This window comes from Duganella sp. OV510, from assembly GCF_900100205.1.
In the GTDB taxonomy this organism is placed as follows: Bacteria; Pseudomonadota; Gammaproteobacteria; order Burkholderiales; family Burkholderiaceae_D; genus Rugamonas.
In genome coordinates this window covers 680,989-736,905 of sequence record NZ_FNEQ01000001.1, presented here as the reverse complement: position 1 = coordinate 736,905, position 55,917 = coordinate 680,989, and the positions used below count along the sequence as shown (strand labels likewise).

Below are 55,917 nucleotides of genomic sequence, written 5' to 3'. Positions count from 1 at the left end.
GCCCGGCACTGACCGGCCAGGTGCTGGTGATGCCGATGCTGGACCCGGGCCTGACCACCTGCTCGATGCGCGAAATGCAATGCGCCGAGCTGCTGGAAGTTGCCGATCAATGCGCCCAGGCGTATCGCGGCTACCTGCCCAATGCCGCTGACCGTACCCATCCGTATGCATCGCCGTTGCAATCGAGCCGTTTGAAAAACCTGCCGCCAGCGCTGATCCTGTCGACCGAAGACGATCCGCTGCGCGACGAGGCGGAACAATACGGCGCCAAGCTGATTTCCTGCGGCGTTAAAACCACTGTCCGGCGCATGCAGCCGGCGCCCCTGAACGATGCGGGGGCACGCAACGAATGCGCTTGCCGATGTCAGGCGCTGGGAGAAATCGCCAGCTTCATCGCTGGACTGGAACGGTCCGAGACACCGCCAGCCGCATAGGATTCCCCTATCCCTAAGCAGTAAGAGTCACGTCCCCACCGGCTTGCCGGCGGGGCGCTAGTACCGTGTTTTCTCGATTTTCGTTGAGACCGCCCGGTGCCGCCTTTTCCATTAATTATTTTCATACAAAAAGGAATTAAAATGAAAACCATTAAATCAATGACTGCTGTAGCGCGGCCGCTGGCCGCTGCTATGGCACTGGCGGGACTGGCCGCATTCACCCTTTCCGGTTGCGGCGAAGCGAATAGCAAAGCTGCTGAAGCGCCGGCTGCGGGCGGTCCACCGGTATCGGCTGCTGCCGTGGTCGAGAAAACCATCACCGAGACGCAGGAATTCTCGGGCCGCCTGGAAGCGATCGACCAGGTGCAGATCCGTCCGCGCGTCAGCGGCTTCATCACCGCCATCAACTTCAAGCCTGGTTCGCAGGTGAAAAAGGGCGATGTGCTGTTCGTCATCGACCAACGTCCGTTCCAGGCGGAAGCCAGCCGCGCCGAAGCCGCCGCCAACTCGGCGCGCGCCAAGGCCGATCTGGCCAAGGTCGAACTGACCCGCGCTGAAAAACTGCTGGCCGACAAAGCCATCGCCCAGCGCGAATACGACGCCTCGGCATCGGGCTACAAGCAGCTGGACGCCGACGCCCGCGCCGCTCAGGCGCAGTACGAAAACGCCAAACTGAACCTGAGCTACACGCAAGTCACCTCGCCGATCAACGGCCGCGTTTCGAAAGCGGAAATCACCCTGGGCAACCTGGTCGACCAGACTGCGGTGCTGACTTCGGTGGTGTCGCTGGACCAGATCTACGCCTCGTTCGACGGTGACGAAGACACCTATCTGCGCGTTGGCGCCGCCGCCCACCAGGGCAAACCGGCGGTGGTAAAAATCGGCCTGGCCAACGAAACCGGCTTCCCGCATGAAGGCAAGCTGGAATTCGTCGACAACCAGCTCGATCCACGCAGCGGTTCGGTACGCATGCGCGCCATCCTGGCCAACACCGATGGCATCCTGGTGCCAGGCCTGTTCGCCCGCGTGCAACTGGCCGGCAGCACCGGCGCCAAGTCGACGCTGCTGATCAATGACCGCGCTGTCAACACCGACCAGAACCGCAAGTTCGTGTTCGTGGTTGGCAAGGACAACAAGGCCGAGTACCGTCCGGTCACGCTGGGCCAGCAAGTTGACGGCCTGCGCATCGTGCGTGATGGCTTGAAACCGGGCGAGAAAATCGTCGTCAACGGCCTGCAGCGCGTGAAACCGGGCGCACCGATCACGCCGAACATCGTGCCGATGGACGCCGACCCGCTGGCCGCAGAAATGGCGGCGAAAAAGGAACAAAAAATAGCTGCCGCCGATAAGAAAACGGGCACTACCAAGGAATAATTAAAAATGAATATCTCTCGATTTTTTGTCGACAAGCCGATTTTTGCGGCGGTACTGTCGATTGTTATCTTCGTCGCCGGCTTGATATCGATCTTCAAGCTGCCGATCTCGGAGTATCCGGATGTGGTGCCGCCATCGATCGTGGTGCGCGCACAGTATCCGGGCGCGAATCCGAAGATCATCGCTGAAACCGTGGCTGCGCCGCTGGAGGAGCAGATCAACGGCGTCGAGAACATGCTGTACATGTCCTCGCAAAATACCTCGGACGGCGCGATGGCGCTGACCGTGACCTTCAAGATCGGCACCAACGTCGAGCAAGCTGAAACCCAGGTGCAGAACCGCGTTCAACGCGCGCTGCCACGCCTGCCGGAAGAAGTGCGCCAGATCGGTGTGACGACCGTGAAGTCGTCGCCGAATCTGACCATGGTGGTCCACCTGAATTCGCCGAACGGCCGTTACGACGACCTGTATCTGCGTAACTACGCGGTGTTGAACGTCAAGGACCAGCTGGCGCGCCTGCCTGGCATGGGCGAGGTGCAGCTGTTCGGTTCCGGCGACTACGCCATGCGTGTCTGGCTCGATCCACAGAAAGTAGCGCAGCGCGGCCTGACCGCCGGCGACGTCGTGGACGCGGTGCGCGAGCAAAACGTGCAGGTTGCCGCCGGTGTGATCGGCCAGGGTCCTGCCGAAGGCGCGGACTTCCAGCTGACCGTGAATACCCAGGGCCGTCTGCAGACGCCTGAGGAATTCGGCAACATCATCCTGAAGACCAACGCCGATGGCGCGGTCACTTTGCTGAAGGATGTGGCGCGGCTTGAAATGGGCGGCAACTCGTATGCGCTGCGTTCGCTGCTGAACAACAAATCGGCGGTGGCGATTCCTATTTTCGAAGCGCCTAACGCCAACGCGCTGCAACTGTCGGCTGACGTGCGTGCCACCATGGCCCGCCTGTCGAAAGATTTCCCGGAAGGCGTCGAATACAGTGTTGTATACGACCCGACCCAATTCGTGCGGGAGTCGATTGACGCCGTGATCCACACCCTGGTCGAAGCGATCATTCTGGTGGCACTGGTGGTGATCATCTTCCTGCAAACCTGGCGCGCGTCGCTGATTCCGCTGCTGGCCGTGCCGGTATCGGTGGTCGGTACGTTTGCCGTGATGCTGGGCTTCGGCTTCTCGATCAACACCTTGTCGCTGTTTGGCCTGGTGCTGGCGATTGGTATCGTGGTCGATGATGCGATCGTGGTGGTGGAGAACGTCGAGCGAAATATCGAAAACGGCTTGTCGCCGCATGACGCGACCATCCAGGCGATGAAAGAGGTGAGTGGTCCGATTATCGCGATTGCACTGGTGCTGTGCGCGGTGTTTGTGCCGATCGCTTTCGTCTCCGGTCTGTCGGGCCAGTTCTACAAGCAGTTCGCCCTGACCATCGCGATTTCGACCGTGATCTCGGCATTCAGCTCGCTGACGCTGGCACCTGCGCTGTCGGCCGTGCTGCTGAAACCACACGATGCACCGAAAGATGCGCTGACCCGTGGCATGGACAAAGTCTTCGGCCGCTTCTTCCGCTGGTTTAACCGCTTCTTCAACCGTGCCTCGCATGGCTACGAAAGTGGTGTCAAGGCTGCACTGAAACGCAAAGGAGGTTCGCTGATCGTCTACGCACTGCTGGCTGTCGCAGCAGGCTTCATGTTCAAGATCGTGCCGCCGGGCTTCGTGCCACCGCAGGACAAGGGCTACCTGATCGGCTTCGCCCAGCTGCCTGATGCAGCCTCGCTGGACCGCACCGATGCCGTGATCCGCAAGATGTCGGAAATTGCCACCGACATTCCTGGCGTCGACAACTCGATCTCGTTCCCTGGCCTGTCGATCAACGGCTTCACCAACGCGCCTAACGCCGGTATCGTGTTCCTCGGTCTGAAACCGTTCGGTGAGCGCAAATCGGGCGAGACGGCGGAAGCGATTGCCGCTGAAATGAACAAGCGCATGGGTGCAATCGAAGGCGCCTTCGTGCTGGTGCTGTCGCCACCACCGGTGAGCGGCCTGGGTACGACCGGCGGCTTCAAGCTGATGATCGAAGACCGCGACAACCTTGGCTACGATGAGCTGTACAAAGCCGTGCAAGCGGTGCAGATGAAGGCCTGGCAGAATCCGAAACTGGCTGGCGTGTTCTCCAGCTACCAGATCAATGTGCCGCAGCTGTTCGCTGACATCGATCGCCAGAAAGCCAAGCAACTGGGCGTGCCACTGCAAACGATTTACCAGACCTTGCAGATCAATCTGGGTTCGCTGTACGTGAATGACTTTAATCAGTTCGGCCGTACCTATCAGGTGCGCGTCCAGGCTGACAAGCAGTTCCGTTCGCACGCTGAAGATATCGCCCAGCTGAAAGTCCGCAACAACAAGGGCGAAATGATTCCGCTGTCGTCGCTGATGCGCGTCAAGGATAGCTATGGCCCGGATCGCGTACAGCGCTACAACGCTTACGTGGCAGCTGAAATCAACGGCGGCGCCGCACCTGGTGTTTCGACCGGTGAAGCGCAGGCTGAAATGACCAAGATCGTCAACGAAGTGCTGCCGAAGGGGATTGGCTACGAATGGACCGAACTGGTTTACCAGGACATCCTGTCGGGTAACACCATGATCTACGTGTTCCCGCTGTGCGTGCTGCTGGTGTTCCTGGTGCTGGCTGCGCAATACGAAAGCTGGACCCTGCCGCTGGCGGTGATCCTGATCGTGCCGATGTCGATCTTCTGCGCACTGGTGGGTGTGAAACTGACCCACGGCGATAACAACGTCTTCACCCAGATTGCGCTGTTCGTGCTGGTGGGGCTGGCGTCGAAGAATGCGATTCTGATCGTGGAGTTTGCACGGGAGCTGGAGCACCATGGCCGCACCATCGTCGAAGCCGCGCTGGAAGCCTGCCGCCTGCGTCTGCGTCCGATCCTGATGACCTCGATCGCATTCATCATGGGCGTGCTGCCTCTGGTGTTCTCGCACGGCGCCGGTTCGGAAATGCGTCATGCGATGGGTGTGGCGGTGTTTGCCGGCATGCTGGGCGTGACCTTCTTCGGCCTGTTCCTGACGCCGGTGTTCTACGTCCTGCTGCGCAAGCTGGCGGTCAAGCTGGAGAAGAAAAAACCTGCCGTGGATGGTGACGCCGCTGCGGTAAAACTGGAAGGAAATCACTGATGAACAAGCTGCATATGATCGCCAAGGGCGTAGCGCCCATCCTGGCGGCGCTGCTGATGACCGCATGCGCAGCGCCGGAGTTCAAGCAACCTGCGATGGACGTGCCGACCGCGTTCAAGGAGTCTCAGCTTCCTGACGCACAGGTGAAGACCGCCGCCGATGGCAGCACGTGGAAAGCGGCGCAAGCCGCCGAAGCGCAGCCGCGCGGCGAGTGGTGGCTGGCTTTCAATGATCCGGCGCTGAATGAACTGGTCAACGAAGCCACGCGCGCCAACGCCAACCTGGCGGTGGCTGCGGCCCGCGTCAAGCAGGCGCGCGCCATTGCCGGCATCGCCGAGGCGGACCGCATTCCGCAAGTTGGCCTCAACGCTGGCGCGCAGCGCCTGCGCCAGTCGCCGGTCGAAGCCGGCCTGCCGGCCGGTACGCCGGTCGATCCGGCCAAGGTGTTTAGCGCCAATCTGACGGCAAGCTACGAGGTGGACCTGTTCGGCCGCGTATCGTCGAATGTGGCGGCAGCGCGTGGCGACGCCGCATCGGTGGAAGCGAATTACCGCTCGGTGCTGCTGGCCGTGCAGGCTGACGTGGCGCAGACTTATTTCCGTCTGCGTGCCACTGACGCCGAGCTGGAAACGCTGAACCGCACGGTGCAGACCCGCGAAGAGAACGTCAAGGTCAACCAGCGTCGTTTCGACCTGGGCGACATCGGCGAATTCGATCTGTCGCGCGCCAAGACTGAACTGGCAACCGCCCGCGCTGAAGCCATCGGCCTGCAGCGTCAGCGTGTGACCACCGAGCATGCGCTGGCTGTCCTGCTGGGCAAGCCGGCTGCCAGCTACACCGCTGGCAACAGCCCGCTGCTGGATGGCACGCTGATGCCGGCGATTCCAGCCGGTCTGCCATCGTCGCTGCTGGAGCGTCGTCCTGACATCGCCGCCGCACAGCGCGCGATGGAAGCCGCCAACGCCCGTATCGGCGTGGCGCGTTCGGCGATGTTCCCGTCGCTGATGCTGAACGCGAATGCGGGCGGTGTGTCGGGTGGCACGGTGGCTGACGTCTTCAAGTGGAGCAGCCGCTCGTGGCTGCTGGGCGCTGCCTTGTCGCTGCCGGTGATCGATGGTGGCCGTAACCGTGCCAACATCACGCGCAGCGAAGCAGCGCTGGAGGAATCGGTGGGTACGTATCGTCAAAGCGTGCTGACGGCGTTTGCGGAAGTGGAAGACAATCTGGCGGGCCTGCGTATTCTGGCTGGCCAGACGGTGCAGATTGAAGATGCGGTAGTGTCCGCACGCCGCTCGGCTGACCTGGCGCAGAAACTGTACACGGCCGGCCGTTCGAGCTACCTCGACCTGCTGGACGCGCAGCGCAATCTGGCGACCGTGGAACGCAACGCGGTGCAACTGCGTGGCAATCGCGCGGTCACCACCGTGGCGCTGATCCGTGCACTGGGCGGCGGCTGGGATGCCGCAGGCGCAGCGCCGGTGGTTGCGCAGCAGTGATGCTTATGTAAGGTAAAAACCTAACGCAGAAAAGCGGACCGCGAGGTCCGCTTTTTTTTGTCACTCCGGCTTTCGCCGGACCGACGGGTGACTTATTTGGATGCGACTGGGGCAGGAGTGGTTTCTGCTTTTTCGGCCTTGGCGTGTGCCTTGGTTTTGGTCTTGGCGGCTTTGGCGTGTGCATCAGCCTTGTCGGCTTTCTCTTCAGCCTTGGCAACGGCGACGTCTTTCTTGGCGTCGGCTTCTACCTTGGCGGTCTTGGCTTCCGCCTTGATCTCAGCCTTGGTTTCCTTGGCTTCTGCCTTGGCAGCGGTTTTGGCTTCTTTTGCTTCGGCTTTGGTGGTGGCGGGAGCTGGCGTCTGTGCGAATGCAGCGGTTGCGAACAGGCCGGCGATCAGGGTAGCGATTACTTTAGTCATGATTCAATCCTTTGAAGGTTTCGGGCCCGGGACAATTCCCGCGTCTCTGAGCAAAAAACGCGACGCCAAAACGTTGCGTTGACGGCCTTTACAATCGCTTACATGTTCGCCAACGCACGGTTCTCGCGCGACGACGGGCATAGTCTGAAGGGATGAAAGACTCGCTCAAGACCTACAAGGCCAAACGTAATTTCGCCATCACGCCCGAACCCGCCGAAGGCGGCGAAGAGGGCAGGGAGGCGCTGACGTTTGTCATCCAGAAGCACTGGGCTACCCGGCTGCATTACGACTTCCGCCTGGAGCTGGACGGCGTGATGATGAGCTGGGCCGTACCCAAGGGCCCCAGCTACGATACGCACGACAAGCGCATGGCGGTGCACGTCGAAGACCATCCCATTTCCTATAACGACTTTGAAGGTACGATACCGCCCAAGCAGTACGGCGCCGGCAAGGTGATCATCTGGGACAAGGGCACCTGGCATCCGCTCGACGATCCGCGCAAGGCGCTCAAGGCTGGTAATCTGAAATTCGAAATCCACGGCCACAAGATGCATGGCCGCTGGGTGCTGGTGCGCATGCGCGGCAAGGGTGAAAAGCAGGAACCCTGGCTGCTGATCAAGGAGAACGATGAATACGCCCGGCCGGCCGATGAGTTCAGCGTGGTCGACGAAATGCCGGACAGCGTGAAAGCGCTGCCGATGCCTGCCACGACCGCGCCTGCTGCCGCCAGCCCTGCGGCTGCCGCGCGCGCGGTGGCGAAAGATGTCGCGAAGGCGCCCAAGGCTGAGATGCCGGAAACGCTGTCGCCGCAACTGGCCACGCTGGTCGACGGCCCGCCGGCAATGGCGGAGGACTGGCTGTTCGAGGTCAAGTTCGACGGCTACCGTCTGTTGGCGCGCATCGACGGCAAGGACATCCGCCTGATCACCCGCAACGGCAACGACTGGACCCATAAGCTGCAACCGCTGCGCAACCAGCTCGCCAAGCTGAAATTCCCGCCTGGCTGGTATGACGGCGAAATCGTCGTCCACGATGAAAATGGCCGCCCCGATTTCGGCTTGCTGCAAAACGCTTTCGACGAAAACGCACCAGGCGACATCGTCTACTTCCTGTTCGATATTGCCTTCCACAAGGGCCATGACCTGCGTGATCTGCCGCTGGAAGAGCGACGCGCCGTCCTGCAGGAGATCATGGTCAAACGCGAATCCGGGAACGTCCGTTTCAGCACCGCACTCAATGCGCCGCCGCAGGACATGATTGCCGCCGCCTGCCAGATGGGCCTTGAAGGCATCATCGGCAAGCGCAAGGATTCGCGCTACACCGCACGCCGTGCTGGTACCTGGATCAAGCTGAAATGCGGCCAACGTCAGGAATTTGTCATCGGCGGCTACACCGATCCGCAAGGCTCCCGCACTGGCTTCGGCTCGCTGCTGCTAGGTACTTACGATGCAGAGGGCAAGCTGCAATACGCCGGCAATGTCGGCAGCGGCTTCAACGCCACCTCGCTGCAAGACCTGAAGGCGAAGATGGAAAAGCTCCACGCCGATAAAAGCCCGTTCGCGCCCAGCCGCGACATCGACAAGAAAGCACACTGGCTCAAGCCAACGCTGGTGGCGGAAGTCAGTTTCGGCGAATGGACGCACTCAGGTTCGATCCGCCATTCGGTCTTCCAGGGACTGCGCAAGGACAAGCGGGCAGCCAGCATCACCCGCGAGACGCCGCAACACGTCAAGGAGAAACCAGACATGCAGACCACCATCGAGGGCAAGCTGCCCAAGTCGCTGAAAGTCACCAATCCCGACCGCGTCATCGACAAGCAAAGCGGCGCCACCAAGATCACGCTGATACGCTACTACGCGCTGGTGTCGTCATTGATGATTCCACACCTGAAAGGACGGCCGGTATCGCTGGTGCGCGCGCCGGAAGGCGTCGGCGGTGAGCTGTTCTTCCAGAAGCATGCCGAGGTGTCGCGCATGCCGGGCGTCAAACAACTCAAGCAGTCACTGGACCCGGATCATCCGCCGATGCTGGAGGTGCCGAGCGAAGAAGGGCTGCTGTCCGCCGCACAAATGAACGTGATTGAACTGCATACGCAAAATGCCGTCGCCACCAGTTATGAAAAGCCCAACCGCATGATCTTCGATCTCGATCCCGGCAAGAACGTGACCTGGGATCAGATCAAGGAGGCGGCGCAACTGATGCGCGCATTCCTCACCGAGCTGGAACTGCCGGCCTTCCTGAAGACCAGCGGCGGCAAAGGACTGCACGTTGTGGTGCCAATCAAGCCTAACTATGGATGGGATGATGTCAAGGCCTTCTCGCAGGCGATTGTCGCGCACATGGCGGAAGCCATCCCAGACCGCTTTGTGGTGAAGAGCGGCCCGAGCAACCGCGTTGGCAAGATATTTATCGACTATCTGCGCAACGGGCGGGGTGCGACCACGGTATGCGCCTGGTCGGCACGCACGCGGCCCGGCCTTGGCATTTCGGTGCCGATTACCTGGGACGAGCTGGATGGCTTGCAGAGCGCGGACCAGTGGAACGTCACCAACGTCCACACACGCCTTGATGTGGGCAACGCGCCGTGGGACGGCTACGCCAAAGCAGCCAAAGGTCTGGCGCCGGCAATGAAGCTGATGAAATTCAAGCCTGGCAAGAATTGACAGGTGCCCGGCCGGCGCCGAGATTGGGCGCCGCCGAGCAGCCGAGCAGCCGAGCAGCCGAGCAGCCGAGCAGCCGAGCAGCCGAGCAGCCGAGCAGCCGAGCAGCCGAGCAGCCGAGCAGCCGAGCAGCCGAGCAGCCGAGCAGCCGAGCAGCCGAGCAGCCGGCCAGCCGGCCAGCCGGCCAGCCGAGCAGCCGGGCCACCGGGCCACCGGGCCACCGCTATGCCGCTTTGCGGCTGGCGGCGGGCTTGCGCTTGGCGACGGTCGCTGGAGTTTTTGCAGTGGCCTTGGTGGCGCTCTTGGCGCGAGAGGTCGATGAGGTGCTGCTGCGGGTGGTGCTGGAGCGCGCTTTCGGCTTGGCCTCTTGTTCCTCTTCATCTTCCGCAGCGGCGCGCGACTTGGCCGGCGCCGCTTTGCCGCCTCGCTTGCCCAGGCTATTTTGCAGCAGCGCCACCAGGTCGACCACATTGGAGGACTTCGGTGCGCTCGGCTCGGCCTCCGGCGCGGTAATCGTTTTGGTCTGCCCAGCCTTGATCTTCTTCTTGACCATTGCCATCACGTCCTCTTTATAGGTGTCGTGATACTGCTCAGGCTTCCATTCCTCGCTCATACCGTCAACCAGCGACAATGCCATCTTCAGTTCCTTGTCGGTGATGCCGGCCGCCTTCAGGGTTGCTGGCGGCAGCTTCAACTCCTCGGCGTCGCGTATCTCGGTGGCGTAGCGCAGCGTGTTGAGCACGATCTTGTCTTCCACGCAGACCAAGGCGCACAGATGCTGCTTGGTGCGCATCACCACGTGGGCAATGCCGATCTTGCCGGCCTTGCGCAAGGTCTCGCGCAACAGTGCGTACACCTTGTTGCCGCCGCGCGAAGGTGCAAGGTAGTAGGGCGTTTCGAAATACGTCAGCGGCACATCGGCCGCCTCGACGAAGGCGACGATATCGATGGTCTGCGTCGCCTCCACGTTAGCGCGCTTCAGGTCTTCATCCGACAGCACCACGTATTCGTTGTCCTCATACTCGTAACCCTTGACGATGTCGTCCCAGGTGACTTCCTTGCCGGTCTTCTTGTTATAGCGCTTGTAGCCAATTGGCGAAAAGTCGCGCCGGTCCAGCATGGTCAGGTCCAGGTCGTGCTCCTGCACGGCGCTGTACATCTCGACCGGAATATAGACCAGACCAAAGCTGATCGCCCCTTTCCACAACGCGCGCGCAGCCATGTCTAACCACCCACCGAGCCAGTCACCGGCAGCACGATCCCGGTGATGTAGCTGGAGCAGCAGGGCGCCGCCAGGAATACATATGATGGCGACAGTTCTTGCGGCTGCGCCGGACGTTTGTAGTCCGTCTGCGAGCCGAACTTGGCAATCTTCTCTGGCGATTGGTCGGCGGGATTCAGCGGCGTCCACACCGGCCCCGGCGCCACCGCATTCACGCGGATGCCCTGTTCCAGCAGATTGGAGGCCAGCGATTTGGTGAACGCATGAATTGCGCCCTTGGTGGTTGAATAGTCGAGCAGATGCTCCGAACCCTGCAAGCCGGTCACCGAACCGGTATTGATGATGGACGCGCCGCGCTTCAGGTACGGCAGCGCCGCCTTGGCCATGTGGAAGTAGCCATACACATTAGTCTTCATGGTCAGGTCGAAGCGGTCCTCGGTCAGATCGGTCAGCTTTTCCGCATGCTCCTGGAATGCGGCGTTGTTGACCAGGATATCCAGCCGGCCAAACCGCTCCTGCGCCTGGTGCGCCGCATCACGGCAGAAGGACGGATCGGTCACGTCGCCGCGGATCAACAGGCAGCTCTGGCCTTCCGCCTCCACATAGCGCTTGGTGTCTTCCGCATCCTTGTCTTCGTTCAGGTAGACGATCGCAACGTCAGCGCCTTCGCGCGCGTACAGTACCGCCACGGCGCGGCCGATGCCGGAGTCACCGCCGGTAATCAAAGCCGCCATGCCGGCCAGCTTGCCGCTGCCGCAGTAGTCGGGCGCCAGGAATTCCGGTTTCTGTTGCATCTCCGCTTCCAGGCCCGGTTTCTCCAGGTGCTGAGCCGGCAGCGGCGTGCCGGGATATTGGTGATCGCTGGTCTGTACCGCTTCCTTGTCCTTGCTCACGGTGCTGGCGCGCGGACCTTGCTGGTCCACCTTGTCCTGGCGCTGCTGAATCTCGCGCTGCAGGCTGGCTGAGCCCTGGTCGGCCTTGTTTTCTGATTGCGACATGGTGTTCTCCCTGAATTCCAAGAGAACAGTATTGAGGCCGTCAGCCGCGCCGACAGTGCGCGGACACACATAAAAATAATGCAAAAAGATTGCTAATTATGAACGTTATGGCAAACTGGCGGCAGAGACAATAGAAACCAAAACTATACTAGGGAGTTATACCATGTCGGACGTTTACAGCCGGTCGAGCAGTACGGGTGTGTTTTTCAGTCCCAGTGCCGAGCGTCGCACCGATTTCCGCTCATGTTGTGGAGAGATGTTTTCCCAACTGACGTTGTGTGAGCATGTAGACGCCGCCGTCGCCTCGCTTGCCAGGCGCGAGGCCGATTTGCTGGTCCTCGACCTGACCGGTTTTGACAAACTGAGTGAGCTGGCCGGCGTCGGCGCCCTGATACGCGGCCGCGCTGGCGCGCCGATTTTGCTGCTATGTCCTTACGAGCACAGTGCCTGGGTGCCGGAGCTGATGGCTTACGGCGCCTTCCACTACCGTATTTGCCCGATGCTGGACGACGAAATCCAGCAAGCGGTACGCCAGGCGCTGGCGGTGCCGGATGATCCCGCCGCCTTCGCGCAGCAGGAGTTACTGGACAAGGAAAAGGAATTGCGCGACCTGCTGGGCGTGCAGCGTAGCCTGCAGCGCGCGCTGGCGGACATCGACATGGCGTCGCTGATGGCGTCGCAAATCTGCCTGGCGCTGTGTAACTTCCCCGGCGTCCGCCACACGGCGGTGCTGCACATGAAGGAACGCGGCGACCTGCAACTGATCGCGCAGGAAGCACGCAACCACCTCGACCTGGGCCGGCTGCTGCAACGGCGTGACCGTCTGCTGCAATCGCCGCTGCGCGATGTGTTCCCGCCGCTGATGGCGGTATCGCGCGGCGAAATGATCCTGCTCGATGCGCCGGAAAAGGCCGGCGATCCGGAACTGGCGATGGCGCTACATGACCGCAATGTCCGCATGGTGCTGGCGTTGCCGCTGCGCGCCGAGGCCGGCGGCCCGGAGATGGGCGCCATCTGCCTGATGTTCGACCGCCACATTACCTTCTCGCGCGAGCAGTTCGCCTGCTTTGCCAGCATGGCGCAATTCGTCAGCTTTGGCCTCGGCATGAGCGAGTTAAAGCACCGTAACGATGCGCTGTCCGGCCAGTTGTCGCAGTTGAGCACCGTCGATGCGGCGACCGGCGCCGCCAACCGCCGCGCCGGCGAGGACACGCTGGACAACGAAATCCGCCGCGCCCGCCGTTACGGCCTGCCGCTGGCGGTGCTGTCGCTGGATGTCGGCAGCTTCAGTTCCTCGAATGATTTATACGGTTCGCCTGTGGGTGACGGCGCGCTGCGCAAGATCGCCGAAGCGGTGACCGACCGCCTGCGCACTTCGGATACGCTGGCGCGCATGCGCGGCGAGGAATTCCTGATCGTCGCCACCCACACCACCTCGGCCGACGCGCTGCGGCTGGCCGAGAAGCTGCGCGGCGCCCTCAGTGACGCCGATTTGCCCGGCGCCGGCCATGGCGCCACGCTCAGCGTCAGCCTGGGCGTGGCCGAGGTGGGGCCGGAGGAGGCCGGCGCCGCCGTGCTGGATCGTCTCGACACAGCGCTGCACCGCGCCAAGCGCGCGGGCCGCAACTGCATCGAACTGGCGGCGGCCTAAATTTCCTCCAGGATGGTGGCGATGCCCTGGCCACCGCCGATGCACTGCGCGGCCAGCGCATAACGGCCGCCGGTGCGCGCCAGCAGCGCCGCCGCCTTGCCGGTGATGCGCGCGCCGGTGGCGCCCAGCGGATGGCCGATGGCCATGCCGCCGCCATCGATGTTCAGCGCCTCAGGCCTGATGCCCAGTTCACGCACGCAGGCCAGCGCTTGCGAGGCAAAGGCTTCGTTAATCTCCGCCACATCGATGTCCTGCGCCGTCAGGCCGGCCAGCTTGAGCGCCTTGCGAGTGGCGGGAATCGGCCCGATGCCCATCAGCGCCGGGTCGCAACCCACCGCCGCCATCGAGACGATGCGCGCGCTGGGTTGCAGCCCGTGCTTGCGGGCGAAGTCCTCGCTGGTGACTAGCACCGCCGATGCGCCGTCGGTCAGCGGCGAAGATGTGCCGGCGGTGACCACGCCGTGTTCCGGATCGAAGACCGGCTTCAGCGACGCCAGTGCTTCCAGCGTGGTGCCGGGACGGATGCAACCGTCTTCGGCGACGACTTCGCCGTTGCCGGTGGTGATGGGGATGATCTCATCCTTCAACAGCCCGGCCGAGCGCGCGGCGGCCGCCTTCTGGTGCGATTGCAGTGCCAGCACTTCCTGGTCGGCACGCGACACTTCGTATTTGCGGGCGACGTTTTCGGCGGTGTCGCCCATGCTGATGTAGGCGTCGGTGTGCGCCAGCAGTTGCGGGTGGGGCGAGAAATTGAAGCCGCCTTGCGGCACCATCGTCATCGATTCAACGCCCACGCACAGATAGGCTTCGCCCAGGCCCGCCTCGATATTGGCGGCGGCGATGTGGACGGCGGACATCGACGAGCCGCAGAAACGGTTGATGGTCATGGCGCTGACCTCGTGCGGGAAGCCGGCCAGCAGCGAGACGATGCGTGCCAGGTTGTTGCCCTGCGAAGATTCCGGATAGGCGCAGCCGAGAATGACGTCGTCGAGCAGCGCGGGATCGAGGCCGGTACGCCCGATCAACCCTTTGACGACTTGCGCGCCGAGATCATCGGGGCGGACTTCGGCCAGCTTGCCTCTGCGGGAAAAATGAAAGGGCGAACGCGCGTAGGCACTGATGACTGCTTTCATGATGGATACCTTTAATGATGATCGTAATGATTGATATATTACGCTTGCAATGTATAATGTCAATCGATTAGAGGTGGGAGTCGACTATGAAAGTCAGCAGGGAGCAAGTGGCGCTCAACCGTGAGCGCATCGTTGAAACGGCAGCGCGGCTGTTCCGTGAAAAAGGCTACGACGGCATCGGCGTGGCGGACCTGATGAAAGGCGCCGGCCTGACGCACGGCGGCTTCTACGGCCATTTCGCCTCGAAAGAGGATCTGCTGGCCGAGGCGGCGGCACACGCGTTGAAAAAATCGGTCGAACGCTGGGAAGGCTATGTCGCCGAAGGGCGGGACACGGCGCTGGAAAAAATCGGCGACGGTTATCTGACCGCGCAGCACCGCGACCATCCGGAGAAGGGCTGCTCGGTGACGGCGCTGGGTGCGGACGTCGCCCGTCTCGGTCCCAAGGCGCGCCATGCGATGACCGAGGGCGCGCGCGGCCAGTTGGCGGTGCTGGAACAGCTGATGCCAGGCGCGGATGTGGCCGAACAGCGCAGGCAGGCGCTGGCCAAGTACGCGTCGATGATCGGCGCCATCGTGCTGTCGCGCGCGGTGGACGACGAAGCGTTGTCGCTGGAGATCCTGGACGCGGTGCGGGACGCGCTGCCGGGCTGAGTGCACAATTTCGCGCCCGGTTTGGTGAATTTCGTCATTGAGAAGTCGCCCGGCCTCGCGCATAATAGGGCGCATGGAGACGACACGACGCAGTTTCATGATTACGGCGGGATTGGCTGCGGCTTTTCCCGGATTGGCGCGGGCTGCCGTGCAGGCCACCACGCGTGGGGCGCAGGAAGCGCTGTCCTTGTGGTACGAGCAGGCGGCGGCCCAATGGGTCGAGGCGCTGCCGGTCGGGAATGGCCGGCTGGGCGCCATGTGCTTTGGACGCATCGCGCAGGAGCGCATCCAGCTGAATGAGGACACGCTGTTTGCCGGCGGTCCGTATGATCCGAACAATCCGCGTTCGCTGGCGGCTTTGCCGCAGGTGCGGGCGCTGATCGACCAGGAAAAGTTCAACGAGGCGGCGGAGCTGATTTCGTCGTCGATGATGGGTATTCCAAAGACGCAGATGCCTTACGGCGCGGCTGGCGATTTGCTGCTGGACTTCCACGGCGTCAATGGCGGCACGGCCTACCGGCGCTGGCTGGACCTGGACACCGCCATCACCTCCACCCGCTTCAGTGATGGCAAGACGCAGCACAAGCGTGAAGTCTTCGCCAGCGTGCCGGATCAGGTGATTGCGATACGCCTGACCGCCACCAATGGCTTGCTGAATTTCGACCTCGGCTATCGCCATCCGCTGAAGGCCAACTACGGCGTCACCGACTACACCGGCGCCAAGACCGCCACCACAGCCGCGCCGATGCCATGGGATTACCGCGAGCCGCTGCGCGCCGCCGAGCGGCCGGCAGGCTTGTCGGTGCGTGCCGATGGCGCCGATGCGCTGCTGATCGAGGGCCGCAACGAGGCTGCTGCCGGCATTCCCGCAGCACTGCGTTATGCGGTGCGCGTGCAGGCGCTGGGCGATGGCGCCATCACGCCGCGCGAGGAGCGCATTGAAGTGCGCAACGCCACCACAGTGACGCTGCTGGTGGCCGCAGCGACCAGCTATGTCCACTACGCCGATGTGAGCGGCGACCCGGCGCAGACTGTGCGTGCGCAGACCTCGGCAGCGGCGGCCAAGCCGTATGCGCGCTTGCGCAGCGCGCATGTGCATGCGCACCAGATGCTGTTCCGCCGGCTGTCGCTGCGGCTGGGCGCTGGCGCCGCCGATTCGCGCCCGACCAACCAGCGCATCGCTGTCGCCGAACAGCAGGCGGATGCCGGGCTGGCGGCGCTGTATGTGCAATACGGCCGCTACCTGCTGCTGTCGTCGTCCCGGCCAGGCAGCCAGCCGGCCAACCTGCAAGGCTTGTGGAACGAGGGTGTCAATCCACCGTGGGGCGGCAAGTACACCATCAATATCAACACGCAGATGAATTACTGGCCGGCGGAATCGGCCAATATCGGCGAGTGCGTGGAACCGTTGCTGCGCATGGTGGAAGACTTGAGCGTGACGGGCGCCATCACCGCCAGCAAAGGTTACGGCGCGCGTGGCTGGATGGCGCACCATAACACCGACTTGTGGCGCGCCGCCGCGCCGATCGATGGGCCGCTGTGGGGAATGTGGCCGTGCGGCGGCGCCTGGCTATGTCAGGCCCTGTGGGATCACTATGACTACAATCCAGACCAGGCCTACCTGCGCCGCATTTATCCGCTGCTGAAAGGTGCATCGCTGTTCTTTGTCGATACGCTGGTGGAGGACCCGCAGGGCAGGGGACTTGTGACGTCGCCGTCGATCTCGCCTGAGAACACGCACCACAAGGGCGTGGCGACCTGCGCCGGTCCGGCCATGGACCGCCAGATCATCCGCGACCTGTTCGGCTGGACGCTCAAGGCGCACGCGCTGCTGGGCGAAACCGACGCCGGCTTCGCCGCTGAACTGGAGGCCAGACGTGCGCGCCTGCCGGCGGACCGCATCGGTGCGCAAGGCCAGTTGCAGGAGTGGCTGGAAGACTGGGATGCCGGTGCGCCGGAGCAGCAGCACCGCCATGTATCGCATCTGTATGGCGTCTATCCGAGCGAGCAAATCAATGTGCGTGACACGCCGGAGCTGGTAACTGCGGCCAAGGTCACGCTGAATACGCGGGGCGACAAATCCACCGGCTGGGCCACCGCATGGCGGCTGGCGCTGTGGACGCGCATGGGCGAAGGCGAGCGCGCCTATACGATCCTGCAAGGGCTGCTCGGCCCCGAGCGCACCTACCCGAACATGTTTGACGCCCATCCGCCATTCCAGATCGATGGCAATTTCGGCGGCGCGGCGGCGATTCTGGAAATGCTGGTGCAATCGTGGGGCGGCGAAATCCGTCTGCTGGCAGCTTTGCCTCAAGCTTGGCCCGATGGCTCGGTGCGCGGCATGCGAGCGCGGGGCGGCATTGAGCTGGATCTCGATTGGTCACAGGGCAGGCTGCGCCAGCTCCAGCTGCGCGGCAAGCCCGGTCAGAAAGTCAATGTCCGCAACGGTGACCGGCTCGTCGTCATGACGCTAGACGCCAAAGGCCGCGCGAAAATGCTGGGCTGAAGCGAGGCTCAGCGCTTCAGCAGCGGATCAAGCAGTTGGCCGGACAGGCTGGCGGCTTGCGGCGTGTCGGTGCCGTATTCTGCTGGCCAGTGCGATGGCAGGTAGTGGGTGCCGAACACGCGGTCGAGCAGCGGCAGCGTGGAGGCGTAGTTGCGGTTGATGTGGTCGTTGCGGCTGTGGTGCCAGTGATGGAAGGCTGGCGTGGCCACCAGCCATTCCAGCGGGCCGAGACGCCAGCGCAGGTTGGTGTGGATGAAGAATCCCCACAGCGTGCCGACCACCAGCAACAAGGCTGGCGCGCCGCTGCCTGCAACGCTCGGGCCGGCGAGGCCCAGCAGGTACAGCGGCACCAGGCCAAACAAACGGGTCACGACCATGTCGACCGGATGCGTGCGCGTGTTGGCGAGGAAGTGCATATGCTCTGTGCTGTGATGCACCGCGTGGAAGCGCCACAGCCAGGGCAGTTCGTGACTGAGCCGGTGACCCCAGTAGAAGCCGATCTCGCCGACCACAAACACCAGCGCGATGCGCGCCGCCAGCGGCAATGCCTGCACCGCCGACGTCAGCCAGGCCGGCACCACATGCTGCGCCATCACCGCCAGCAGCGCCGCCGGGATGCTCAGTACGATCACCGGCACCAGGCTGCTCATCACGTAATAGGCCAGATTGTGCAGCTGTTCACGGCGCGAACGGGCTTCGTGGCGTGCGCCGAACCAGCGCTCCAGTGGCACGAACAAGATCGTCAGCAGCACCAGCCAGACGCTGAGGCGCAGCACTGCGGCGATGAATTCAGCAGGAGATGGCAGCACGGCGGGCCGGTTCAACTCAGGCGCGGGCGACAGCGCGGCGGCGCGCGGCAAAGCCGATCAGGCCCAGGCCGACAGCCAGCATGCCCCAGGTCGACGGCTCAGGAACAGCGGCGGTCAGCGATACGCTGTCCAGCAGCAGGAACGGTGGCGCGCCCGGCGAGCCTTGTGCCAGGAAGGACAGCACTTGCGTGGCGCCGGTGGCGGTAAAGGTCATGCTGGAGGTGTTCCAGCCACTGAAGCCGCCGCTGGCGATGTTCAGCGCGCTGCTGTTCTGCGTGCTGTTGCCGAACACGACCTGCCAGTAGTTGCCGCTGTTCGCGCCGTCAAAGCCGACTTGCTGCGCCAGCGCCGAATCGAAGGTCAGCGTGTACTGGCTGCCGGCGGTCAGGCCGCTGACAGTTTGCGACAGCACGCCTGGCCAATATTGCGAGTCCGAGGCAAAGATATTGCCGCCGTTGGCCGATTTGGCCCAGCCGTTGTTCTCGCTTTTCAGCCAGATGGCGGAATCCCAGGTATTGGCGATATTGCTGTTGAGGACGAAGTTATAGCCGCCGTCGTTGCCGTTGCTGCTGGTCCAGCCACTCAGCGTGGTGCGCTTGTCATCGCTGACGATGCTGGAGGACAGTTGTTTGTTGCTGCCGTTGGTTGTGGTTTCGAAATTGCCATTGGTGACCAGGTTGGTCGCAGCATGGGCAACACCGCCGCTCAGGGCGGCAACAGCGGACAGGGACAGCAGAAGGGATGAGATGATGCGCATGACGCGGACTCCAATAAATTGTGGACAGTGTGAGTAACTGCCGGCAATTTGTTTGGGCCGACGACAGATTGACGATTGTTTTTTGAGTTGCGTCAAACGAGTTGTATAGCGTAATTCTATCAGAATCTCACTCGTCTGCAAGATTTGCTTATGAGATTTTCGGATAAGCTAATTTGGTAAACGTATTTGCGATAAACTACCGCCTTTCTGTACCAGTGGAACAACAATGCTGCAATGGCTGAAACACTACCGGCGTGATCAACTCCCAGGCGACATCAGCGCCGGGCTGGTGGTGGCGATGATGATGATCCCGCAGGGCATGGCCTATGCCATCGTGGCCGGATTGCCGCCGGTGGTCGGGATTTACGCCAGCATTGTGCCGCCCATCGTGTATGCCCTGTTCGGCAGCAGCATGACCCAGTCGGTCGGCCCGATGGCGATTATTTCGCTGATGACCGCCGCTGTCATTGGCCCGCTGGCGCCGGCCGGCTCGGCGCTGGCCGGCGTGCTGGCGGCGCAGCTGGCGCTGGTGTCCGGCGCGGTGCTGCTGCTTTGCGGCCTGCTGCGCATGGGCTTCCTCGCCAATTTCTTCTCGCGCCCGGTGATGAGCGGCTTTACCGTCGGCTCGGCGATCGTCATCGCCTACGATCAGCTGCATACGCTGCTGGGCGCTGCACTGCCACAGGTGCACCTGCCGAGCGCGGTGCTGGGCGTCGGCTCGCTGGTGCTGCTGGTGTTGGCACGCCAGTATCTGTCGGCGTTGCTGAAGCGCTGCGGCGTGCCGGCGGTGGCGGCCGATATCGCCGCCAAGCTGGCGCCGATGATGGTGGTGCTGGCGGGCATCGCGCTGATGTCGTGTACCAGCCTGGCGGAGATGGGTGTGCGCACCACCGGCCTGGTGCCGGCCGGGCTGCCGCAGTTGAACCTGGCCTCGTCCAGCCAGCATTGGGGCGTCTTGCTGCAACCGGGGCTGCTGATCGGCTTCATGGTGTTCCTGCTGTCGATGTCCGGCGCGCAGGCGCTGGCGCTGAAGCGCAATGAAAAGCTGGTCAGCAATCATGAGCTGGTTGGCCTCGGCGCGGCCAATGTGGCCAGTGCGCTGTCCGGCGGCTTCCCGGTGACCGGCAGCCTGTCGCGTTCCGCCGTCAATTTCGCCGCCGGCGCCAACACGCCGCTGGCCAGTCTGATCACTGCGGTGCTGCTGGCCTGCGCGCTGCTGCTGCCGACCGGCTGGCTGGCGCTGCTGCCGATGCCGGTGCTGGCCGCCACCATCATCGTCGCCGTGCTGGGCATGCTGGAGATGGGCATCCTGCGTACCGCCTGGGAATATGACCGCGGCGATGCGCTGGCCTGGGTGGCCACTTGTCTCGGCGTACTGGTGATGGGCGTGGAGGCCGGCGTGATCATCGGCGTGGCGCTGTCGATGGGCACTTTGATCTGGCGCGCCAGCCGCCCGCACATCGCGGTGCTGGGCCGTATCGCCGGCACCGAACATTTTCGCAACATCGAGCGCTATCCGGCCGAGACGCAGCCGGAATTCCTGATGCTGCGCATCGACGCCAATCTGTTCTTCGGCAATGTGGAGGCGGTCAATGAACGCATTGAGTGCGAACTGGCCACCCACCAGAGCGCACGCGATCTGGTGCTGGTGATGTCGGCGGTCAGTTCGATCGACACCACGGCGCTAATGGCACTGGCGGAGCTCAACCAGAGCATGAAGCGGCGCGCAATCGGCATGCACCTGGCCGAGGTCAAGGGGCCGGTCATGGACCGCCTACGTAATAGTACGTTGTTGCAGCAATTGAACGGCAAGCTGTTCCTGAGTGCGGCCAATGCATCAGATCAATTACATAGTAGTAGGGATGTTGCTTAGCCGCAAATATGCATGGACTTCATCGCATTTTGAACCTATGATCCGAGTAGTAACTGCGCAGATTAACCCCCGAAGAATGGTTTCCGATGTTGGTCCGACTTGCCCGCCGTGCAGGAAAAATGTCTATCGCCGTATTTGTCAGCGTGACGCTGACCGCCGTGGTGACGCTGGTACTGACGACTTTTGCGCTGTACTTCTATCAGCAGGAGCGCGTGCAGCGCTGGGAGCAGCTGCGCAAGACGCTGGCCAACAGCGCCGATGAACTGGCCGCTGCGGTGGCGCTGCCGGCCTGGAATTTTGACGAAACGCAGATCGTCACCATCATGAAGAGCGGCTTGAGCAACCGCGACCTGCACGCCAGCGCGGTGGCGCCTGTGGCCAGCAACCGTCCTTTCATCCTGACCCGTAACGCACAGGCGCAGCTGGTGCCGGCCGAGCGGCTGCCGTCCGATCCCGAGCTGCTGTCCGAGCAACGGCCGATCGTCGCCGGTGGGCAGAATATCGGCACCATCACAGTCTACGCCTCGCCAGCGCTGCTGATCGAACAGCTGCGCCAGCGCCTGTATACCATCGCCGGCCTGATTTTTGTGCTGGACGTGACGCTGGTGCTCAGCCTCTACCTGCTGCTGTGGCAGCTGATCCTCAAGCCGCTGACGAATATCGAGCGCTATGCGGCCAGCGTCAAGGCTGGCCAGAATCCCGGCGCGGCGCCGCCGCGCGACTGGTACTCCGGCGAACTGAAAACTCTGAATGCCTCGATCCGCGAGATGGTGCGGCTGATGGAAAGCCGCTACGTCGCCATGCACGCCAGCGAAGAGCGTTTGCAGATTGCCTCCAGTGCGGCCGCCATCGGCATCTGGGACTGGGATATCGTTTCCAGCCAGATGGTGTGGGACGAGCAGATGTACCGCCTGCACGGCATGGAAGGCCGCAAGCTGGATAATCCGTTCGAGGCCTGGCGCAAGATGGTGCATCCGGACGACTCGGTGCCGACCGAGATGCTGTTGCAGCAGGCGCTCAACGGCACCGCCGAATTCGATATCGAGTATCGACTGATCTGGCCGGACGGTTCGGTGCATTACATGAAAGCGGACGGCATGACCTTCCGCGACCGCGACGGCCACGCGATGCGCATGGTCGGCGTCAACTACGACGTCACCGCCAGCCGCATGGCGGAGCAGGAATTGCGTCGTCATCGCATTCACCTGGAAGACCTGGTGGCGGAGCGCACCAACGCGCTGTCGGTGGCGGTGCGCCAGGCGCAGACGGCCAACCGTGCCAAGTCGACCTTCCTGGCCAATATGAGTCACGAGCTGCGCACGCCGCTGAATTCCGTGATCGGCTTCTCGCGGCTGATGGCTGATTCGAAGAACATGCTGCCGGAAGAGAAGCGCAACCTGGCGATCATCCACCGCTCCGGTCAGCATCTGCTGACGCTGATTAACGATATCCTCGAACTGTCCAAGATCGAAGCCGGCCGCGCCGTGCTGCAAACCGAAGTACTCCACCTGAACGACATGCTGCAGGAAGTGATGGATATGGTCAGCATGCGCGCGGTGCAAAGCGGCGTCGAGCTGGTGTTGGACAGCGTCGGCCTGCCGGCCAGTGCGCGTGTCGACGGCACCAAGCTGCGCCAGGTGTTGCTGAACCTGATGTCCAACGCGGTCAAGTTCACCGCGCAGGGCAAGGTGACGCTGAAGGTACGCGGCATGTCGCGCAACGGCCAGTGCGAGCTGGCTTTTGCCGTCATCGACAATGGCCCCGGCATCGCGGAAGAGGACCAGGCGCGCGTGTTCGAGCCGTTCATCCAGGCCGACGGGCCGGGCGCGAAAGAGGGCACGGGCCTGGGCCTGACCATCTCGCGCGAATTCGTGCAACTGATGGGCGGCACGCTGGCGCTGCAATCGACGGTGGGCGAGGGCGCGACCTTCTACTTTACCGTCGCGGTGCAGGTGACGGATGAAGCGCCGATGGTACACCAGGACGAAGTCAGCCCGCTGGAGCCGCAGCAGCGCCGCCGTGTACTGGTGGCCGATGACAATGCCGACGGCTGCGCGCTGATGGAAAGCCTGCTCAAGCCGCTGGGCTTCGATGTCGCCGTGGTCGGCGATGGCGTGCAGGCGCTGGCCATGGTCGATGTGTGGCAGCCGGACCTGGTGTTCATGGACTGGCGCATGCCGGCGCTGGACGGTATCAGCGCCACGCGCAAGATCCGCGCCAATACGGATGGCCCGCAGCCTGGCATTGTGATGCTGACCGCCTCCGCCTTTGCCGAAGAGCGCGAGGCGGCGCTGGCCGCCGGCGCCGATGAGTTCATGCGCAAGCCGGTCGAGCAGGAACAGTTGTACGCAGTGCTGGAGCAGCAGCTGAACCTGCAGTTCGTGCGCCGCCACCGCGTGGCCGCGCGCCGGGCGTTGCAGGCACCGTTGGACAGCGGTGACCTGAAACGTCTGGACCCGGCACTGCGCGGCGAATTGAAGGTCGCCTTGCAGGAACTGAACCTGGCGCGCGTGGCGCTGCTGCTGGAGCCCTTGCCGCGCGGGCTGGCCGATGTGGTGGCCCGTATCGAGCATATGGTTCAGTTGCACCAGTACCCGCAGCTATGCGCCTTGCTGGACCAGGCGGATAATGAATTGGAGCCACTGGCCTGACCGGTATATGATAGCGAGAGCAACCTTTAAATAGGCGAGAGACTTTTACATGCACCGGGATTTGTCGGAACAACACACCAAGGGCGAAGTGCTGATCGTGGAAGACACGCCAGCCTCGCTCAAGCTGCTGAGCGACCTGCTGACAGAAGCCGGTTACTACGTGCGCCAGGCGCCAAATGGCGAGCTGGCGCTGTGGACGGCGCAATCGCGGCCGCCGGAGCTGATTTTGCTGGACGTGCGCATGCCCGGCATCGACGGCTTTGAGGTCTGCCGCCGCCTGAAGGCGACGCCGGAACTGAGCCAGGTACCGGTGATCTTCCTGTCGGCGCAGCACGACACAGACGACAAGGTGCGCGGCTTCGCGCTGGGCGCGGTGGATTTTGTCGCCAAGCCTTTCCAGGCCGAGGAAATCCTGGCCCGCACCGACGCCCATGTGCGCCTGGGCCGCGCGCAGAAGGCGCTGGCCGAGGAACGCGCGCTGCTGGAAGAGCGGGTGGCCGAGCGCACCGCCGAACTGGCGAAGGAAGTCGAACAGCGCCGCGCCAACGAGGAATTCCTGCGCCTGGCCAGCCAGGTGTTTGAGGCGACCCAGGACGCCATCGTCGTCACGGACCGCGATGCGCGCATCGTCGCCACCAATCCCGCTTTCACGCAGATTTCCGGCTATACCGCCAAGGAAGTGCTGGGCGAGAGCATCGGCCTGCTGCATGCCGGCGACCAGGACACCAGTTCCTTCGACGCCATGGTGCAGTCTGTGATGAAGACCGGCCACTGGTCGGGCGAGATCATGGCCCGCCGCAAGAACGGCGACACCTATCCGGGCCTGCTGAGCGCTTCGGTGGTGCGCGACGAGAAGGGCCACGTGATCAATCACGTGGCGGTGTTCATGGATATCAGCGAGCGCAAGGCCGAGCAGCACCTGATCGATTTCCTGTCCAACCACGATGCCTTGACCGGGCTGCCAAACCGCCTGCTGGCGCGCCAGCGCTTTGCCCAGACGCTCAACGCCGCCCGCCGCGAAGGCCGCTGCGTGGCCGTCATGTGCCTGGATCTGGACCGCTTCAAGAGCATCAACGACTCGTATGGCCATGACATGGGCGACAAGGCCTTGCAGGTGGTGTCCAGGTACCTGAGCGAGACCGTGCGCGAAGGCGACACCGTCACGCGCCAGGGCGGCGATGAATTCCAGATCATCATTGCCGACGATGCTCAACTGGGCGCCACCATGGCGCTGGCGCAGAACATCCTGGCCGGCTTGCGCAAGGAGCTGGTGATCGACGGCCAGCAGATTACCGTCACCTCCAGCATCGGCATTGCCGTCAGCCTGACCGATGGCGACAGTTTCGATGAACTGGTGCGCAACGCCGATACAGCGCTGTTCCGCGCCAAGGAAATCGGCCGTGACAACTACGCTTTCTTCACCGAGCGCATGGATGCGGAAATCCGCGACAAGCTGGCGATCCAGAGCCAGCTGCGCGGCGCCATCGCCCGGGATGAATTCGAGGTGCATTATCAGCCGCAGGTGTGCCTGAAAACGGGCGCCGTGGTCGGTGCTGAGGCATTGTTGCGCTGGAATAGTGCAGTATTGGGCAAGGTGCCGCCGAACCGCTTCATTCCGCTGGCCGAGGAATATGGCCTGGTCAACTCGATCGGCGAGTGGGTGCTGGAGAGCGTGTGCGCACAAATGAAGGTGTGGCACGACCAGGGCCTGGGCAAGATCAAGGTGGCGGTCAACCTGGCGGCCGGGCAGTTTGCCAATGACGCCACGGTGCCCTACGTGGAAACCACGTTGCGCAAATTCGGCGTGGCGCCTGAATATCTGGGCCTGGAGATCACTGAAGGCACGGTGATGGGCGATCCCAATAAAGCCGTGGAGGCGCTGCGCCGCCTGAAGGACATCGGCGTCAGCATCTCGCTGGACGACTTCGGCACCGGCTATTCAAGCCTGAGCTACCTGAAACGCTTCCCCATCGACGTGCTGAAAATCGACAAATCCTTCGTCGATGACGTCACCACCAATAGCGCCGACGCGGCGATTGCGCTGTCGGTCATCTCGCTGGCACACAATTTGAATATGCGGGTGATAGCGGAAGGTGTGGAGACCCGCGAGCAGATGCAGTTCCTGACCGGTCGCGGTTGCGACGAGATGCAGGGTTACTATTTCAGCCGTCCGCTCAATGCCGAAGGTTTTACCGCGCTATTGCGGGAACGCCGTAATTTATTGGAAATGTAATCCACCTTTTCTCTGGAGCGTTATGGAAAAGAAGTTCAGCACCGCGATCGCCGGTGCATGCATGTTGTTGTGTTTGAGCGCAGCCAATGCCGCTGCACCTGCCGTCAAGCCTGGTCCGTCGGATGCGCAGTTCAAGGCCATCTACACCCAGGAATGGAAATGGCGCATTAGCCAGAAGCAGGAAGACGGCGAGGATGACGACAACAGCGGCGTGTCGTCGACGCTGCCACGCATCGACGCCGCCACCCAGAACCAGCGCCTGGCCTATTGGCAGGACGTGATGAAGAAGCTGGGCGGCGTCAAGGAAGCCCGCCTGTCGGCACCGGAACGCATCAACTATCAGGTGTACAAGGCGCAGATCGCCGCCTTCATCGCCGCCCAGGAATTCAAGGATTATGAAAAGCCGCTGAACGCCGACACGGCGTTCTGGTCGAATATGACCTATACCGCGCGCCGCCCGATGACCAAGGAAAAGGAATATCGCGCCTACATCAAGCAGCTGGCCGATGTGCCGCGCTACTTCAACGACGAAATCGTCAATATGCGCGCCGGTATCGCGCGTGGCTTCACGCCGCCGAAAATCACGCTGGTGGGCCGCGACGCGTCGATCACCTCCGTGATTGACGCGAAAACGCCGCAGGACTCGGTGTTCTACATGCCGTTCAAGGAGATGCCGGCCTCGATGCCGGACGCGCTGAAGGAAGAGCTGCGCGCGCAGGCGGTCAAGGCGATCGAAACGAGCGTGGTCCCGGCCCACAAATCGCTGCTGAAATTCATGCGCGAAGAATATGTGCCGGCGTCGCGTGAAGAGCTGGCGGCCGAGAGCCTGCCGGACGGTAAAGCCTACTACCAGTCGAAGATCGTGGAATTCACCACCACCACGATGACGGCGGACCAGATCCACAACATCGGCCTGGAAGAAATGGCCAAGATCCGCGCCGAGATGCTGGACGTGATCAAGCAGGTCAAGTTCGAGGGCGACCTGCCGGCCTTCCTGCAATTCCTGCGCACCGATCCGCAGTTCTACGCCAAGACGCCGGAAGAACTGCTGATGCGTTCTGCCTGGGTGGCCAAGAAGTTCGACGCCAAGGTATCGAAATATTTCGGCTACCTGCCGCGCCGCCGCTTCGCCGTGATCCCGGTGCCGGACGACCAGGCGCCGTTCTACACCTCGGGCCGTGGCGGTCCGGGCGTCTATCTGGTCAACACCTACAATCTGCCGTCGCGCGCGCTGTACAGCATGCCGGCGCTGACGCTGCACGAATCGGCGCCGGGCCACGCTTTCCAGATGCCGATCGCGCTGGAGCAGAAGGGCCGTCCGCCATTCCGCAACGCTTATATCTCTGCCTATGGCGAGGGCTGGGCGCTGTACACCGAGCGCCTGGGCGCGGAAATGGGCATGTACGAAACGCCGTATGAAACCTTCGGCATGCTGAGTTACCAGGCCTGGCGCGCCTCGCGCCTGGTGGTCGACACCGGTGTCCACAGCAAGGGCTGGACCCGCAAGCAGGCGCAGGACTACCTGCGCGAGAACACCGCGCTGTCGAACCACGAAATCGAAACCGAAGTGGACCGCTATATTTCCTGGCCGGGCCAGGCGCTGTCCTACTACCTGGGCGAGATGAGCATCATCAACGCACGCAAGAAAGCCGAGAAGGCGCTGGGCCAGAAATTCGACATCCGCAACTTCCACGACACGGTGCTGCAACTGGGTTCAGTACCGCTGCCGGTGCTGGAAGCGCGGGTCGACCAGTTCATCGCTGAAGGCGGCAAGAGCCCGTATCCCGACCTGGAGTAACAGTTCACCGGGGTCAGTGCCGACATTCGGACATTTCGCGAGCGAAATGTCCGAATGTCGGCACTGACCCCGATGGTTTAGGCGCGTAGCATGTCGTTGGCGATCCAGTCCAGCACCGGTGGGCGGTGTGGTCGCCAGCCCAGCTTGCGTGCGCGAGCGCCGCGCACGCGGCTGTTCGAGCCCAGGCCGTACGAGGCCATTTCGTAGCCCCATTCTTCCTTGGCCTGTTCCAGCGGCCAGTCCTGTGGTTCGCCGAGGCCGAGCGCCTTGGCAATCGCGCTGCTCATGTCGCGGAACGAGGCTTCGCCACTTTCGACGAAGTAGAAGGTGCCGGCTTCGGTCTTGTCCAGCGCCAGCAGGTACAGGTCGACCACGTCGTCGATGTGCACGTTGGACCAGATATTGCGGCCCGGGCCGACGTGGCGCACGATGCCGCTCTTGCGTGCCTGCTTCAACAGGCGCGGCAGCTGCACCGAATCGCGCGGCAGCGCGCCGTGGCCGTAGATCAGCGTATTGCACAGCACCGCCGAGCGCACGCCCTGATTGGCCGCATCCAGCACCAGATTGTCGATGGCGACGCGCGCCGCCTTGTCGGCGGTCGGTGCGGGCAACTGGTCTTCGTAGTAAATTTGCTCGGTGCCTTCACCGCCCGAGGCATCGCCGACGATGCTCGATCCGCTGGTGTGCAGGAATACCTTGCCTGAGCCAGCGAGAGCTTCGACAAATGCTTCAACCGCGACGCGATTGTCGCTGCTAGCGGCGTTGATGACGGCGTCCGCCGCGCGCGCCTGCGCGATCAGCAGTTCGCGGTTGTCCAGCGCACCGAGTACGCCGGTGACGCCGATTTTCTTTACTTCTTCCAGCTGCTCTGGCTTGCGCACCAGACCCACGACCTCATGGCCAGCCTTGACCAGGCCTGCCGCAATCGCGCTGCCGATAAACCCGGCCGCGCCGGTGACGAATACTTTCATGTCCTGCTCCTGTGGTTTTCATTCCAGAAGCAGACAGTATGGGGACGCGCGACGCGCGCACCAATAGCACCCGGATCAAAGCTCCCTTGCGCCGGTTTCAATAATCAGAAGTAGACGGTGGCGGTAATGGTGGATTTGTAGACGTCCGGCTGCGGCGTGGTCTGCGCTGGCACGGCGCCGTAGACGGTCAGGTTTTGCACGCTGCCGGTGCCGGTGCCGGACAAGGTGTCCGTGCCCTGGGTGTTGCCCCAGGTGCTGCCGCCGGCGGTGGTGCTCAGGTTGAAGGCCACGGTGCTGGTGTTGCCGCCGGTGCCACTCATCAGGCGCGCGGCGACGGTGGAGCCCGAGCCGGTGCCGGCATTCAGGCCAACGTTGTATGGCGTGGTGTTGGTGCAGGTGACCTGCAACGTGGTATTGACGTTGACCGCAGTATTCAGTACGCCTTGCGACTGGCCGAAGTCCAGCGGATTGGCGGCGATGGTGCAGTCGGCCACAATTTTTAGCGTGACGTCGAAGTTGTTGGTCTTGGCGCTGCTGTAGACGGCTGCGCCGCCGATTTGCGGGGCAAGCATGGCAAGGATGGTGGCTGCGGCGGCGATGCGGGCGAATACGGTACGTTCCATGGTGTTCTCCAATGTGGTGGCGCAAAACGATATGAACTGGCCGCTACGTTGGGGCGGTACTTTTCGAGACTAAGGGAAGCTTTAGCGCGGGCTTGGGCGCTGGAGAAGACTGCTTGTCGCGTCGTCAGCTGGTGCGGGGCTGGCGGCGGAGGGGAGTGTGAGGCTTAGAACGACACCGTGGCGGTGATCGTCGATTTATACGTATCTGGCTGCGGCGTGGTCTGTACTGGCACGACGCCATAAACAGTGTGGATTTGCGAAGCGCCGGTGCCGGTGCTGGATTTGGTATCGGTGCCCTGGATGTTGCCCCAGTTGGTCGTGCCTGAGGCCTGATACAGATTGAAGGCGACGGTGCTGGTATTGCCGCCGGTGCCACTCATCACGCGTGCGCTCGTGCTGGAGCCGGTGCCGGTGCCGGCGTTCAGGCCGATGTTGTAAGGCGTGGTGTTGGTGCAAGTGATGTTCAGCGTGGTGTTGACGCTGACGGCGGTAGCCAGCACACCTTGCGACTGGCCGAAGTCCAGTGGGTTGGTGGCGATGACGCAGTCGGCGATGATCTTCAGCGTGACGTCGAAGGTCTGGGTTTTGCTGGCGGCACCGCTCAGCATTGGCAGCATTGCTGCGCCCAACGCGGCTGCAAGTGCAACGCGGGTGACGATTGTGCGCTTCATGATGATCTCCTGTTGAGGTAGTTGGTTACGCGTCTTTAACAACTTTTATTTCCGCGCTTCAATGAAGCAAATTATTCCTCAACTGTTTAAATCGTGCTTTTGCAAAAGGCGGCAATACTTTTGGCAGCGTAGAAAACGCAAAAATTATTTGCTGCTCGGCACTTTTTTACAACAGGCGAATTTTGTTGCACGAGAAAAAGCTTTTTGCGGCGAGTGCGAGAGCCTATTTGCACCATCGCGGTGCGTTGTGCAAGCTTGTGGTGCGTGTTATAGAGGGCGACAAGGCTTTACGCTGGCATGGTGATTGCATACGACAGAACATTATTTAAACGTCCTTGCTGCCATGCCCGACTGCACGATATCGCGTGACCTAGCCGCCAGCCAGAGTGCCTGGCAGGCCAGCCTCACGCTGGGTTTTGCCGACGATGGCGGCACCACGCGGCTGCTGGACAAGCTCCACTATGGCCCGCTGCGCGTGCAGAAGGCGCTGTACCCGGAAGACCGCAAGGTCTGCCAGGCCATCATCGTCCACCCACCGGGCGGCGTGGTCGGTGGCGACCAGCTGGAAATCGATATCGGCGTCGGCAACCGCGCACATGCCTTCATCACCACGCCCGGCGCGGCCAAGTGGTACAAGGCGAATGGCAAGGTATCGCGGCAGTCGGTGCACCTGCATGTCAACCAGGACGCGGCGCTTGAATGGCTGCCGCAGGAAACAATCTTCTTCGATACGGCAGACGTGCTGCTGGAGCAGGACGTGGAGCTGGCAGAGGGCGCCACCTTCCTCGGCTGCGAGATCCTGTGCATGGGCCGGCGCGGCTCGGGCGAGATATTCAACACCGGCCGCATCCGCCAGCGCAGCAGCATCCGCCGCGAGGGACGGCTGATCTGGTGGGAGCAGGGTGACATGATCGGCGGCCGCCTCGATAGTCCGCTGGCGCTGAAGGGACACACCGTCTGCGCGACGCTGATCGCGGCCGGCAAACCCTTGCCTGCGTCGGTGCTGAACGAGATCCGCGCCGACATCGCCGCCGATGGCGAACATATCTTCGGCGTCACACAGACCAAGGGCGTGCTGGTGGCACGCCACCTGGGCGACGACAGCGAAACCGCGCGCCACCTGATGCTGGCCGTTTGGCGCCGCCTGCGCCCCTACCTGTTGCAGCGCGAGGCGGTGACGCCGCGCATCTGGCAAACCTGAAAGAGCAAACACGACATGGACTTGACGCCACGCGAAAAAGATAAGCTGTTGATTTTTACCGCAGGCCTGGTGGCGGAACGCCGGAAGGCACGCGGCCTGAAGTTGAACTACCCGGAAGCGGTGGCGCTGATTACCTGCGCCATCATGGAAGGCGCCCGCGACGGCAAAACTGTCGCAGAACTGATGTCCGACGGCACGCGCATACTCACGCGTGCCGACGTCATGGAGGGTATCCCTGAAATGATCCCTGACATCCAGGTCGAAGCGACGTTCCCAGATGGGAGCAAGCTTGTGACTGTCCACAACCCCATCCCATAAAGGAGTTCATCATGATTCCAGGTGAATACAAGCTTGAAGAGGGCGAGATCCCTCTGAACGAGGGCCGTGAAACTGTCACCGCAGTGGTCGTCAACCAGGGCGACCGGCCGGTGCAGGTAGGCTCGCATTTTCATTTTTTTGAAGTCAACTCGGTGCTCAAGCTGGAACGCTGGAAGGCTTACGGCATGCGCCTGAATATCGCCGCCGGCACCGCCGTGCGTTTCGAGCCGGGCCAGCAGCGCACCGTGGAACTGGTGAAGCTGGACGGCGACCAGGAAGTATATGGCTTCAATGGCAAGGTCATGGGAAAGCTGAGCTGATATGGTAACAATCTCGCGCCGCGCCTACGCGGAGATGTTCGGCCCGACCACGGGCGACCGCATCCGCCTGGCCGACACTGAACTGTTTATCGAAATCGAAAAAGACTACGCAACCTACGGCGAAGAAGTGAAATTCGGCGGCGGCAAGGTGATCCGCGACGGCATGGGCCAGTCGCAGCGCGTGGCGGCGGAGGTGATGGATACGGTGATTACGAATGTGGTGATCATCGACCACTGGGGCATCGTCAAGGCGGATATCGGCTTGAAGAATGGTGTCATCGCCGGCATCGGCAAGGCCGGCAACCCGGACATCCAGCCGAATGTGACGATGGCGATCGGCGGCGCGACCGAGATCATTGCGGGCGAGGGTATGATCATCACCGCCGGCGGCGTCGACACGCATATCCACTTCATCTGCCCGCAGCAGATCGAGGAAGCGCTGATGAGCGGCGTGACCACCATGATCGGCGGCGGCACCGGGCCGTCGGCCGGCACCTCGGCCACCACCTGCACGCCGGGGCCGTGGCATCTGCACGCGATGTTGCAGGCGGCCGATGCGTTTCCGATGAATCTGGGCTTTCTCGGCAAGGGCAATGTCAGCCTGCCGGCGCCGCTGGAAGAGCAGGTGCGCGCCGGCGCCATCGGCCTGAAGCTGCACGAGGACTGGGGCAGCACGCCGGCCGCGATCGACAACTGCCTGACGGTGGCCGACAAGATGGATATCCAGGTTGCCATCCATAGCGATACGCTGAACGAGGGCGGCTACCTGGCCGACACGCTGGCGGCGTTCAAGGACCGCACCATCCATACCTTCCACACCGAGGGCGCGGGCGGCGGCCATGCGCCGGACATCATCGCTGCGGTGGGCGAGGGCAATGTGCTGCCGTCGTCGACCAATCCGACACGGCCGTTCACGGTGAATACGCTGGATGAACACCTGGATATGCTGATGGTCTGCCATCACCTTGATGCTGCCATCGCCGAGGACGTGGCGTTTGCCGAATCGCGCATCCGCCGCGAGACGATTGCGGCCGAGGATATCCTGCACGATATCGGCGCGATTTCGATGATGTCATCCGATTCGCAGGCCATGGGCCGCGTCGGTGAGGTCATCATGCGCACCTGGCAGACGGCGCACAAGATGAAGGAGCAGCGCGGGCCGCTGGCGCCGGATTCGTCGCGCAACGATAATTTCCGCGTCAAGCGCTATGTCGCCAAGTACACCATCAATCCGGCCATCACGCACGGCATTGCGCATGCGGTGGGCTCGGTGGAGGTGGGCAAGATCGCTGACCTGGTGCTGTGGAAGCCGGCTTTCTTCGGCGTCAAGCCGCAGATGATACTCAAGGGCGGCATGATCGCGGCGGCGCTGATGGGCGATCCGAATGCGTCGATCCCGACGCCGCAACCGGTGCATTACCGGCCGATGTTCGGTTCCTTTGGCGGCGGCTTGAAGAAGTCGTTCACCTTCGTCTCGCAGGCGGCGTATGACGCCGGCATTGGTGAGGAACTAAAATTGAACAAGACGCTGATTGTGGCCAAGGGCATGCGCGCGCTGCGCAAGTCGGACATGATCCATAACGGCCTGGCGCCGAAGATGGACGTCAATCCTGAAACCTATGAAGTGCGCGCCGACGGCGAGTTGCTGGTCTGCGAAGCCGCAGTCAAGCTGCCGATGGCGCAGCGCTATTTCCTGTTCTGATGATGCTGACTCTCCATACTAAAGTGGCGCAAGCCGACGTGGTTGCCGCGCAATTGGTGCTGCCATATGAACTGCGCGAGAAGTGTCGCCTGCGCGCGGCGCTGGATACCGGCGAGGAAGTCGCCGTCTTCACCGTGCGCGGGACCGTGCTGCGCGATGGCGATCTGCTGACCGGCGAAGACCAGCGCGTGATCCGCGTGGTGGCGGCGCCGGAGCCGACCTACAAGGTGACGTGTGCCGATGCGCACACGCTGCTGCGCTGCGCTTTCCACCTCGGGAACCGCCACACGCAGGCGCAGGTGGGCGACGGCTTCCTGCGCATCCGTGCGGATGCGGTGCTGAAGGAGATGCTGGCCGGCCTGGGCGCGACAGTGGTCGAAGAGATGTCCGCCTTCGAGCCGGAGTCCGGCGCCTACGGTGGCGGCCACGGGCATCATCACGACCATGGTCCGCTGGCGCCCATCCCGCTGCGCCAGAAGATCCACCGTCCGGGCGATCCGAAATAAATGCAGGCCGCCGCGCTGCTTCATTTGCTGCAATTCGCCAGTCCGGCCCTGCCGATAGGCGCGTACAGCTATTCGCAAGGATTGGAGGCGGCGCTGGAGCGCGGTGACGTCCGCAACGCCGACACCGCGCGCACGTGGATCATCCGCCACCTGCACGAAGTGGTGGCGCAATGGGAAGCACCGGTCACATGGCGCCTGATGCAAGCCTGGTCGCGCCGCGACTGGCGCGCTGTCAGCGACTGGAGCGAAAAATTCATCGCCTCGCGCGACAGCAGCGAATTCCGCGCCGAGACCATCCAGATGGGCTACTCGCTCACCAAGCTGATCGCGGAACTCGGCATTACCGATGCCGACACGCTGGCCCATCTGCAAGGCGAAGCCGAAGTCGCTCTGCCGACCGCCTTCAGCTGTGCCGTCGCCGCGCTTGGCATCCCGCACGCGGAAGCACTGCTGGCCATGTTGTTCGCCTGGGCCGAAAACCAGGTGCTGGTATGCGTCAAGTCGGTGCCGCTGGGGCAGGTGGCCGGCCAGCGCATGCTGCTGTCGCTGCGAGAAGAAATCGAAGCCGCCGCCCGCTACGCGCAAACCGTCAGCGATGACGATATGAGCAACTGGGCGCCTGGCCTGTCGCTGCTGTCGATGCAGCACGAAGTTCAATACAGCCGTTTATACAGATCCTGAAAGAGCACCATGACACCATCCAATCCACTCCGCGTAGGCATCGGCGGCCCGGTAGGTTCCGGCAAGACCGCGCTGTGCGAAATGCTGTGCAAGGGCATGCGCGACCATTACGACATGGCAGTCATCACCAACGACATCTACACCAAGGAAGACATGGAGATCCTGCTGCGTGCAGACGCGCTGCCGGCCGAACGCCTGATGGGTGTGGAAACCGGAGGCTGCCCGCACACGGCGATCCGCGAAGACGCTTCGATTAACCTGGAAGCCATCGCCCGCATGCAGGCTGATTTTCCCAACCTGGACCTGATCCTGGTGGAGTCCGGCGGCGACAACCTGGCCGCCACCTTCAGCCCCGAGCTGTCCGACTTGACCATTTACGTGATCGATGTCGCCGGCGGCGAAAAGATTCCGCGCAAGGGTGGTCCTGGCATCACGCGCTCGGATCTGCTGATCATCAACAAGACCGACCTGGCGCCGCACGTGGGCGCGGACCTGGACGTCATGGCGCGCGACGCCAAACAGCAGCGCGGCAGCCGTCCCTTCATCTTCACCAATCTGCGCAGCGGCGAAGGCGTCGCCGCCGTCATCGACTACATCCGCCAACAAGGCTTGCTGGACCAAACAAAGGAGAGCACATGAAAAAGACCATCACCGCATTGGCCCTGGCGGCAGCCAGCAGCGCCGCCTGCGCGCACACCGGCGAAGGCGCGCACGCGCACGGCTTCCTGGCCGGCTTCACGCACCCGTTCACCGGCCTCGATCACCTGCTGGCGATGCTGGCGGTGGGCGCCTGGAGCGTGCGCCAGCCGAACGCCAAATGGCTGCCGGCCACCTTCATTGGCATGCTGTTGATCGGCATGGCAAGCGGCGCGCTGGGCCTGAGCATTCCCGGCCTGGAAACTGGCATCGCCTTGACGGTGGCGCTGATGGGCGTGTTGCTGGTGGCGGCCACGCGCTTGCCGGCGGCTGCCGGTACGGCGATGGTTAGCGTATTTGCCATCCTGCACGGTAACGCGCACGGTCACGAACTGCCGCAGGCAATCAGCGCTGGCGGCTTGCTGGCCGCCAGCCTGTTGCTGGTGTATGGCGGGAATATGTTGGGTCGCGTCAGCCCGGCGTTGGCGGTGAAGGCCTCGGGTGCGGCGATTGCCGCCACCGGCGTGATGCTGACGGCGACGGCCTAAGACTTACTTGCGCTCTTCGGTGCGGCGTTCCTGTAGCACGATGGGCGCTTCGTTTTGTGGATACAGGCCGTGGTGGCCTTCGTAAACCGCACGGATGGCGGCCAGGTCGGTTTCCTGGTCGCCGCTCAGGTAGATGTGGTCAACCATGCCCAGGGTTTTGTTCGGATAGTCGATATAGACCAGGGTTAATGGCACCTTGGCTTCAATCGCCAGGTGATAGAAGCCACTCTTCCAGTTGGGGCGATAGCTACGCGAGGCTTCCGGCGTGATGGCCAGCCAGTACCAGTCGGCGGCGTTCATGCGTTCGGCCTGGGAGCGGATCATGCCTTGTGGCGCGCTGCGGTCAACCGGCTCGCCGCCCAAAGCGCGGAACCAGCCGCCCAGCGGCGATTTGAACAGCGAATCCTTGGCCAGCCAGCGGAATGGCAGATTCAGCGCCCATTTGCACAGCAGGCCGATAAAGAAATCCCAGTTCGATGTGTGCGGATACACCACCAGGATGCCACGCGGGCCGGGCAGGGGGCGGTACAGAAAGCGCCAGCCGAACAGGTTCAGCACCCGTAGCGCCAGGCGGCGGCGCCATGTCGGCAGCGCTTCCGGCTTCAAGTCAAAATCAGACATCTCACTATACCCCGTCGTCGTTTTTTTTAGATTATTGTCACTATTGACAGGCTTATATTCGCCTGCTTTAAAAGTAGCGCGCATTCTATATTGGCGTCGACGGGGGAGCAAGCCCACCCGTTCCGTATCAGAGCTTGTAGTTCAGTGTCAGCGTGGCGTTGCGCGGCGTGCCGTAGGTATTGCCGCCGGTGGTCCAGCCTATGCCCTGGTAGTACACCTTGTCGAACAGGTTGTTGACATTCAGGCGCAGGCCGAGCTTCTCGTTGAACTGATAGGCCGCGTGCAGGCCAACCACGCTGTAGCCGCCATGCGTGATGCGGTCATCATCCGATGAGTAAATGGCGTTCTGTGTATTGACCGAGCCGCCAACGCGCCAGCGTTGCAGCTCGCCCGGCAGGCGGTAACTGGTGCTCAGCTTGAACTGGTGGCGTGGCAGGTCCGGGTCGAACAGCTTGCCGATGTTGGCGGCGTTTGAGTCGGTCACAAACTTGGCTGACACATAGGTATAGCCGGCGGTCATCTGCCAGCCCGGCGTCAGCTCGCCGCTGACTTCCATTTCCACGCCCTTGCTTTCGACCTTGCCTGCTGCGCGCGAGCAGAAGGTGGAGCCGGTGCTCGGGCATGGCGATGGACCATCGCGGTCGCTCATGGCGCGGTTTTCCTGGCTGACCTGGAAAACGGCCAGGCTGGCGTTCAGCGCGCCGCCGAAGTATTCGCCCTTGACGCCCGCCTCGTAGTTGGTGCCGGTGACTGGCTTGAGCAGGTTGCCGCTGGCGTCCACTGTGCTTTGTGGCTGGAAGATTTCGGTCCAGCTGGCGTACAGCGAATGGTTGGCGTCCAGGTCGCAGACGGCGCCGGCGTATGGTGTGATCTCGCGCGTGACCTTGTAGCCGGCGTCGCTGCGGTCATTGTTGTAGTCATACCAGCTGCTGCGCGCGCCGACGATCAGCGACAGCGGATCGGTGATGCTGAAACGCGCCGAACCATACACGCCGCTTTCCTTCAGCGTGCTGCCGATGCCCCAGCGCTGGTAGTTGGCCGCCGGGCGGCTGGCGGCGTAAGGATCGAAATGGAACGGGTCGAATGGAATCGCCGTGGTGCGGATGCCCCAGTCGCCGTAGTTGTCGTTGACGGCTTTGCGGTGGCTTAGGCCCAGCGATACCTCGTGCTTGCGCCCCAGCAGCGCGAACGGGCCGCCGATGGTGGCGTCGAAGCTGTTCTGCTCATTGTCCAGGCGATAGGCTTGCGAGTTGTTGCTGAAGCCCGCGTCGTCGCCGCGTATCGAGGTGAACATCATGTCGACATACTGCCATTTCTTGATCGCCGACAGCTTGGCTTTCCAGCCGCCGCCCAAGCGCTGATCGAGTTCGGCGAACACGGTCTTGTCGGTCTGGTTCCAGAAGTCGTAGGCATTGTTCAGCGTTGACGAACGTGGCAGGTCCAACTGCGAACCGTCGTCGTGGGTAGGGAAGCCCTGGTAGCCGCCGGTGTTTTTCATGTCGCGGTAGTGGGCGCCGACAGTCAGCGTGGTGCCGCGTGCGAGATCAGCTTCCAGGATGCCATAGGCTTGCTGCGTGCGCTCATGCGAGACGTCGTAAAAGAAATCCTTGTCCTGCGCGGCAATCACCACGCGGCCGCGCAGGGTCTTTGCTTCATTCAGCGCGTTCGATGCGTCCAGTTGCAGCTGGTAGTCGTTCCAGCTGCCGGCGCTGGCGGTCAGTGACACTTGCTGCTCGGCGGTCGGACGCTTGCGCACCAGGTTGATGGCGGCGGATGGATTGCCGCTGCCGCTGGTCAGGCCGTTGGCGCCGCGTACCACTTCAATACGGTCGTAGACTACCAGGTCCGCATTGTCGGCGTTGAAAGTGCCGTTGGCGCCCATGGTGGTGGGCAGGCCATCCAGCAGCATGTTGGTGACTTCAAAACCGCGCGCGCTGAAGCTGCCCGAGTTACCGACGAAGTAACCCTTCTGCATCACCAGGCCGGTGATGCTTTTAACGGCGTCGTCCAGCGTGACCAGGCCCTGATCTTCGATCTGCTGGCGTGTCAGTACGCTGACCGATTGCGGCGTTTCGCGCAGTGACAGGTCCATGCGGGTGGCGGTGTTGGTGGCGCGGGCGGTGTACGAGCCGGTGCCTTCGGTAGCGTTCTGGCGCGCACCGTTGATGGTGATGGCCGGCAGCGCGGCTTCCGCCGCCGGTTGCGGGCGTGGCGCCGGTGCTGGCGCTGGCTGCACCGCCTGTGGCGGCACCACGCGCTGGGCGCGCAGCACATAGCCGCCGGTTTCCACGCGGGCGGCTTCCATGCCGGTGCCGTTCAGCAGCGCGGTGAAGCCATCCTGCACCGAGTACGCGCCGCGCAGACCGGCGGTGGACTTGCGGTCGGTCTGGTCGGCGGTGAAGATGATCGAGATCCCGGTCGTCATGGCGAAGCTGCGCAGCGCGGGGCCGAGCGGACCGGCGGCGATATTGAATTCCTGGCCTTGCGCCTTGCTGGCCGGCGCAGTCTGCGCGTGCGCCGGCGGCAGGGCGCCGAGGCATAGCATCAGGGAGATGGCGCAGGCGATCGGCCGGCGCTGGAAGTTGTGTTGCATGACGGTTCCTCAAGTAAGTAAAAGTGGAGTGCTTACTTGATAGGTGCCGCAAGTTTGAAAATCGGGCAGGATTTTTTTATCTTTTTTCGACATGGACCCAATATGCGCTAAATGTGCGGATGCGCACCGGCAGCGACTTGGGCAGCATGGCCAGGATGGCGTCCGTGTCTTTCAACGGGAAGACGCCGGAGAAGCGCAGCTCGGCGGCGGCTGGATCGCAGCGCAGCACGCCGCGCCGGTAGCGCCCCAGTTCGGCCAGAAAGTCGGCCAGGCGCATCTCGTCGGCGACGATGGCGCCCAGCGTCCACGCCACGTTGTCGCTGGAGGATGGCGTTGGCGCATCGATGGCCGTGGCCGAGAAGGCGGTGCGCTGGCCGGCATCCAGGCGCCGTGGTGCCGCGCCTGCTGGCGTGATCTCGACTGCGCTGCGCTGCACATCGACCTGTGTGCGGCCCACCATCTGGCGCACGGTGAAGGCGGTGCCCAGCGCGCGCACGCTGCCTTGCGCGGTCTGCACGATGAACGGGCGGCCGGCTGCGGCTGCGGCTACAGTTGTCGCATGGCCGGTTTCAATGCGGATTTCGCCGGTCACCAGTTCCAGCCGGCGCTGATGCGCATCGAAACGCAGGTTGACGGCGCTGGCGGTGTTAAGCAGCACGCGCGTGCCGTCGTCCAGCGTCCACTGGCGGCGCTCGCCGACCGAGGTGCGCAGGTCGGCGGTGAGTTCCTGCCATTGATGCGTGCGCGTACCCAGCGCACCAGCAGCACCGGCGACGCCCAGGCCGAGCAGCACCGCGATGCTGTTGCGCCGGCTGGTCGGCGGTGTCGATAGCGCCGTGTAGGCAGCGCCGCCGCGTAAACCGTGCAAGCGGGCGCAGACAGCCTCGATGTGCTGCCATGCGCGCGCATGATCGGGATCGGCGGCGCGCCATTGCTGCCAGCGCTCCTGGTCGGCTGCACTGAAATCGCTGGCCATCAGCGCTGTCAGCCATTCGGCCGCCTGGTCGGCGGCTGTGTCGCTGAAGTTGCGCTTCATGGCGTGAGGGCGAACAGGCATTGGCGGTTGGCGCGCGTCAGGTATTGCTTCACCGAGCTGGTGGAAATATGCAGCAGCGTGGCGATCTGTTCGTAGGTCAGGCCTTCCAGTTGCGCCAGCAGGAAGGCTTGGCGCACGGGTGGCGGCAGGCCATCCAGCGCCTGGTCGATTTCCTGTAGCACCTGGATGACGATCAGGCGCGTTTCCGGCGAAGGCATCGATGCCTCGGGCAGGGCGGCCAGGGCCTCAAGGTAGGCTGTTTCCAGCAGGTGGCGACGGTGCCGATGCGCCAGCAGGCGGCGCGCGATGGTGGCCAGGAAGGGGCGCGGCTCGCGGATGTCGCTCGCATTGCCGGTGGAGATGACGCTGACGAAAGTGTCCTGCGCCAGGTCGGATGCGTCGCTGCTGTTGTCCAGGCGGCGCTGTAGCCATCCTCTTAGCCACGCATGGTGGTCAAGATACAGCGTCTCGACGGTACTGGTGGAAGGCTGGTTCAAGGAAACTGGTAGAATGGGAATGAGAATTGTTACTATTCATATTAAGCGAACTGACAACCTTTGTCGATACTAAAATGTGTAAAGAATACATTTCAGGTATTGTGTGATCCTCACACTGATCAAAAAATAAAGGGGAGTCATGTCCACAAGTATTTTGAAGCCCTTGGCGATTGCTGCAACCTTGCTGGTGACCGCTGCCGCGCAGGCGGGGGCGCCGATGGCGCGTTACCAGGCGCCCGGCTTTTATCGCACCACGCTGGGTGATTTTGAAGTCACCGTGCTCAACGACGGCACGCTGGATCTGCCGGTCGACAAGCTGCTCAAGCAGCCGCTGGCCAAGACCAATGCGGCACTGGCCCGGTCGTTCCAGAAAAGCCCGCTGCAAACCTCGGTGAACGGCTTCCTGATTAATACGGGCAGCAAGCTGGTGCTGATCGATACCGGCGCCGCCAGCCTGTTCGGGCCGACGCTGGGGCAACTGGTCGGCAACCTGAAGGCGTCCGGGTACAAGCCGGAGCAGGTCGATGAGATCTATATCAGCCATATGCATGGCGACCACGTGGGCGGGCTGGCGTTGAATGAACAGCGCGTGTTTCCGAATGCGATTGTGCGCGCCGGCAAGCTGGATGCGGATTACTACTTGAGCCAGACTAATCTGGACAAGGCATCGCCCGAGGCCAAGGATAATTTCCAGGGGCCGATGGTGTCGATCAATCCGTATGTGAAGGCGGGCAAGTTCCAGGCGATTGTGGCGAATACCGAGCTGGTGCCTGGTATTAAGTCGTATTTTAACGGCGGCCATACGCCGGGCCATATCACCTATGTGGTGGAGAGCAAGGGGCAGAAGCTGGTATTGCTGGGAGATTTGCTGCACGTGCAGGCGGTGCAGTTTGATGATCCTGGTGTTGGCATCTCGTTCGATACCGACAGCAAGATCGCGATTACTGAGCGCAAGGAAGCGTTTGCTGCGGCGGCCAAGGAAGGGTATCTGATTGGCGCGCCACACCTGTCGTTCCCTGCGCTGGGGCATGTGCGCAGCAATGGCAAGGGCGGTTATCTGTTCGTCCCCGTAAGCTACACCCAGCCACGCTAAATCCCGCAGCCTATCGGGCTGCGGGGTACTGCTTACGCCAGGGCAGGGTAGTCGGTATAACCTTCTTCGCCAGGACCGTAGAAGGTTTCCGCTTTCCATGGATTCAGCGGCGCATCGGCTTGCAGACGCTCCACCAGATCCGGATTGGAGATATAGTCCTTGCCAAACGCAACCGCATCCGCCTTGCCGCTATCCAGCAGGCCCTGCGCCACCACCTTGTCCAGCTTTTCATTGGCGATAAACACACCGCCGAACTCTTTCTTGATCAGCGGCGCCAGGCTGTCCTCACCCACCGCCTCGCGCGCAGCGATGAAGGCGATCTTGCGCTTGCCCAGCTCGCGCGCCACATAGCCGAAGGTCTCGGCCGGGTTGGCATCGCCCATATCGTGCGAATCGCGACGTGGTGCCAGGTGCATGCCAACGCGGTCCGCGCCCCACACTTCAATCACCGCATCCGTCACTTGCAGCATCAGGCGCGCACGGTTCTCGACCGGGCCGCCATACTGGTCGGTACGCTGGTTGGTTTTACTTTGCAGGAACTGATCCAGCAGATAGCCGTTGGCGCCATGAATCTGCACGCCGTCAAAGCCGGCTTGCTTGGCGTTTTCAGCAGCCTTCTTGTAAGCGGCCACCACACCAGCCAGCTCCGTCGTATCCAGCGCACGCGGCACCGGATATGGACGCTGCGGACGCAGCAGGCTGACATGGCCCTCGGCCGCAATCGCGCTGGACGACACCGGCGCATCGCCGTTCAGGAAACTCGGGTCCGAGATGCGGCCAACGTGCCACAGCTGCGCGAAGATCACGCCGCCCTTGGCATGCACGGCGGCGGTGACTTGCTTCCAGCCTTCCACCTGCTCGTCCGACCACAGGCCCGGCGTATCGGCATAGCCGACGCCTTGCGGCGTGACGGCAGTAGCTTCGCTGAGGATCAGGCCGGCGGTGGCGCGTTGTTCATAATACTTGGCCATCAGCGCGTTCGGCACGCGGCCGCCGCCAGTGGCGCGGGCGCGGGTCAGCGGCGCCATGACGACGCGGTTTTTCAGGGTGATATCGCCGATAGTGATCGGATCGAACAGAGTAGGCATGATGAGGTTCCCTATAGTTGCATTTGGTCGATGAAGGCCTGGATGACTGCTTCATCTCGTTTGAAATAATTCCACTGGCCGACCCGCTCCGACTTGACCAGCCCGGCCTTGACCAGCACGGCCAGGTGGGCGGACATCGTCGATTGCGACAGGCCGGCGCGGCGGTCGATCATGCCCGCGCATACTCCCAGGCTCAGCGGATGCTGCTGTTCCGAAAAATATACGTCCGGCTCCTTCAGCCACGCCAGGATCTGGCGCCGCATCGGGTTGGCAAGGGCTTTGTGGATCGCGTCTATGTCCATGATGGCTATATGTATCGTGTTTTTCCGATTTCAATATCGGAATTCTACGATATAAATAAAAAGCGTGCTGGCGGCTCGAAAATCCTTTATGTTATTAGAACATTGTTGAAAATTTATCGCTCCGCTTATGTCGAGTTCCTACCTGGATGTGTTTATCGGCCTGTCGTACACCTTTCTGGCGGTGAGCCTGCTGTGCAGCGCCACGCGCGAAGCGATCGCCTCGCTGTTCCAGACGCGCGCCAAGGTGCTGCTGGACGGCGTGCTCACACTGCTGCACGAGCCGGCCGGCAAGTCGCGTCTGCGCGGCATCCTGCCGTCGTTGCAGCGGCTGTTACGGCTGGATGGCGGCTTCCGGCTCGACAAGCTGGATGCGCAGTCGCTGGCGGCCGAGGTGATGCGGCATCCGCTGATCAGCGGCATGGCGCAGCGAGGTCGCATGCCTTCGTATATTCCCTCGGCGATTTTTGCGCGTGCTTTCGTGTCGACGCTGACCACCCGCTACGGCAAAGGCCAGACAGCGGCCATGCTGTTGAATAAGGTCGGCAATGAAGGATTGACGCGCACGCTGCTGGCCATCATGGGCGAGGGGCCGGATGATGTGGCGGCGCTGGAGAATGCCGTGCGCATCTGGTACGACACGGTGATGGAGCGCATCAGCGGCTGGTATAAGCGGCGTTCACAGTTCGTGCTATTCCTGGTCGGCCTGTTTTATGCGGCGGTGATGAATATCGACGCATTGCAGCTGTCCACGCGGCTGTGGAACGATGCTGAGCTGCGCGATGGCACGGTAGCCAAAGCGCAGCTGGTGCACGCGGCAGGCTTGCCGGCGTCGACAGCATCTGCGGATGGCGCTGCGACCGCGCTGGCGCAAACCAAGGCGGCCAAGGCACAGGCGCAGGAACTGCAAAAGCTGCCGATCGGCTGGCCGTCTGCGCGCTTTGATGGTGTGGTCGGCGTGTGGCCATTCATCGCCGCGCTGGTGTTTGCGCTGATCGGCTGGACGGCAACTGCCTTTGCCGCCTCGCTAGGATCGCCGTTCTGGTTCGACGGCGTCGGCTGGCTGCTGGCGCTGCGCGGCACCGGCGCCAAGCCACCAGCCGAAACCACGGCAGCACCGACCGTCACAATCTCGCTGCCGACCTTGCGCAAGTAGAGCTACTTGCCGCGCTGTGCGCACTTCGATGATTGGATCGCGCGCTCGGTGATGTTGTCGATACCCTTGATCGCGTCCTGCGTGCAGCCGGCGTCGTCGACCACATGCGGCTGCGGCTTTCTGCTGATCTCCTTGTAGCCGGTGAACACCAGCGCGGCGGCCGCGCAACCCATCAGTACCCAGTTGACCTTGGACTGCATCGTCACGCCGCGAAGTGCAGGGCCAGGCCGATGATTGCCGGCAGGGTTTGAATCAGCAGGATCGAACGCTTGACGGTGATACCGCCCCAGATGCCAGCCACCGCCACGCAGGCCAGGCCGAACACGGTAAAGGCCGACGCAATGGCAGCGTCTGGATGCACGTAACCAACCACCAACGCGGCGACCAGGAAGCCGTTGTAGCAGCCTTGGTTCGACATCGCCGGCTGGACAATTTCCGCCTTCTCCTTGCTCAGGCCAAAGACGCGGCGTCCGCGTGAATTGAACAGCACGGTTTCCAGCAACACGATGTAGACGTGGATCAGCGCCACCAGCGCGGTGACGATCTGGGCTGCTAAGTGCATGAGTGCTCCTTATTGTTATGTTGGTGGAACATTATCACCCGGCTGAGGCGCTTGCGGCTAGAGGCCCTGCACCAAATTTTGCCCGAATGCTATAGTGTCGTCATGACATGGATAATTCTGATCTTGGCCGGATTGCTGGAAGTAGTGTGGGCGGTAGGCCTGAAATATACCGAAGGCTTCAGCAAGCTGGTGCCGTCGGTCCTGACCCTGACCGCGATGGCCGGCAGCGTCGGCATGCTGGGCCTGGCGCTGCGCACGCTGCCGCTGGGGACAGCTTATGCGATCTGGACTGGCATCGGCACGGTGGGGACGGTGGTGTACGGCATTGTAGTGCTGCATGAGCCGGCCAGCATCGTGCGGTTGACCTGTATCGCCATGATTGTCGGCGGCATTATCGGCCTGAAGGTATCGACGGCTTAAAACGCTGGATTGGGGCGGGTGAGGTAGTACCACTCGCTGTTGGCTTCGGCTGCTGCGTCCGGAAACAGGATGCGGCCGTCGAACTCGGCCAGCACCGGCGTGCCATCCACGCGGCGGCCGATTTCCTCGCCTTGCCGGACCGGATCGAAGCTGGCCCAGGCGCGACTGAACTTGTCGTCCGCGTGCTGTTTGTCGTAGACCGACACCATGCTTAGTGCCTCCATCTGCTCGGGCTGGACCTGCTCCGGCTCGGGCGCATCAATCATGCCGAGGAAGGCCAGCGTATTCAGGATGGCGCGATATGCCACTTCGGGCGCTTGCGGATCATTGTGCTGGCCACATTCCAGCGTCAGCGCATAGCCGCCGACCGAGCGCATGTATTCGGTAGTGCCCATGCCGTAGCGCAGCACTGTCTGCAACGCGCTGCTGCCGCTCAAGCGCCGCTGCACGCCGGCGCCATAGGTGCGCAGCCAGCCATCGACAAACCGCCGCACGCCCAGCCGCCGCGCCCAGGCGCGTTCCTGCGCCTCATGCTTGAAAGGCTCCAGTGGCCCATCGTTATTGCGCGGCCCGACCATGACGAAAGGCTCGCCGGTTCCGCTGAACGAATGCAAGTCCAGCAGCACATCATGCTGCGCCAGCAGAGGACATAGCCAGTTCGCTACACGATCCTCAAAATTCTGCGGGTTTGGATTCGGGAAAAGATTACGATTGAGATTACGATCGCCAGCGCGCTCGCCTTTCACATAAGCGAGGGGATTTACGACCGGTACGAACGTTACGCCACCTTTTATTATCGCCAGCACACCACGGTCTAGATTTTCAAACACTTGAGCCATCGCCTTGGTACCACAAGTCTCATTGCCGTGTACAGCTCCAGTAATGATCAACTGTGTCCCAGCTTGTTGCCCACAATAGTGGATGGATTTGAATTGCAATGCGCTGGCGCTGATTACCATCTTGATGAATTAAAGTTCGGGAGAGTTCTGGACTTCTGGGTCGTGGGCGAACTCTACGCCATTTTCATCTTTAAAATGAAGCGTGATGTTGAGCGTAATTTTGGATGTGTTAGCATCGATAAAAGTCAGTTGTTTTCCGCTAATACTAACACTTTCCTCGCTCAGCTGATCGTTGTGTTCCGGAACCACGGTCATGCCAGTAAAGATGATATCTTGGTCTCCACTATCGAATATCTGATAGTTAATGATGGTATCTTTGGCTGTGATCCACGGAACGGCCGGGAAGGTTTCTACCTTGAAATCGTCTTTGGTTTTGCCAGGGCGGACTTTAACGAGAACATTGATAAATTGGGTGCTCGGAACAAGATTACTCATAAGTCTACTTTCTTCGGTGGGTGGAAAGATAATGCAAGTAAGCAGGGTCACGATAATCCATCATTTCGAGACGCTTACGTTGTTGCAAAGATTCTTCATGTTGTCCAAGGCAGGCATGGGCTTTGACCCATGGCGCCAGCACATTAAAGTCGGAGCTGTTGTTGAGATATGGACGTAGTATGTCCAGTGCATTTTCACAATAAAGTCTTCCAGCATCAGATTTTTTTTGCTCGTGTAATTCCGCATTGAGTATTAATGCCTCAACCATGCTGTTGCGTATCAATAGATCAGTTGGAGATTTTTCGTTTAAATTTTTTAATTTTTCGATGCCTGGATCAAGGCTCGCGCTTGCCTTTTCGACCTTCTGTTGGCTCAAAAAAATGGCAGCTTTAAATCGCTGTGTGTTTGCGAGCATAATTTGAAGGGCGATTTTTTTTGGTTCCAGCAATATTAGTTCGGTAAGATTCTGTTGCAGTTTATCTAGTCGTGTAAGCACCTGTTCAGGGCTTTGCAGTTTGCTTTCATTCTCAATAATACGCAATTCTGAAATATAGAGACTGCGCTGCCAGTTGCGGTTGCTGGAGTCCTTTGCAACCATGGTCTGGAGTAAACGATGTGCTTGCATCACAGCCTGAAGACTTCCTTGGCTATCACCGCGTGCCTGTTTTATTTCTGAACGGTGAGACCATGCGGATGCCAAGCCATTAACCCAAAGTGTTTCGGTGGGATAGTTGTCATGCAGCGACTGGAATAATTCCAGCTCACGCTGTCCCAAGATTTCCGCCTGTTCTAAATTACCTAATTGCATTTGGGCCGTTGCTTGCCATGATATGCTGTTTGCCAGGTCCGCCGCCATGCGCTTGTTTTTTGGATCTTTATCGTATGCACGCTGCTTGAGACTGACAGATAAAGCGAATTCGCTTGCAGCTTTTGTTGCATCGCCGCCGCGTAATGCAACAGTTCCGAGATTGCTGTGTGCGTAGGATTGTTCAATCCAGCTGTCTATAGATGAGGGTATGGCAGCGGCTTGACGATCTGCAAAATGAAGGTATTCCTCAAAATATTTTCGTGCTTCACCTAATTCCCGCTTATCAAGGTGTATTTGTCCTAGCCAAAATGCGTTTTCCCCAGCGCTTTTTAAAAGTTCTAAGTCAGAAGGGGCCGTTTCTAACTTCTTTTGCAAGATCGCTCGCGCAGCTAATAGAGCTGTGTTTGCACCTATGGCATCGCCACGGGAAATACGTACCTCAGAGATCAACTGCAATGACTTCGCGCGTTGGGCAAGCGCTGTATCGCTGGCGTTTCCAATTGATGGATCGGACAAATATTTCAGAGCCCGATTGCTTACGCTATCAAGCAGATCAAGCTTGCCGAGGGGACGCAATTTTTCAGCAAATTCACCCAGCATGAATGCCATCAGACCTTCCGCTTCGTTTCTATGGGCCTCGGCTTGGGTTTGTGCGGAACGCGCGGTGATTCCCAGACCACCTGCGAGTACGGCTAGGCAAGTAACAACGATCAATACCATCATCCTCATGCGCTCACTGCGGCGTTCGCTTTGGAGGGATGTCTGGATGAAGTCTTGTTCTTGTGACGAGAAACTAAGGCCGCCGTGCTGCTGAATCTCGCGCGCCTGGTTGGTCTGGGTGCCGGACGGCAGCAGCATGTCGCGCTTGCGGCCGCTTTCTTGCCAGCGGTTGGCCTGGGCGCTGATGCGGCTGCGGATTTGCAGGGCCTGGCGGTGTTCTTCTATCCATTCGACCACGCGCGGCCAGCGGCGCAGCAGCGCTTCGTGGGCGATGCCGAAGGTTGGTGCGCCGCCTTGCAGGTCGCTGACGAACAGGTGGGCATCCACCAGCGCTTGCACCAGCTTGTTTTCGGCGTCGTTGCGCAGCGCGGACCACGGCACGCGGCGCGAGCTGACGATGGATTCGTCTTCCGCCACCAGCACCAGCTGCGACAGCACATGGGGCAGGGCGGCGATCTGCTGCGCGCCCAGGGCGGATATCACCTGCTCGGCGCGGGCGCCGATTGCGCCTTCCAGGCCGCCCATGGCGTGAAAGGCAGCATGAGTCAGTTCACCGTCAGGCGTGCGCTGACGGTACAGCTCTTGCAGGCAGTATTGCAGCAGCGGCAGGCTGTCCGGGCCGGAGCGGGCGGCGTGGCATAGCACGTCGTCCAGGCCTTCGCCCTTGTCGTCGACGGTGTAGCGCAGTTGCGCCACCTGTGCCGGGTGACGGACGATCTGGGCGATGTCGGCGCTGCCGGGTGGCGTCAGGTCGAAGTGGCCGCCGCTCAGCTTCAGGTTCATCAGCGCCGGATAGGACGCCAGGTGCGGGTAGAAGTCATTGCGGCAACCCAGCACCAGTTGCATGCTGCCTGAGCGCGCCAACTGGTCCAGCACGTTGATGAAGACGGCGCGCTCGACATCGGTGATGTGCGGCAGGCGGAACACGGCTTCAAAACGGTCGATGAACAGCAGCAGCTGGATGCTCGGCAAACGCTGCTGCATGTGCTCGATCAGCACGGGCAGGTCGTGCGCCAGGCGCTGCGCCAGGGCGGCGGCGCTGGTGTTTTCAAACAGCAGCCGGTCGTTGATTTCGGCGTCCAGCAGCACGCTGGCCAGCGTTTCCAGCAGCCCGGACTGGCCCATGTCGGCGCAGTCAAGCTGGACGTGGGCGCTGATGGCGATGCCAGAATCTGCCGGCGCGGCGCCCGCTTTCAGGGCGGGAATCAGGCCGGCCTGTACCAGCGAGGTCTTGCCGGCGCCCGACGGACCCAGCACCAGCACCATCGCGCAGGCGGCCTGGGCTTGCGCCACCACCACTTGCACCAGTTGGTCGACACTCAGCTTGCGGCCGAAGAAGATGGCGGCGTGTTTTTCTTCAAATGCTTCCAGTCCGCGGAACGGCGACGCGTGCAGCCAGCTGCCCTGGCTGACTTCGTCGTCATAGCTAAGCTCGGCAAGCAGGCGGTAGCCGCGCTTGCGGATGGTTTCGATGTAGCGCGGTTCAGTGGCCGAATCGTCCAGCGCGCGGCGCAGCTGGGTGATGATTTTGTGGATGGCGTTGTCGCTTGGCGAGACATCGCCCCAGCAGGCGTCGAGCAGGGTTTCGGCGGAAATCACTACATGGGGATGGCTGCACAGGTACAACAAAACGTCCATGGCGCGCGGCTCCAGCTGTCGGTTTAACACACCGCAACTGAGCGTATTGGTGGCCGGATCGACCCGCCACTCGCCAAAACGAAAACTCTTGTGCTTCATTCCTGCCCTTGAGAATCAATGACTTAGACACCCGGAAGGTTTCCAGAAGGTGGTCTTTGCCTAGACTGGGTAAAGTTGTTACATGTAAATACTAACACTATCTCTAGAGAAATAGTTAAGGATTTATATGACCAAAGTTTTACAAAGTCTCACGGAGAATCCATGACAGTTTTGACCGGCGTGAAAGCCCCTTTTGAACTTACCCAATACGCGATAGCGATTAAGCAACAGGGAATAGATTTTGCCATTCGCCATTACACGCATCAGGCTGGCAAGAGCCTGTCGCTGGCCGAGGCGCGCGCGCTGACCGATGCCGGTATCCAGATCGGCGTGGTGTGGGAGGCGCCGGATGCGCACCTGAGTTACTTCAGCCGCGCGCAAGGTTGCGCAGACGGTGCCGCAGCCTACCTGATGGCACAGTCGGTGATCACCCAGCCATCGGGCTCGGCTATTTATTTTGCCGTACCGGACATGATCGAATTCAGCGAGGCCGCCAGCCGTTATTTCGAAGGCATCAACCAGGCGTTCAGCGCGGCCGGGCCGGCCGAGCGCAAGTATCAGGTGGGCGTGTACGGTACCAGCGCCTGCTGCGAGGCGATGATGGGGCGTGGCCTGGCCACTGTCGCCTGGCAGGCCGACCAGGAGGTGGGCGCGGATTACAACTTGAAGCAGTTGCACGCGGCCACCTTGCCGGTGGATGACGGTCAGCGTATCAGCGTCGGCATGGTGTGCAACAGCCCGGACCGCCCGGCAGGACTGTTCCGGGTGCTGTAACGATGAATATCTGTTTTACTGAAACACCGTCGCTGAAGACAGTCAAGCCGTCCAAGACCATCTTCCTGAACAATACCGGGCAGGATGTGACGCTGAAATTCGTCACGGCGCCGGACCTGGTGCTGGGGGCGTACACCATCAGCAGCGGCATCAGCGCGGCAATCGACCATATCCGCTTGGGCGTCACCGATTATTATTCCTGCCACAGCCAGAACGTGGCGATTCCGGGCGACTGCACGGCGGTGCTGACCTATTCGAATAGCGTGTTGACGATGGCTATATCTTCCTGACAAGGATGACGATATGATACGGCCGATGAATGCTTCCACTATCGGCCGCAACTCCGGCCTCGACACGCTGCGCGCGCTGGCCATCGTGCTGGTCTTTGCCAACCACTATATGATTTTCGTCAGCGGCCAGTCGACGTTTGGCTGGGTCAGCGAAATCGGCTGGGCCGGCGTGGACCTGTTCTTCGCGCTCAGCGGCTATTTGATCGGTAACCAGATTTTGTCCGGTATCCGCAAGGAGCAGGCCGGCACCGAGCGGTTTTCGCTGGCGCGTTTCTATGCGCGTCGCTTGCTGCGGACCTTGCCGAATTTTTACGCGGTGCTGGCGCTGTATGCCTTGTGGCCTGCGATGCGCGGCGCCAGCGAATTGCCGCCGCTGTGGAAATTCCTGACGTTCACCCAAAATATCGATCTGCGGCCGGGCACGGCGTTTTCGCATGCCTGGTCGCTGTGCGTGGAGGAGCAGTTTTATTTCCTGCTTCCGGCGCTGGCGCTGGGGATCGCCATGCTGCGCAAGTCGCTGGCCTGGGCTTGGCTGGCGGTGGCCGGCGCGCTGTTGGCGGGAATGGCGGTGCGCAGCCATCTCTGGAGTGGCCTCAGTGAAGCGGAACTGAGTGGCGCGCATTATTACACGCAGATTTATTACGCTTCATGGTGCCGCTTCGATGAACTGGTCTGTGGCGTGGCGCTGGCTTTGCTGAAGAATTATCACGGTGCCGCGTGGACGCGCATCACCGCTTACGGCAACTGGACGCTGGCAGCCGGCATGGCGCTCACCGCGCTGACCTGGCATTACCTGCTGGAAGATCATTATGGCTACGCGATGACGGTTTATGGCTATCCGCTGCTGGGCCTGAGTTTCTGCCTGTTGCTGCTGGCGGCGCTGAGTCCGGGATCGCTGCTGCAGCGTTGGCGCGTGCCGGGTGCGGCCAGCCTCGCGCTGTGGTCCTATGCGATCTACCTGACGCACAAGCAGCTATGCGTGCTGCTGCGCGCTCCGCTGGAGGCGCAGGGCTGGGGACCGGAAAGCTGGCAGGCCCTGCTCATCATGGGGACGGCCAGCGTGCTGGTGGGCTGGTTGCTGTATCTCTGCGTAGAGACTCCGTTCATGAAGCTGCGCGACCGCTACGTGCCAAGCAACTACGCTAATTCATCTCGATCACGTCAAACGGTGACTGCGTAGAGCCAAGGAAGGCCATGACCGTGCGGGCGCGGTCGCCCATGTCGTAGCCGTGGGTGGAGTCGACCACGCTGCGCAGGCCGGGGATTACTTCGGTGATGTGCGGGCTTTCATAAGCCAGCACCAGCAACGCGGCCAGTTCGCTGGCGCGGCCACGGTTGATGCGCATGCGCTCTTCCAGCACGGCCAGCAATGCACGCTGCATGCGTGGCGTTGGGTTGGTGATGTAGCCAAACACCAGCGGCGTGTTGGTGATGGCGTCGCACAGACGATTTTCAATCTGCTCCGGCTTGACGTCGGAAGCGATGTCGAAATACGCGCCATTCCAGCGCGTGCGTTCATACGGGTGACCAGGCGGGAACGCGTCGGCCGTTTCAAAACCGAGCATGTGGCTCAGGCGGCGCAGCCATTTAATAATTGTGGGCATCATATTGGGATTTCCAAAGTCTGTTGGCGGAGCGGGAGCGTTAGTGCGCGCTGGCTTTGGAGAAGACGTTCATGACGATGACGCCGGCAACGATCAGTGCCATGCCGATCAGGGCGGGTGGATCGAGCTTCTGGCCGAATACCAGCCAGCCGACCAGCGTAATCAGCACGATGCCGACGCCGGACCACACCGCGTAGGCGATGCCGACCGGGATGCTGCGCAATGTCAGCGACAGGAAATAGAAGGCGATGCCATAGCCGGCCACCACCAATAGCGATGGTAGCAGCCTGGAAAAGCCTTCGCTGGATTTCAGCGCCGACGTGGCGATGGTTTCGGAAATGATGGCGATGCCTAGATATAACCACTGTTTCATGTTCTCTCCTGTAATCCAGCGATTATCGCAAAAAAATGGCCGGGGATGAGCCCGGCCAAACAGGGAGAGATGAAATCGGCAGCCCCAGGCGCAGGTGGTCTGCACCTGGTGGCTGTTGTAACTGTTACGCCTGGGCTTCCTCGCCCAGTTTGCCGGCGCGGAAATCTTCCACGGCGGCGAAGATCTCGGCTTGCGTGTTCATCACGAACGGGCCGTATTGCGCGATTGGCTCGTTGAGCGGCTGGCCGGCGATCAGGATGAAGCGGCTGTCTTCGTCCGCCGTGATGGTCACACCATCGGCGCCCTGGGTATTGGCCAGGATTGCCATGCGGCCGCTGGCCACCGGCTTGTCACCGATCGTCACCGAACCACGGTAGGTGAAGATGAAGGCGTTATGGCCTTCCGGCAGCACTTGGCTCAACGACGCGCCTGCCGGCAGGTGGACGTCGAGATACAGCGGCTCGGTCACTTCGCGCTGCACCGCGCCGTCCACACCGTGCGAACGGCCGGCGATGACCTTGACCTTGGCGCCCGCTTCAGTGGTGAAGACCGGCACGTCGTCGCCGTTGAAGTCGCGATACCATGGCGCGCGCATCTTGTCCTTGGCCGGCAGGTTCAGCCACAGCTGGAAGCCTTCCATCACGCCGTCTTCCTGCTCCGGCATTTCCGAGTGGATCACGCCACGGCCGGCGGTCATCCATTGCACGCCGCCGTTGGTCAGCAGGCCTTCGTTGCCGGCGCTGTCCTTGTGGCGCATGCGGCCTTCCAGCATGTAGGTCACGGTTTCAAAGCCGCGGTGAGGATGGCTGGGGAAGCCGGCGATGTAATCGTTGGCCTGGTCGCTGCCAAAGTTATCCAGCATCAGGAAAGGATCGAGGCGGCGCTGCAGCGTCTGGGTCAACACGCGATTGATCTTGACGCCAGCGCCGTCCATCACGGCCTGGCCGGTGATGATGCGTTCCACGCTGCGTGGGGTTTGTACTTGATCGGTCATGTCGTTCTCCATTAATTAGTTTGCGCCGCCTGGATTGCTTACACCAATACGGCGTTGATTTCTGCTTCCGCGTCGGCTTGTGCCTTGGCGACTGCTTCCGGACCCATGCCCAGGCCTTCGGCGAACACATACTGCACATCAGTCAGGCCGACAAAGCTCAGGAACATCTTGATATGTGCCAGCTGGGTATCGGTCGGCGCATCGCGGTGGATGCCGCCGCGCGACAGGGCGACGTAGACTTTCTTGCCGGTCAGCAGGCCTACCGGGCCGGTTGGGCCGTACTTGAAGGTCACGCCAGCGCGGGCAACTGCGTCGAACCAGGTTTTCAGCTGGGCGGTAATGCCGAAGTTATAAGTCGGTGCACCGATCACGATCACGTCAGCCGCTTGTGCCTGGGCGATCAGCGCGTCGTCCAGCGCCACGCGTGCGGCTTGTTCGACGCTGCGCTGGTCTGCCGGGGTGAACAGGGCTTGCAGGGCAACTTCGTCCAGCACCGGATGCGGATTCGCGGCCAGGTCGCGGCGGGTGATGGCGGCGCCTGGGTTGGCGGCGCTGATTTTTGCGACCAGGGCATCAGCCAGGCGAGTGGATTCCGAACCGTTGCTGCGGGCGCTGGAGTTGATTTGCAGGATGTTCATGGTGTTGCTCCTTAATGTTGGTGAGTGCTGCGTCGATGGAGTAACTTTAACCGTTTCAAAATCCATCCGGAAGACGCTAAAATGGATAACATTAATCCACTAATGGAACAATCCTATGGAAATCGACCCTGGCGACCTGCTTTTATTCGCACGCATCGTTGAATGCGGCAGCTTCAGCCTGGCGGCGGAGCGGGTGCAACTGCCGAAATCGACGGTATCGCGCCGGATTACGCTGCTGGAAGGGAAGTTGGGTGAGCGTCTGCTTCAGCGCACCACGCGCAAGCTGGTGCTGACCGAATTCGGCGCCAGCCTGCTGGAACATGCGCAAAAAGTGGCCGACGAAACCGAGGCGGCCGGCGCGCTGGCGCAACACCGGCAAGTAGCGCCGAGCGGCCTGTTGCGGGTGTCGATGCCGGCCGACTTTGCCAATGTCGCGGTCAGCGCGGTGCTGGCCAGGTTCATGGACAGCTATCCGGCCATCTCGCTGGAGCTGGACCTGTCGCCGCGCCGCGTCGACCTGGTGGCGGAAGGCTTCGACCTAGCGATCCGCATGGGCACGCTGCCGGATGACGCCACACTGGCGGCGCGGCGCATCACGTTCAGCTCGCTGGCGCTGTATGCCTCGCCGCGCTACACCAATCTGCGCGGACTGCCGGAGCATCCGGACGACCTGTTCAAGCACGACCTGCTGAGCCTGCCGCCACGGGTGAACGGGCTGATACGCTGGAGTCTGCTGCGCGGCAAGACCGCCTGGGAGCGCGACTTGCCGGTGCGGCTGCTGGCCAATTCGCCCGAACTGCTGGTGCGCATGGCCAGCACCGGCATCGGCATCGGCGCCTCGACCGAGGCGATTGCGCGGCCGTATCTGCAACGCGGGGAACTGGTGCGGGTATTGCCGGAATGGGCGTTTCCGCAGGTGACGGGCTGGGCGGTGTTCCCCGGGCGGCGGCTGATGCCGGCCAAGACCCGGGTATTCATCGATATGCTGGAGGCGGCCTTTGAGCAGGGCGCGCCGGTGGGGATGTGACTACTTCAGCTGTGCCATTTCCTCGCCCAGCTTGACCGGCGCGGCCGGCTGCCAGGCGGAATTGAACTTCAGCACATCCTTCTGGAACAGCATGACCACGGTGGAGCCCAGCAGGAAGCGGCCCAGCTCGTCGCCTTTTTTCAGCACGATATTCTGGTCGTCGTATTTCCACTCGGTGACTTGCGCCAGGCGTGGTGGATTGATCACGCCATGCCAG

At 61.9% G+C, this 55,917-nt stretch carries 52 protein-coding genes (2 of these 52 cut by a window edge); 27 read left to right on the top strand and 25 right to left on the bottom strand.

The genetic code is table 11. The annotated features are described in order from the left end of the window. The 4 genes from BLS51_RS03375 to BLS51_RS03360 form a co-directional block, all read left to right on the top strand. On the top strand, positions 1-434 hold the 3' portion of the coding sequence (locus tag BLS51_RS03375) for an alpha/beta hydrolase (protein WP_090178288.1). 430 nt of this gene lie to the left of the window's left edge; 434 of the gene's 864 nt are visible here — the last part of the coding sequence; its start codon lies off the left edge, out of view; its stop codon occupies positions 432-434. 141 nt (positions 435-575) lie between these two features. Further along, the gene (locus BLS51_RS03370) at positions 576-1,808 is read left to right on the top strand and encodes an efflux RND transporter periplasmic adaptor subunit (protein WP_090178290.1); all 1,233 of its coding nucleotides are present in this window, start codon (positions 576-578) and stop codon (positions 1,806-1,808) included. A 6-nt stretch (positions 1,809-1,814) separates the two neighbouring features. Next, a complete protein-coding gene (locus BLS51_RS03365) occupies positions 1,815-5,000 on the top strand; it encodes an efflux RND transporter permease subunit (RefSeq protein ID WP_090178293.1) in 3,186 nt (1,061 codons plus the stop codon). Next, positions 5,000-6,496, top strand: a complete 1,497-nt coding sequence (locus tag BLS51_RS03360; RefSeq protein WP_090178296.1) for an efflux transporter outer membrane subunit — start codon at positions 5,000-5,002, stop codon at positions 6,494-6,496. The genes BLS51_RS03365 and BLS51_RS03360 overlap by 1 nt, the downstream gene beginning before the upstream one ends. A gap of 92 nt (positions 6,497-6,588) precedes the next feature. Here the strand turns inward: BLS51_RS03360 and BLS51_RS03355 are convergent, their stop codons facing one another. Then, a complete protein-coding gene (locus tag BLS51_RS03355) occupies positions 6,589-6,915 on the bottom strand; it encodes a hypothetical protein (protein WP_090178299.1) in 327 nt (108 codons plus the stop codon). A 152-nt stretch (positions 6,916-7,067) separates the two neighbouring features. Between BLS51_RS03355 and ligD the strand changes: the two genes are divergently transcribed. Beyond that, positions 7,068-9,578 carry a DNA ligase D gene (gene ligD, locus BLS51_RS03350; protein WP_090178303.1) on the top strand — a complete coding sequence of 837 codons (2,511 nt, stop codon included), beginning with the start codon at positions 7,068-7,070 and terminating at the stop codon, positions 9,576-9,578. A gap of 220 nt (positions 9,579-9,798) precedes the next feature. Here ligD and BLS51_RS03340 read toward each other — a convergent pair whose 3' ends face one another. Together BLS51_RS03340 and BLS51_RS03335 are read right to left on the bottom strand one after the other, a co-directional pair. Then, positions 9,799-10,797, bottom strand: coding sequence for a non-homologous end joining protein Ku (locus BLS51_RS03340; protein ID WP_090178306.1), 999 nt, complete (start codon positions 10,795-10,797; stop codon positions 9,799-9,801). 2 nt (positions 10,798-10,799) lie between these two features. Then, a complete protein-coding gene (locus BLS51_RS03335; protein ID WP_090178310.1) occupies positions 10,800-11,795 on the bottom strand; it encodes an SDR family oxidoreductase in 996 nt (331 codons plus the stop codon). 256 nt (positions 11,796-12,051) lie between these two features. On the opposite strand from BLS51_RS03335, the gene BLS51_RS03330 reads away from it, so the two are divergent. After that, positions 12,052-13,446 (top strand): GGDEF domain-containing response regulator, encoded by a 1,395-nt coding sequence (locus BLS51_RS03330; protein WP_229207397.1) that lies wholly within the window; start codon positions 12,052-12,054, stop codon positions 13,444-13,446. Here the strand turns inward: BLS51_RS03330 and BLS51_RS03325 are convergent. After that, on the bottom strand, positions 13,443-14,579 hold the full coding sequence (locus tag BLS51_RS03325) for a thiolase family protein (RefSeq protein ID WP_090178316.1): 1,137 nt from the start codon (positions 14,577-14,579) through the stop codon (positions 13,443-13,445). The two genes, BLS51_RS03330 and BLS51_RS03325, sit on opposite strands and share 4 nt — an antisense overlap. 86 nt (positions 14,580-14,665) lie before the next feature. Between BLS51_RS03325 and BLS51_RS03320 the strand changes: the two genes are divergently transcribed. Together BLS51_RS03320 and BLS51_RS03315 are read left to right on the top strand one after the other, a co-directional pair. After that, positions 14,666-15,232, top strand: a complete 567-nt coding sequence (locus tag BLS51_RS03320; RefSeq protein WP_090178319.1) for a TetR/AcrR family transcriptional regulator — start codon at positions 14,666-14,668, stop codon at positions 15,230-15,232. Positions 15,233-15,305: 73 nt separating this feature from the next. Then, entirely contained in the window at positions 15,306-17,738 is a 2,433-nt protein-coding gene (locus BLS51_RS03315; RefSeq protein WP_090178322.1) for a glycoside hydrolase family 95 protein, read from the top strand. 8 nt (positions 17,739-17,746) lie between these two features. Here the strand turns inward: BLS51_RS03315 and BLS51_RS03310 are convergent, their stop codons facing one another. After that, positions 17,747-18,598: a sterol desaturase family protein gene (locus BLS51_RS03310; RefSeq protein ID WP_229207398.1), complete on the bottom strand. Its 852-nt coding sequence runs from the start codon at positions 18,596-18,598 to the stop codon at positions 17,747-17,749. Then, positions 18,564-19,304 carry a PEPxxWA-CTERM sorting domain-containing protein gene (locus BLS51_RS03305; protein WP_090178325.1) on the bottom strand — a complete coding sequence of 247 codons (741 nt, stop codon included), beginning with the start codon at positions 19,302-19,304 and terminating at the stop codon, positions 18,564-18,566. Before BLS51_RS03305 ends, BLS51_RS03310 begins: the two co-directional genes overlap by 35 nt. 226 nt (positions 19,305-19,530) lie before the next feature. Between BLS51_RS03305 and BLS51_RS03300 the strand changes: the two genes are divergently transcribed. From BLS51_RS03300 to BLS51_RS03285, 4 genes are all read left to right on the top strand, one after another. Beyond that, entirely contained in the window at positions 19,531-21,177 is a 1,647-nt protein-coding gene (locus BLS51_RS03300) for a SulP family inorganic anion transporter (RefSeq protein WP_090178328.1), read from the top strand. Positions 21,178-21,296: 119 nt separating this feature from the next. Next, the gene (locus BLS51_RS03295) at positions 21,297-23,828 is read left to right on the top strand and encodes a PAS domain-containing hybrid sensor histidine kinase/response regulator (RefSeq protein WP_229207399.1); all 2,532 of its coding nucleotides are present in this window, start codon (positions 21,297-21,299) and stop codon (positions 23,826-23,828) included. 49 nt (positions 23,829-23,877) lie between these two features. Beyond that, entirely contained in the window at positions 23,878-26,061 is a 2,184-nt protein-coding gene (locus tag BLS51_RS03290; protein WP_090178333.1) for an EAL domain-containing response regulator, read from the top strand. Between the two features lie 22 nt (positions 26,062-26,083). Next, positions 26,084-27,859: a DUF885 domain-containing protein gene (locus BLS51_RS03285; protein ID WP_090178337.1), complete on the top strand. Its 1,776-nt coding sequence runs from the start codon at positions 26,084-26,086 to the stop codon at positions 27,857-27,859. A 77-nt stretch (positions 27,860-27,936) separates the two neighbouring features. Here BLS51_RS03285 and BLS51_RS03280 read toward each other — a convergent pair whose 3' ends face one another. The 3 genes from BLS51_RS03280 to BLS51_RS03270 all read right to left on the bottom strand — a co-directional run bounded on the left by BLS51_RS03280 (position 27,937) and on the right by BLS51_RS03270 (position 30,124). Further along, positions 27,937-28,830, bottom strand: a complete 894-nt coding sequence (locus tag BLS51_RS03280; protein WP_090178340.1) for an NAD-dependent epimerase/dehydratase family protein — start codon at positions 28,828-28,830, stop codon at positions 27,937-27,939. Positions 28,831-28,934: 104 nt separating this feature from the next. Beyond that, positions 28,935-29,453: a Csu type fimbrial protein gene (locus BLS51_RS03275; RefSeq protein ID WP_090178342.1), complete on the bottom strand. Its 519-nt coding sequence runs from the start codon at positions 29,451-29,453 to the stop codon at positions 28,935-28,937. Between the two features lie 164 nt (positions 29,454-29,617). Continuing rightward, entirely contained in the window at positions 29,618-30,124 is a 507-nt protein-coding gene (locus BLS51_RS03270; RefSeq protein ID WP_090178344.1) for a Csu type fimbrial protein, read from the bottom strand. Positions 30,125-30,467: 343 nt separating this feature from the next. On the opposite strand from BLS51_RS03270, the gene BLS51_RS03265 reads away from it, so the two are divergent. From BLS51_RS03265 to BLS51_RS03230, 8 genes are read left to right on the top strand one after another with little or no spacing between them, the layout of a single operon-like run. Continuing rightward, positions 30,468-31,325, top strand: a complete 858-nt coding sequence (locus tag BLS51_RS03265) for an urease accessory protein UreD (protein ID WP_090178346.1) — start codon at positions 30,468-30,470, stop codon at positions 31,323-31,325. Between the two features lie 15 nt (positions 31,326-31,340). Next, positions 31,341-31,643 (top strand): urease subunit gamma, encoded by a 303-nt coding sequence (gene ureA / locus BLS51_RS03260; protein ID WP_090178349.1) that lies wholly within the window; start codon positions 31,341-31,343, stop codon positions 31,641-31,643. Positions 31,644-31,654: 11 nt separating this feature from the next. Then, positions 31,655-31,963, top strand: coding sequence for an urease subunit beta (locus BLS51_RS03255; RefSeq protein ID WP_090178352.1), 309 nt, complete (start codon positions 31,655-31,657; stop codon positions 31,961-31,963). Position 31,964: 1 nt separating this feature from the next. Next, the gene (gene ureC, locus BLS51_RS03250; protein WP_090178354.1) at positions 31,965-33,665 is read left to right on the top strand and encodes an urease subunit alpha; all 1,701 of its coding nucleotides are present in this window, start codon (positions 31,965-31,967) and stop codon (positions 33,663-33,665) included. A gap of 2 nt (positions 33,666-33,667) precedes the next feature. Continuing rightward, a complete protein-coding gene (gene ureE, locus BLS51_RS03245; RefSeq protein ID WP_090180682.1) occupies positions 33,668-34,171 on the top strand; it encodes an urease accessory protein UreE in 504 nt (167 codons plus the stop codon). Beyond that, positions 34,172-34,852, top strand: coding sequence for an urease accessory protein UreF (locus tag BLS51_RS03240; RefSeq protein WP_090178357.1), 681 nt, complete (start codon positions 34,172-34,174; stop codon positions 34,850-34,852). Between the two features lie 9 nt (positions 34,853-34,861). Continuing rightward, on the top strand, positions 34,862-35,491 hold the full coding sequence (gene ureG / locus BLS51_RS03235; protein WP_090178359.1) for an urease accessory protein UreG: 630 nt from the start codon (positions 34,862-34,864) through the stop codon (positions 35,489-35,491). After that, the gene (locus BLS51_RS03230; protein WP_090178362.1) at positions 35,488-36,036 is read left to right on the top strand and encodes a HupE/UreJ family protein; all 549 of its coding nucleotides are present in this window, start codon (positions 35,488-35,490) and stop codon (positions 36,034-36,036) included. The genes ureG and BLS51_RS03230 overlap by 4 nt, the downstream gene beginning before the upstream one ends. Positions 36,037-36,039: 3 nt before the next feature. On the opposite strand, the gene BLS51_RS03225 is transcribed toward BLS51_RS03230, so the two are convergent. From BLS51_RS03225 to BLS51_RS03210, 4 genes are all read right to left on the bottom strand, one after another. Continuing rightward, on the bottom strand, positions 36,040-36,657 hold the full coding sequence (locus tag BLS51_RS03225; protein ID WP_090178365.1) for a 1-acyl-sn-glycerol-3-phosphate acyltransferase: 618 nt from the start codon (positions 36,655-36,657) through the stop codon (positions 36,040-36,042). Positions 36,658-36,784: 127 nt separating this feature from the next. Continuing rightward, complete coding sequence (locus tag BLS51_RS03220; protein WP_090178368.1) at positions 36,785-39,250, bottom strand: TonB-dependent siderophore receptor; 2,466 nt, start codon at positions 39,248-39,250, stop codon at positions 36,785-36,787. A gap of 76 nt (positions 39,251-39,326) precedes the next feature. Further along, complete coding sequence (locus BLS51_RS03215; protein WP_229207400.1) at positions 39,327-40,307, bottom strand: FecR domain-containing protein; 981 nt, start codon at positions 40,305-40,307, stop codon at positions 39,327-39,329. Continuing rightward, positions 40,283-40,783 carry a sigma-70 family RNA polymerase sigma factor gene (locus BLS51_RS03210; protein ID WP_090178373.1) on the bottom strand — a complete coding sequence of 167 codons (501 nt, stop codon included), beginning with the start codon at positions 40,781-40,783 and terminating at the stop codon, positions 40,283-40,285. The genes BLS51_RS03215 and BLS51_RS03210 overlap by 25 nt, the downstream gene beginning before the upstream one ends. A gap of 139 nt (positions 40,784-40,922) precedes the next feature. Here BLS51_RS03210 and BLS51_RS03205 point away from each other — a divergent pair, with 139 nt between their 5' ends. Next, complete coding sequence (locus BLS51_RS03205; protein WP_090178376.1) at positions 40,923-41,876, top strand: MBL fold metallo-hydrolase; 954 nt, start codon at positions 40,923-40,925, stop codon at positions 41,874-41,876. Positions 41,877-41,908: 32 nt separating this feature from the next. Here the strand turns inward: BLS51_RS03205 and BLS51_RS03200 are convergent, their stop codons facing one another. Together BLS51_RS03200 and BLS51_RS03195 are read right to left on the bottom strand one after the other, a co-directional pair. After that, complete coding sequence (locus BLS51_RS03200; RefSeq protein ID WP_090178379.1) at positions 41,909-42,964, bottom strand: alkene reductase; 1,056 nt, start codon at positions 42,962-42,964, stop codon at positions 41,909-41,911. A gap of 11 nt (positions 42,965-42,975) precedes the next feature. After that, on the bottom strand, positions 42,976-43,266 hold the full coding sequence (locus BLS51_RS03195; protein ID WP_090178382.1) for an ArsR/SmtB family transcription factor: 291 nt from the start codon (positions 43,264-43,266) through the stop codon (positions 42,976-42,978). A gap of 127 nt (positions 43,267-43,393) precedes the next feature. On the opposite strand from BLS51_RS03195, the gene BLS51_RS03190 reads away from it, so the two are divergent. Further along, positions 43,394-44,419 (top strand): hypothetical protein, encoded by a 1,026-nt coding sequence (locus BLS51_RS03190; RefSeq protein WP_090178385.1) that lies wholly within the window; start codon positions 43,394-43,396, stop codon positions 44,417-44,419. Between the two features lie 2 nt (positions 44,420-44,421). On the opposite strand, the gene BLS51_RS03185 is transcribed toward BLS51_RS03190, so the two are convergent. Together BLS51_RS03185 and BLS51_RS03180 are read right to left on the bottom strand one after the other, a co-directional pair. After that, positions 44,422-44,619, bottom strand: a complete 198-nt coding sequence (locus tag BLS51_RS03185; RefSeq protein WP_090178388.1) for a hypothetical protein — start codon at positions 44,617-44,619, stop codon at positions 44,422-44,424. Between the two features lie 2 nt (positions 44,620-44,621). Next, entirely contained in the window at positions 44,622-44,981 is a 360-nt protein-coding gene (locus tag BLS51_RS03180; protein WP_090178390.1) for a DUF1304 domain-containing protein, read from the bottom strand. Between the two features lie 102 nt (positions 44,982-45,083). Between BLS51_RS03180 and sugE the strand changes: the two genes are divergently transcribed. Then, positions 45,084-45,401, top strand: a complete 318-nt coding sequence (gene sugE, locus BLS51_RS03175; protein WP_090178393.1) for a quaternary ammonium compound efflux SMR transporter SugE — start codon at positions 45,084-45,086, stop codon at positions 45,399-45,401. On the opposite strand, the gene BLS51_RS03170 is transcribed toward sugE, so the two are convergent. Genes BLS51_RS03170 through BLS51_RS03160 form a run of 3 tightly spaced genes read right to left on the bottom strand, consistent with a single transcriptional unit; the run spans position 45,398 to position 50,000 of the window. Beyond that, complete coding sequence (locus tag BLS51_RS03170) at positions 45,398-46,360, bottom strand: M14 family metallopeptidase (protein ID WP_090178397.1); 963 nt, start codon at positions 46,358-46,360, stop codon at positions 45,398-45,400. The two genes, sugE and BLS51_RS03170, sit on opposite strands and share 4 nt — an antisense overlap. 9 nt (positions 46,361-46,369) lie before the next feature. Then, positions 46,370-46,735 carry a hypothetical protein gene (locus tag BLS51_RS03165; protein WP_090178400.1) on the bottom strand — a complete coding sequence of 122 codons (366 nt, stop codon included), beginning with the start codon at positions 46,733-46,735 and terminating at the stop codon, positions 46,370-46,372. 4 nt (positions 46,736-46,739) lie between these two features. Beyond that, positions 46,740-50,000, bottom strand: coding sequence for an nSTAND1 domain-containing NTPase (locus BLS51_RS03160; protein WP_090178404.1), 3,261 nt, complete (start codon positions 49,998-50,000; stop codon positions 46,740-46,742). Positions 50,001-50,162: 162 nt separating this feature from the next. On the opposite strand from BLS51_RS03160, the gene BLS51_RS03155 reads away from it, so the two are divergent. The 3 genes from BLS51_RS03155 to BLS51_RS03145 are packed head-to-tail and all read left to right on the top strand — an operon-like array spanning position 50,163 to position 52,244. Further along, complete coding sequence (locus tag BLS51_RS03155; protein WP_090178407.1) at positions 50,163-50,774, top strand: glycoside hydrolase domain-containing protein; 612 nt, start codon at positions 50,163-50,165, stop codon at positions 50,772-50,774. A 2-nt stretch (positions 50,775-50,776) separates the two neighbouring features. Then, positions 50,777-51,064 (top strand): hypothetical protein, encoded by a 288-nt coding sequence (locus tag BLS51_RS03150; protein WP_090178411.1) that lies wholly within the window; start codon positions 50,777-50,779, stop codon positions 51,062-51,064. A 25-nt stretch (positions 51,065-51,089) separates the two neighbouring features. Beyond that, a complete protein-coding gene (locus tag BLS51_RS03145; RefSeq protein ID WP_090178414.1) occupies positions 51,090-52,244 on the top strand; it encodes an acyltransferase family protein in 1,155 nt (384 codons plus the stop codon). Here BLS51_RS03145 and BLS51_RS03140 read toward each other — a convergent pair. From BLS51_RS03140 to BLS51_RS03125, 4 genes are all read right to left on the bottom strand, one after another. Further along, positions 52,207-52,671, bottom strand: a complete 465-nt coding sequence (locus tag BLS51_RS03140) for a hypothetical protein (RefSeq protein ID WP_090178417.1) — start codon at positions 52,669-52,671, stop codon at positions 52,207-52,209. The genes BLS51_RS03145 and BLS51_RS03140 overlap by 38 nt on opposite strands. Before the next feature lie 37 nt (positions 52,672-52,708). Continuing rightward, positions 52,709-53,041: a DMT family transporter gene (locus BLS51_RS03135; protein ID WP_090178421.1), complete on the bottom strand. Its 333-nt coding sequence runs from the start codon at positions 53,039-53,041 to the stop codon at positions 52,709-52,711. A gap of 124 nt (positions 53,042-53,165) precedes the next feature. Next, the gene (locus BLS51_RS03130) at positions 53,166-54,035 is read right to left on the bottom strand and encodes a pirin family protein (protein ID WP_090178424.1); all 870 of its coding nucleotides are present in this window, start codon (positions 54,033-54,035) and stop codon (positions 53,166-53,168) included. 38 nt (positions 54,036-54,073) lie between these two features. Then, positions 54,074-54,673 carry an FMN-dependent NADH-azoreductase gene (locus BLS51_RS03125; protein WP_090178427.1) on the bottom strand — a complete coding sequence of 200 codons (600 nt, stop codon included), beginning with the start codon at positions 54,671-54,673 and terminating at the stop codon, positions 54,074-54,076. 115 nt (positions 54,674-54,788) lie between these two features. Here BLS51_RS03125 and BLS51_RS03120 point away from each other — a divergent pair, with 115 nt between their 5' ends. Then, the gene (locus BLS51_RS03120; protein ID WP_090178430.1) at positions 54,789-55,700 is read left to right on the top strand and encodes a LysR family transcriptional regulator; all 912 of its coding nucleotides are present in this window, start codon (positions 54,789-54,791) and stop codon (positions 55,698-55,700) included. Here the strand turns inward: BLS51_RS03120 and asd are convergent, their stop codons facing one another. After that, positions 55,701-55,917, bottom strand: partial view of an archaetidylserine decarboxylase gene (gene asd, locus BLS51_RS03115; protein ID WP_090178435.1) — the 3' portion only. Its footprint extends 629 nt past the window's final position; 217 of the gene's 846 nt are visible here — the last part of the coding sequence; its start codon lies off the right edge, out of view; the stop codon is at positions 55,701-55,703.

What these genes read in the sequence shown, in the direction of transcription:
- BLS51_RS03370 (WP_090178290.1), top strand. Translation starts at nt 576, where the DNA reads ATGAAAACCATTAAATCAATGACTGCTGTAGCGCGGCCGCTGGCCGCT.
- BLS51_RS03365 (WP_090178293.1), top strand. Translation starts at nt 1,815, where the DNA reads ATGAATATCTCTCGATTTTTTGTCGACAAGCCGATTTTTGCGGCGGTA.
- BLS51_RS03360 (WP_090178296.1), top strand. Translation starts at nt 5,000, where the DNA reads ATGAACAAGCTGCATATGATCGCCAAGGGCGTAGCGCCCATCCTGGCG.
- BLS51_RS03355 (WP_090178299.1), bottom strand. Translation starts at nt 6,915, where the DNA reads ATGACTAAAGTAATCGCTACCCTGATCGCCGGCCTGTTCGCAACCGCT.
- ligD (WP_090178303.1), top strand. Translation starts at nt 7,068, where the DNA reads ATGAAAGACTCGCTCAAGACCTACAAGGCCAAACGTAATTTCGCCATC.
- BLS51_RS03340 (WP_090178306.1), bottom strand. Translation starts at nt 10,797, where the DNA reads ATGGCTGCGCGCGCGTTGTGGAAAGGGGCGATCAGCTTTGGTCTGGTC.
- BLS51_RS03335 (WP_090178310.1), bottom strand. Translation starts at nt 11,795, where the DNA reads ATGTCGCAATCAGAAAACAAGGCCGACCAGGGCTCAGCCAGCCTGCAG.
- BLS51_RS03330 (WP_229207397.1), top strand. Translation starts at nt 12,052, where the DNA reads ATGTTTTCCCAACTGACGTTGTGTGAGCATGTAGACGCCGCCGTCGCC.
- BLS51_RS03325 (WP_090178316.1), bottom strand. Translation starts at nt 14,579, where the DNA reads ATGAAAGCAGTCATCAGTGCCTACGCGCGTTCGCCCTTTCATTTTTCC.
- BLS51_RS03320 (WP_090178319.1), top strand. Translation starts at nt 14,666, where the DNA reads ATGAAAGTCAGCAGGGAGCAAGTGGCGCTCAACCGTGAGCGCATCGTT.
- BLS51_RS03315 (WP_090178322.1), top strand. Translation starts at nt 15,306, where the DNA reads ATGGAGACGACACGACGCAGTTTCATGATTACGGCGGGATTGGCTGCG.
- BLS51_RS03305 (WP_090178325.1), bottom strand. Translation starts at nt 19,304, where the DNA reads ATGCGCATCATCTCATCCCTTCTGCTGTCCCTGTCCGCTGTTGCCGCC.
- BLS51_RS03300 (WP_090178328.1), top strand. Translation starts at nt 19,531, where the DNA reads ATGCTGCAATGGCTGAAACACTACCGGCGTGATCAACTCCCAGGCGAC.
- BLS51_RS03295 (WP_229207399.1), top strand. Translation starts at nt 21,297, where the DNA reads ATGTCTATCGCCGTATTTGTCAGCGTGACGCTGACCGCCGTGGTGACG.
- BLS51_RS03290 (WP_090178333.1), top strand. Translation starts at nt 23,878, where the DNA reads ATGCACCGGGATTTGTCGGAACAACACACCAAGGGCGAAGTGCTGATC.
- BLS51_RS03285 (WP_090178337.1), top strand. Translation starts at nt 26,084, where the DNA reads ATGGAAAAGAAGTTCAGCACCGCGATCGCCGGTGCATGCATGTTGTTG.
- BLS51_RS03280 (WP_090178340.1), bottom strand. Translation starts at nt 28,830, where the DNA reads ATGAAAGTATTCGTCACCGGCGCGGCCGGGTTTATCGGCAGCGCGATT.
- BLS51_RS03275 (WP_090178342.1), bottom strand. Translation starts at nt 29,453, where the DNA reads ATGGAACGTACCGTATTCGCCCGCATCGCCGCCGCAGCCACCATCCTT.
- BLS51_RS03270 (WP_090178344.1), bottom strand. Translation starts at nt 30,124, where the DNA reads ATGAAGCGCACAATCGTCACCCGCGTTGCACTTGCAGCCGCGTTGGGC.
- BLS51_RS03265 (WP_090178346.1), top strand. Translation starts at nt 30,468, where the DNA reads ATGCCCGACTGCACGATATCGCGTGACCTAGCCGCCAGCCAGAGTGCC.
- ureA (WP_090178349.1), top strand. Translation starts at nt 31,341, where the DNA reads ATGGACTTGACGCCACGCGAAAAAGATAAGCTGTTGATTTTTACCGCA.
- BLS51_RS03255 (WP_090178352.1), top strand. Translation starts at nt 31,655, where the DNA reads ATGATTCCAGGTGAATACAAGCTTGAAGAGGGCGAGATCCCTCTGAAC.
- ureC (WP_090178354.1), top strand. Translation starts at nt 31,965, where the DNA reads ATGGTAACAATCTCGCGCCGCGCCTACGCGGAGATGTTCGGCCCGACC.
- ureE (WP_090180682.1), top strand. Translation starts at nt 33,668, where the DNA reads ATGCTGACTCTCCATACTAAAGTGGCGCAAGCCGACGTGGTTGCCGCG.
- BLS51_RS03240 (WP_090178357.1), top strand. Translation starts at nt 34,172, where the DNA reads ATGCAGGCCGCCGCGCTGCTTCATTTGCTGCAATTCGCCAGTCCGGCC.
- ureG (WP_090178359.1), top strand. Translation starts at nt 34,862, where the DNA reads ATGACACCATCCAATCCACTCCGCGTAGGCATCGGCGGCCCGGTAGGT.
- BLS51_RS03230 (WP_090178362.1), top strand. Translation starts at nt 35,488, where the DNA reads ATGAAAAAGACCATCACCGCATTGGCCCTGGCGGCAGCCAGCAGCGCC.
- BLS51_RS03225 (WP_090178365.1), bottom strand. Translation starts at nt 36,657, where the DNA reads ATGTCTGATTTTGACTTGAAGCCGGAAGCGCTGCCGACATGGCGCCGC.
- BLS51_RS03220 (WP_090178368.1), bottom strand. Translation starts at nt 39,250, where the DNA reads ATGCAACACAACTTCCAGCGCCGGCCGATCGCCTGCGCCATCTCCCTG.
- BLS51_RS03215 (WP_229207400.1), bottom strand. Translation starts at nt 40,307, where the DNA reads ATGCCTGTTCGCCCTCACGCCATGAAGCGCAACTTCAGCGACACAGCC.
- BLS51_RS03205 (WP_090178376.1), top strand. Translation starts at nt 40,923, where the DNA reads ATGTCCACAAGTATTTTGAAGCCCTTGGCGATTGCTGCAACCTTGCTG.
- BLS51_RS03200 (WP_090178379.1), bottom strand. Translation starts at nt 42,964, where the DNA reads ATGCCTACTCTGTTCGATCCGATCACTATCGGCGATATCACCCTGAAA.
- BLS51_RS03195 (WP_090178382.1), bottom strand. Translation starts at nt 43,266, where the DNA reads ATGGACATAGACGCGATCCACAAAGCCCTTGCCAACCCGATGCGGCGC.
- BLS51_RS03190 (WP_090178385.1), top strand. Translation starts at nt 43,394, where the DNA reads ATGTCGAGTTCCTACCTGGATGTGTTTATCGGCCTGTCGTACACCTTT.
- BLS51_RS03185 (WP_090178388.1), bottom strand. Translation starts at nt 44,619, where the DNA reads ATGCAGTCCAAGGTCAACTGGGTACTGATGGGTTGCGCGGCCGCCGCG.
- BLS51_RS03180 (WP_090178390.1), bottom strand. Translation starts at nt 44,981, where the DNA reads ATGCACTTAGCAGCCCAGATCGTCACCGCGCTGGTGGCGCTGATCCAC.
- sugE (WP_090178393.1), top strand. Translation starts at nt 45,084, where the DNA reads ATGACATGGATAATTCTGATCTTGGCCGGATTGCTGGAAGTAGTGTGG.
- BLS51_RS03170 (WP_090178397.1), bottom strand. Translation starts at nt 46,360, where the DNA reads ATGGTAATCAGCGCCAGCGCATTGCAATTCAAATCCATCCACTATTGT.
- BLS51_RS03165 (WP_090178400.1), bottom strand. Translation starts at nt 46,735, where the DNA reads ATGAGTAATCTTGTTCCGAGCACCCAATTTATCAATGTTCTCGTTAAA.
- BLS51_RS03160 (WP_090178404.1), bottom strand. Translation starts at nt 50,000, where the DNA reads ATGAAGCACAAGAGTTTTCGTTTTGGCGAGTGGCGGGTCGATCCGGCC.
- BLS51_RS03155 (WP_090178407.1), top strand. Translation starts at nt 50,163, where the DNA reads ATGACAGTTTTGACCGGCGTGAAAGCCCCTTTTGAACTTACCCAATAC.
- BLS51_RS03150 (WP_090178411.1), top strand. Translation starts at nt 50,777, where the DNA reads ATGAATATCTGTTTTACTGAAACACCGTCGCTGAAGACAGTCAAGCCG.
- BLS51_RS03145 (WP_090178414.1), top strand. Translation starts at nt 51,090, where the DNA reads ATGAATGCTTCCACTATCGGCCGCAACTCCGGCCTCGACACGCTGCGC.
- BLS51_RS03140 (WP_090178417.1), bottom strand. Translation starts at nt 52,671, where the DNA reads ATGATGCCCACAATTATTAAATGGCTGCGCCGCCTGAGCCACATGCTC.
- BLS51_RS03135 (WP_090178421.1), bottom strand. Translation starts at nt 53,041, where the DNA reads ATGAAACAGTGGTTATATCTAGGCATCGCCATCATTTCCGAAACCATC.
- BLS51_RS03130 (WP_090178424.1), bottom strand. Translation starts at nt 54,035, where the DNA reads ATGACCGATCAAGTACAAACCCCACGCAGCGTGGAACGCATCATCACC.
- BLS51_RS03125 (WP_090178427.1), bottom strand. Translation starts at nt 54,673, where the DNA reads ATGAACATCCTGCAAATCAACTCCAGCGCCCGCAGCAACGGTTCGGAA.
- BLS51_RS03120 (WP_090178430.1), top strand. Translation starts at nt 54,789, where the DNA reads ATGGAAATCGACCCTGGCGACCTGCTTTTATTCGCACGCATCGTTGAA.